The 56,539-nt window shown below is 63.2% G+C and carries 54 protein-coding genes and 1 tRNA gene (1 of these 55 cut by a window edge); 29 read left to right on the top strand and 26 right to left on the bottom strand.

Translation table 11 applies throughout. The features are described from left to right. Positions 1-137 precede the first annotated feature (137 nt). A tRNA-Ser gene (locus C7G61_RS29845) sits at positions 138-227 on the bottom strand. Positions 228-353: 126 nt separating this feature from the next. On the opposite strand from C7G61_RS29845, the gene C7G61_RS29850 reads away from it, so the two are divergent. Further along, positions 354-1,217 (top strand): alpha/beta fold hydrolase, encoded by an 864-nt coding sequence (locus C7G61_RS29850; protein ID WP_108520552.1) that lies wholly within the window; start codon positions 354-356, stop codon positions 1,215-1,217. Positions 1,218-1,500: 283 nt separating this feature from the next. Here the strand turns inward: C7G61_RS29850 and C7G61_RS29855 are convergent, their stop codons facing one another. Then, entirely contained in the window at positions 1,501-2,610 is a 1,110-nt protein-coding gene (locus C7G61_RS29855; protein WP_108520555.1) for an ROK family protein, read from the bottom strand. A gap of 373 nt (positions 2,611-2,983) precedes the next feature. On the opposite strand from C7G61_RS29855, the gene rplU reads away from it, so the two are divergent. The 3 genes from rplU to C7G61_RS29870 all read left to right on the top strand — a co-directional run bounded on the left by rplU (position 2,984) and on the right by C7G61_RS29870 (position 4,549). Further along, on the top strand, positions 2,984-3,454 hold the full coding sequence (gene rplU / locus C7G61_RS29860; protein ID WP_108520557.1) for a 50S ribosomal protein L21: 471 nt from the start codon (positions 2,984-2,986) through the stop codon (positions 3,452-3,454). 104 nt (positions 3,455-3,558) lie between these two features. Next, entirely contained in the window at positions 3,559-3,828 is a 270-nt protein-coding gene (rpmA, locus tag C7G61_RS29865) for a 50S ribosomal protein L27 (RefSeq protein ID WP_028348532.1), read from the top strand. Positions 3,829-3,952: 124 nt separating this feature from the next. Further along, positions 3,953-4,549, top strand: coding sequence for a GNAT family N-acetyltransferase (locus tag C7G61_RS29870; protein WP_108520559.1), 597 nt, complete (start codon positions 3,953-3,955; stop codon positions 4,547-4,549). Positions 4,550-4,713: 164 nt separating this feature from the next. On the opposite strand, the gene C7G61_RS29875 is transcribed toward C7G61_RS29870, so the two are convergent. Beyond that, positions 4,714-5,628, bottom strand: a complete 915-nt coding sequence (locus tag C7G61_RS29875) for a DMT family transporter (protein WP_108520561.1) — start codon at positions 5,626-5,628, stop codon at positions 4,714-4,716. Positions 5,629-5,782: 154 nt separating this feature from the next. Here C7G61_RS29875 and C7G61_RS29880 point away from each other — a divergent pair, with 154 nt between their 5' ends. From C7G61_RS29880 to C7G61_RS29970, 18 genes are all read left to right on the top strand, one after another. Beyond that, a complete protein-coding gene (locus tag C7G61_RS29880) occupies positions 5,783-6,268 on the top strand; it encodes a MaoC family dehydratase (protein ID WP_108520563.1) in 486 nt (161 codons plus the stop codon). A 78-nt stretch (positions 6,269-6,346) separates the two neighbouring features. Further along, the gene (locus tag C7G61_RS29885; RefSeq protein WP_108520565.1) at positions 6,347-7,072 is read left to right on the top strand and encodes a hypothetical protein; all 726 of its coding nucleotides are present in this window, start codon (positions 6,347-6,349) and stop codon (positions 7,070-7,072) included. A 134-nt stretch (positions 7,073-7,206) separates the two neighbouring features. Then, positions 7,207-8,259: a GTPase ObgE gene (gene obgE, locus C7G61_RS29890; RefSeq protein ID WP_108520815.1), complete on the top strand. Its 1,053-nt coding sequence runs from the start codon at positions 7,207-7,209 to the stop codon at positions 8,257-8,259. 93 nt (positions 8,260-8,352) lie between these two features. Further along, a complete protein-coding gene (gene proB, locus C7G61_RS29895; RefSeq protein ID WP_108520817.1) occupies positions 8,353-9,495 on the top strand; it encodes a glutamate 5-kinase in 1,143 nt (380 codons plus the stop codon). A gap of 165 nt (positions 9,496-9,660) precedes the next feature. Next, complete coding sequence (locus C7G61_RS29900; protein ID WP_108520568.1) at positions 9,661-10,251, top strand: GNAT family N-acetyltransferase; 591 nt, start codon at positions 9,661-9,663, stop codon at positions 10,249-10,251. 117 nt (positions 10,252-10,368) lie between these two features. Beyond that, positions 10,369-11,661: a glutamate-5-semialdehyde dehydrogenase gene (locus C7G61_RS29905; RefSeq protein WP_108520570.1), complete on the top strand. Its 1,293-nt coding sequence runs from the start codon at positions 10,369-10,371 to the stop codon at positions 11,659-11,661. A 31-nt stretch (positions 11,662-11,692) separates the two neighbouring features. Then, a complete protein-coding gene (locus tag C7G61_RS29910; RefSeq protein WP_108520819.1) occupies positions 11,693-12,322 on the top strand; it encodes a nicotinate-nucleotide adenylyltransferase in 630 nt (209 codons plus the stop codon). A 229-nt stretch (positions 12,323-12,551) separates the two neighbouring features. Then, positions 12,552-12,905, top strand: a complete 354-nt coding sequence (gene rsfS / locus C7G61_RS29915) for a ribosome silencing factor (RefSeq protein ID WP_108520572.1) — start codon at positions 12,552-12,554, stop codon at positions 12,903-12,905. Positions 12,906-13,018: 113 nt separating this feature from the next. Continuing rightward, positions 13,019-13,501, top strand: a complete 483-nt coding sequence (gene rlmH / locus C7G61_RS29920) for a 23S rRNA (pseudouridine(1915)-N(3))-methyltransferase RlmH (protein ID WP_108520575.1) — start codon at positions 13,019-13,021, stop codon at positions 13,499-13,501. Positions 13,502-13,541: 40 nt separating this feature from the next. Further along, entirely contained in the window at positions 13,542-14,921 is a 1,380-nt protein-coding gene (locus tag C7G61_RS29925; protein WP_108520578.1) for a murein hydrolase activator EnvC family protein, read from the top strand. Further along, positions 14,918-16,282: a S41 family peptidase gene (locus C7G61_RS29930; protein WP_108520580.1), complete on the top strand. Its 1,365-nt coding sequence runs from the start codon at positions 14,918-14,920 to the stop codon at positions 16,280-16,282. The genes C7G61_RS29925 and C7G61_RS29930 overlap by 4 nt, the downstream gene beginning before the upstream one ends. A 124-nt stretch (positions 16,283-16,406) precedes the next feature. Further along, a complete protein-coding gene (locus tag C7G61_RS29935; RefSeq protein ID WP_108520583.1) occupies positions 16,407-17,606 on the top strand; it encodes a divergent polysaccharide deacetylase family protein in 1,200 nt (399 codons plus the stop codon). 196 nt (positions 17,607-17,802) lie between these two features. Beyond that, on the top strand, positions 17,803-18,309 hold the full coding sequence (locus C7G61_RS29940) for an RNA pyrophosphohydrolase (RefSeq protein WP_108520585.1): 507 nt from the start codon (positions 17,803-17,805) through the stop codon (positions 18,307-18,309). Between the two features lie 53 nt (positions 18,310-18,362). After that, entirely contained in the window at positions 18,363-18,860 is a 498-nt protein-coding gene (locus C7G61_RS29945; RefSeq protein ID WP_108520587.1) for an RNA pyrophosphohydrolase, read from the top strand. Positions 18,861-19,672: 812 nt separating this feature from the next. Next, positions 19,673-20,125, top strand: a complete 453-nt coding sequence (locus C7G61_RS29955) for an Hsp20 family protein (RefSeq protein WP_108520591.1) — start codon at positions 19,673-19,675, stop codon at positions 20,123-20,125. Positions 20,126-20,218: 93 nt separating this feature from the next. Next, complete coding sequence (locus C7G61_RS29960) at positions 20,219-20,719, top strand: Hsp20/alpha crystallin family protein (protein ID WP_108520822.1); 501 nt, start codon at positions 20,219-20,221, stop codon at positions 20,717-20,719. An 80-nt stretch (positions 20,720-20,799) separates the two neighbouring features. After that, positions 20,800-21,129, top strand: coding sequence for a hypothetical protein (locus C7G61_RS29965; RefSeq protein ID WP_244608536.1), 330 nt, complete (start codon positions 20,800-20,802; stop codon positions 21,127-21,129). Between the two features lie 106 nt (positions 21,130-21,235). Further along, positions 21,236-22,378 (top strand): Do family serine endopeptidase, encoded by a 1,143-nt coding sequence (locus C7G61_RS29970; RefSeq protein WP_420836806.1) that lies wholly within the window; start codon positions 21,236-21,238, stop codon positions 22,376-22,378. Between the two features lie 7 nt (positions 22,379-22,385). Here the strand turns inward: C7G61_RS29970 and C7G61_RS29975 are convergent, their stop codons facing one another. The 6 genes from C7G61_RS29975 to C7G61_RS30000 all read right to left on the bottom strand — a co-directional run bounded on the left by C7G61_RS29975 (position 22,386) and on the right by C7G61_RS30000 (position 29,289). Beyond that, positions 22,386-23,990, bottom strand: a complete 1,605-nt coding sequence (locus C7G61_RS29975; protein ID WP_108520593.1) for an adenylate/guanylate cyclase domain-containing protein — start codon at positions 23,988-23,990, stop codon at positions 22,386-22,388. Between the two features lie 217 nt (positions 23,991-24,207). Then, a complete protein-coding gene (locus C7G61_RS29980; RefSeq protein ID WP_108520827.1) occupies positions 24,208-24,615 on the bottom strand; it encodes a F0F1 ATP synthase subunit epsilon in 408 nt (135 codons plus the stop codon). Between the two features lie 109 nt (positions 24,616-24,724). After that, on the bottom strand, positions 24,725-26,167 hold the full coding sequence (gene atpD, locus C7G61_RS29985) for a F0F1 ATP synthase subunit beta (RefSeq protein WP_108520596.1): 1,443 nt from the start codon (positions 26,165-26,167) through the stop codon (positions 24,725-24,727). 58 nt (positions 26,168-26,225) lie between these two features. Then, complete coding sequence (locus C7G61_RS29990; RefSeq protein WP_108520598.1) at positions 26,226-27,104, bottom strand: F0F1 ATP synthase subunit gamma; 879 nt, start codon at positions 27,102-27,104, stop codon at positions 26,226-26,228. Positions 27,105-27,199: 95 nt separating this feature from the next. Further along, positions 27,200-28,729 (bottom strand): F0F1 ATP synthase subunit alpha, encoded by a 1,530-nt coding sequence (gene atpA, locus C7G61_RS29995; RefSeq protein WP_108520600.1) that lies wholly within the window; start codon positions 28,727-28,729, stop codon positions 27,200-27,202. Next, on the bottom strand, positions 28,729-29,289 hold the full coding sequence (locus C7G61_RS30000) for a F0F1 ATP synthase subunit delta (protein WP_108520602.1): 561 nt from the start codon (positions 29,287-29,289) through the stop codon (positions 28,729-28,731). Before C7G61_RS30000 ends, atpA begins: the two co-directional genes overlap by 1 nt. Before the next feature lie 655 nt (positions 29,290-29,944). On the opposite strand from C7G61_RS30000, the gene C7G61_RS30005 reads away from it, so the two are divergent. Next, entirely contained in the window at positions 29,945-30,421 is a 477-nt protein-coding gene (locus tag C7G61_RS30005; RefSeq protein ID WP_108520604.1) for a septal ring lytic transglycosylase RlpA family protein, read from the top strand. A 155-nt stretch (positions 30,422-30,576) separates the two neighbouring features. Here C7G61_RS30005 and C7G61_RS30010 read toward each other — a convergent pair whose 3' ends face one another. Then, on the bottom strand, positions 30,577-32,787 hold the full coding sequence (locus C7G61_RS30010; RefSeq protein WP_108520607.1) for a primosomal protein N': 2,211 nt from the start codon (positions 32,785-32,787) through the stop codon (positions 30,577-30,579). Positions 32,788-32,906: 119 nt separating this feature from the next. Between C7G61_RS30010 and C7G61_RS30015 the strand changes: the two genes are divergently transcribed. Further along, entirely contained in the window at positions 32,907-33,878 is a 972-nt protein-coding gene (locus tag C7G61_RS30015; RefSeq protein ID WP_108520829.1) for a tyrosine recombinase XerC, read from the top strand. A 240-nt stretch (positions 33,879-34,118) separates the two neighbouring features. Here the strand turns inward: C7G61_RS30015 and C7G61_RS44925 are convergent, their stop codons facing one another. Further along, positions 34,119-34,274, bottom strand: a complete 156-nt coding sequence (locus C7G61_RS44925; RefSeq protein ID WP_190242022.1) for a hypothetical protein — start codon at positions 34,272-34,274, stop codon at positions 34,119-34,121. Between the two features lie 124 nt (positions 34,275-34,398). Between C7G61_RS44925 and C7G61_RS30025 the strand changes: the two genes are divergently transcribed. Further along, positions 34,399-34,989: a DUF4337 domain-containing protein gene (locus C7G61_RS30025; RefSeq protein ID WP_108520611.1), complete on the top strand. Its 591-nt coding sequence runs from the start codon at positions 34,399-34,401 to the stop codon at positions 34,987-34,989. A 143-nt stretch (positions 34,990-35,132) separates the two neighbouring features. Here C7G61_RS30025 and C7G61_RS30030 read toward each other — a convergent pair whose 3' ends face one another. The 12 genes from C7G61_RS30030 to C7G61_RS30085 all read right to left on the bottom strand — a co-directional run bounded on the left by C7G61_RS30030 (position 35,133) and on the right by C7G61_RS30085 (position 49,128). Next, on the bottom strand, positions 35,133-35,663 hold the full coding sequence (locus C7G61_RS30030) for a hypothetical protein (RefSeq protein WP_108520613.1): 531 nt from the start codon (positions 35,661-35,663) through the stop codon (positions 35,133-35,135). Positions 35,664-35,798: 135 nt separating this feature from the next. Next, positions 35,799-37,202, bottom strand: coding sequence for a dihydrolipoyl dehydrogenase (lpdA, locus tag C7G61_RS30035; RefSeq protein WP_108520615.1), 1,404 nt, complete (start codon positions 37,200-37,202; stop codon positions 35,799-35,801). A 34-nt stretch (positions 37,203-37,236) separates the two neighbouring features. Continuing rightward, positions 37,237-37,983 (bottom strand): SDR family oxidoreductase, encoded by a 747-nt coding sequence (locus C7G61_RS30040; protein ID WP_108520618.1) that lies wholly within the window; start codon positions 37,981-37,983, stop codon positions 37,237-37,239. An 82-nt stretch (positions 37,984-38,065) separates the two neighbouring features. Then, positions 38,066-39,301 (bottom strand): 2-oxoglutarate dehydrogenase complex dihydrolipoyllysine-residue succinyltransferase, encoded by a 1,236-nt coding sequence (odhB, locus tag C7G61_RS30045; RefSeq protein WP_108520620.1) that lies wholly within the window; start codon positions 39,299-39,301, stop codon positions 38,066-38,068. A gap of 150 nt (positions 39,302-39,451) precedes the next feature. Further along, a complete protein-coding gene (locus C7G61_RS30050; RefSeq protein ID WP_108520622.1) occupies positions 39,452-42,409 on the bottom strand; it encodes a 2-oxoglutarate dehydrogenase E1 component in 2,958 nt (985 codons plus the stop codon). Positions 42,410-42,542: 133 nt separating this feature from the next. Next, positions 42,543-43,427 (bottom strand): succinate--CoA ligase subunit alpha, encoded by an 885-nt coding sequence (gene sucD / locus C7G61_RS30055; protein WP_108520624.1) that lies wholly within the window; start codon positions 43,425-43,427, stop codon positions 42,543-42,545. A 46-nt stretch (positions 43,428-43,473) separates the two neighbouring features. Beyond that, positions 43,474-43,950 carry a DUF1579 family protein gene (locus C7G61_RS30060; RefSeq protein WP_108520626.1) on the bottom strand — a complete coding sequence of 159 codons (477 nt, stop codon included), beginning with the start codon at positions 43,948-43,950 and terminating at the stop codon, positions 43,474-43,476. Positions 43,951-43,952: 2 nt separating this feature from the next. Then, positions 43,953-45,149: an ADP-forming succinate--CoA ligase subunit beta gene (gene sucC / locus C7G61_RS30065; RefSeq protein WP_108520628.1), complete on the bottom strand. Its 1,197-nt coding sequence runs from the start codon at positions 45,147-45,149 to the stop codon at positions 43,953-43,955. Between the two features lie 134 nt (positions 45,150-45,283). After that, positions 45,284-46,252 (bottom strand): malate dehydrogenase, encoded by a 969-nt coding sequence (gene mdh / locus C7G61_RS30070; protein WP_108520631.1) that lies wholly within the window; start codon positions 46,250-46,252, stop codon positions 45,284-45,286. Positions 46,253-46,398: 146 nt separating this feature from the next. Next, positions 46,399-47,583, bottom strand: coding sequence for a cell division protein ZapE (gene zapE, locus C7G61_RS30075; RefSeq protein ID WP_108520633.1), 1,185 nt, complete (start codon positions 47,581-47,583; stop codon positions 46,399-46,401). A gap of 110 nt (positions 47,584-47,693) precedes the next feature. Continuing rightward, positions 47,694-48,230 (bottom strand): RNA 2',3'-cyclic phosphodiesterase, encoded by a 537-nt coding sequence (gene thpR, locus C7G61_RS30080; protein ID WP_108520635.1) that lies wholly within the window; start codon positions 48,228-48,230, stop codon positions 47,694-47,696. 181 nt (positions 48,231-48,411) lie between these two features. Beyond that, positions 48,412-49,128: an arylesterase gene (locus tag C7G61_RS30085; RefSeq protein ID WP_190242029.1), complete on the bottom strand. Its 717-nt coding sequence runs from the start codon at positions 49,126-49,128 to the stop codon at positions 48,412-48,414. Between C7G61_RS30085 and C7G61_RS30090 the strand changes: the two genes are divergently transcribed. The 4 genes from C7G61_RS30090 to C7G61_RS30105 all read left to right on the top strand — a co-directional run bounded on the left by C7G61_RS30090 (position 49,127) and on the right by C7G61_RS30105 (position 54,088). Then, a complete protein-coding gene (locus C7G61_RS30090) occupies positions 49,127-49,840 on the top strand; it encodes an ABC transporter ATP-binding protein (protein ID WP_108520639.1) in 714 nt (237 codons plus the stop codon). The genes C7G61_RS30085 and C7G61_RS30090 overlap by 2 nt on opposite strands. Continuing rightward, the gene (locus tag C7G61_RS30095) at positions 49,837-52,407 is read left to right on the top strand and encodes an ABC transporter permease (protein WP_108520641.1); all 2,571 of its coding nucleotides are present in this window, start codon (positions 49,837-49,839) and stop codon (positions 52,405-52,407) included. Before C7G61_RS30090 ends, C7G61_RS30095 begins: the two co-directional genes overlap by 4 nt. Before the next feature lie 240 nt (positions 52,408-52,647). Then, positions 52,648-53,439: a Bax inhibitor-1/YccA family protein gene (locus C7G61_RS30100; protein WP_108520643.1), complete on the top strand. Its 792-nt coding sequence runs from the start codon at positions 52,648-52,650 to the stop codon at positions 53,437-53,439. 118 nt (positions 53,440-53,557) lie between these two features. Further along, positions 53,558-54,088, top strand: coding sequence for a GNAT family N-acetyltransferase (locus C7G61_RS30105; protein WP_108520645.1), 531 nt, complete (start codon positions 53,558-53,560; stop codon positions 54,086-54,088). 144 nt (positions 54,089-54,232) lie between these two features. Here C7G61_RS30105 and C7G61_RS30110 read toward each other — a convergent pair whose 3' ends face one another. The 3 genes from C7G61_RS30110 to acnA all read right to left on the bottom strand — a co-directional run. Beyond that, entirely contained in the window at positions 54,233-54,604 is a 372-nt protein-coding gene (locus tag C7G61_RS30110) for a DUF2794 domain-containing protein (protein ID WP_108520647.1), read from the bottom strand. Between the two features lie 530 nt (positions 54,605-55,134). Then, a complete protein-coding gene (locus tag C7G61_RS30115; RefSeq protein ID WP_108520650.1) occupies positions 55,135-55,896 on the bottom strand; it encodes a DUF1223 domain-containing protein in 762 nt (253 codons plus the stop codon). A 146-nt stretch (positions 55,897-56,042) separates the two neighbouring features. Further along, positions 56,043-56,539, bottom strand: partial view of an aconitate hydratase AcnA gene (gene acnA, locus C7G61_RS30120; protein WP_108520652.1) — the final stretch only. The gene runs 2,224 nt beyond the window's last position; the window shows 497 of its 2,721 coding nt (coding positions 2,225-2,721); its start codon lies beyond the right edge, outside the window; its stop codon occupies positions 56,043-56,045.

Consider the following 56,539-nt stretch of genomic DNA (forward strand, 5'->3'; position numbering starts at 1 on the left):
ATGCACTATGATCTTGGATACTTCGACCTGGAGCAGAAAACCCTGCAACCCCTCGACAACCCGTTCGGCACGAGGTTGTCACCCATGTCTTAGGTACGACCCGTTACCTATGTCTCCGGGCTGGACACAATGAACTTTGGCGGAGAGGGAGGGATTCGAACCCCCGATAGGCTTGCACCTATGCCGCATTTCGAGTGCGGTGCATTCGACCACTCTGCCACCTCTCCAGGCGCCATTTTCGGGTGATTCCTCGACCCGCGGTCGGGGCGTGTTCTAGGCGAGGATGACGGGCCAGACAAGGCGCGGGGCCAAGAAATCCGTGGCCGCGCCAGGAAGCAAAAAAGGAGCCCAAAATGGAGCATTTGACGGTTCAGGCCAATGGCGCGGCCCTTCACGTGGCCCGCATGGGCGCCGGACGACCGCTGCTGTTGCTGCATGGCTGGCCCGAATTCTGGCTCACCTGGGAGCCGGTGATGACGCGGCTCGCCGATCGCTTCACGCTATATGCTCCCGACCTGCGCGGCTTCGGCGACAGCGACAAGCCGGAGGGGCCGTTCGGACCCGACCAGCAGGCCGCCGACATGCTGGCGCTGATGGATGCGCTTGGCCTCGCGCAGGCCGGCATCGTCGGTCACGATGTCGGCGGTGCATTGATGCAGCCGCTGGCGCGGCTGGCGCCCGGGCGTATCACCGGCCTGTTCTTCTTCGATTTCGTCTATCCTGGAGTAGGACCGCGGATGGCGGAGCCGGACCGCCTCAACAACATCTGGTATCAATCCTTTCACCAGATGGAGATGGCGGCTGCCCTCGTCGGCGCGAGCCGCGAAAGCTGCCGGCTTTATATCGGGCATTTCCTGAAAGCCTGGTCGCATCGCAAACACGCCTTTGACGATCAACTCGAGGCCTTCACCGACAATTTCCTCAAGGACGGAAACCTTGCCGGTGGCTTCGCGCATTACCGCGCAGCCCATGCCGGCCGGATCAGGATGATGAAGGGTGAAGCCCCAGCGCTACCGCCGATCGGCGTGCCGACCTGCGTTCGCTGGGCCGAGCATGATCCGCTGTTTCCCTATGAATGGACCGACCGGCTTGGCGAGACCTTTACAAATCTCGATCTCGCGATGTTTCCGGATGTCGGTCACTTCCCCCATCGCGAGGATCCCGATCGCGCAGCATCGGAGATTGCGGCGTTCTTTACGCGCATCGGCTGGAGCTGAAGAAAAAATGGGGTGGGACCGCCAGACGCGACAAAAAACTGACGGTCCCGTGCCGCTGCTTTGAAATTCTGGCCGGGAAGTGCGGCTTCGCCGGCCAGCCGGAGCGACGAAATGACGGTAGCAAGGCGGAGCGAAACGGCAACGCGAACCCGATTTTAACCTAACCAGTCAACCTTACCGCCCGCGCGGAGGCGCTGAATATTTGCTTTGACGCGTTTTCTTGACGCGAAACCGGTCTCCACCCTCCGTATAATTGCGGGGCCAGCTTTCGCTGGAAACCGCTCTAATCCCGCCCCTTCTTCGCCTTCTCCTCCTTGCCATTGTCCTTGCCGCTGTCCTTGCGCCGATTGGTAAAGCGCGCATTGCCGAGGCCGGTGCCGATGGTCAGCACGCCCCAGCGCTCGACGTCCTGCATGAAGGGAACTTCGGACAGGCCCTGCACCACGGCGTCATTGTGCATCAGCACGGCGGTGTCGTGATCGCCGATCTGCGGAATCGCTTCCACCAGGCTTGCGGGCAGGTTGAACCTGCTGCTCTCCCAGTTGCCCGGCAGGTTCTGCGCACCCTTTTCGATCGAGCCGTCCTCGTCGATCACGCCGGGACAGGCGATACCGATAAAGGGCGCGAGCTTCAGGCCTTCGGTTTCGGCCGCCGTGATCAAATCCTTCAGCATCTTGACCAGCCGCTTCACCGCGCCTTCGCGCGTTGGCTCGTCGTCGGCGTGCCGCCACAACTCGGACTTCCAGACCTCGGCCTTGGAAAGGTCGGGCGCCTTCTTCCAGCGCGTCTCCACCACGCCGCAGCGTATGTTGGTGCCGCCGATATCGACGCCAAGGATGCTGTCATGGCCCTCGAAAATCCACGACGGCGCCAAATGCAGCGTGCCGATCAGGCCGGCGTCATCGGGATGAAAGCGGATCGGCACCAGATCGACGTCGAAATCTTCCGCCTTGAGGATGATGTTGGTGCGGGCAATGGCGAGCTCGCCGACACGGCTCTGCCGGAAACCGCCGCCGACCACGATGCGCTCGGTATCGGCCCACGCCTTGGTCTTGAGAAACCGCCCGGTCACATAGGCCAGCTCCTGGGCGAATTCCTCGATCGCTCCATGCACCAGGGCTGCGGCGCCGATATCGTCGCCAGTCAGCGCCTCGTCGAGCTCGGGCTTGGCGATCTCGCCGGCCGGCTTTTTCCCCAAGGGATCGTCGCCGTTTTTCTTCAGCGGCTTGCGCAAGCCGTCGAGGATCTTGCGGAAAGCTCCCTTGCTGGCGCGGTCGCCGAGAAAGCCCTCGTCATCCTTCAGTTCGATGTTGAAACTGTCGACCTCGACCGACGGCAGCCGGGTGGCGCCGTGGCGGGCGATGCCCGTGGTCGTTATGGTGTCCTCTGCCATGTGCCCAAGCCCCTGCCGGATTTCGCTGGCGACAACGGACGGGGAACCCATTGGTTTCATGGGAGGCTCGCCGCAGAGCCGCTGCGGCAGGCCGGATCGCCGGGAAATGCGCCAAATCCTGCATTTTTGGCCGGTTTTACGGGTTGTTTGCCTTGACTCACGGCTTTCTCAGGCTATAAGTCCCCGCATCCGGCGCGGGATTTCTCGCGCCGCTTGTTTTTGCGCGAATTCTGAAGGCGCTCGCCCCTGTTCTGTGGGGTTCGCACCCTGGCCGCGCGAAAATCGTACCCATAACGACTGACCAAAAAGCCGACCCGGGCAGCCCTGTTGGGAATATGTCCGAGGCCGGGATCGAACACGAAGGAAAAAAACGATGTTCGCAGTCATCAAAACCGGCGGCCGGCAATACCGCGTCGTTCCGGATGATGTGCTCGAGATAGGCAAGATCGCCGGCGATGTCGGTACGATCGTGCAGCTTGGTGAAGTTCTGGTGGTCGGCGCTGATACGCCGGTGCTGGGCACGCCGACGGTGGCAGGCGCTTCCGTTGCGGCCGAAGTGCTGGATCACAAGCGCGGCCCCAAGGTGATCGCGTTCAAGAAGCGTCGCCGCAAGAATTCGCGCCGCAAGCGCGGCTATCGCGACGAGATCACGGTGCTTCGCATCACCGAGATCCTGACCGATAACGCCAAACCTTCGATCGGCCCGCGGCCGAAGAGGGAAAAGGTCGTAGCGCCCGCCGCTGAGGGCGACGACGAGGCACCGAAGGCCGCCAAGAAGAAGGCGCCCGCGAAAAAAGCCGCGGCGAAGCCCGCCGCAAAGAAGGCTCCGGCCAAAAAGGCCTGAGCGACAAGAAGTGATGCGCTTCAACGAAAAATTGAAACGCGACAAAAAGTGAAATGATTCCGTCAAGGAATTGATCTAAATATTAGCGAAGTCGGAGACGGGCCATGGCTCACAAAAAAGCAGGCGGTTCATCGCGAAACGGACGCGATTCAGCGGGCAAGCGCCTGGGCATCAAGGCCTATGGCGGCGAGCACGTGATTCCCGGCAACATTATCGCGCGTCAGCGCGGCACCACATGGCATCCCGGCCTTAATGTCGGCATGGGCACCGACCATACTCTCTTTGCCAAGGTCGAAGGTCATGTCGAATTTCGTGCAAAAGCCAACGGTCGCACTTTCGTATCGGTAGTTCCGATGACGGAGGCGGCCGAATAGACGGTGGACACATCTGAGTCCGCCGGGTCCTGTTGAACCGGCGGAGTCGAAAAGGGCTCCAAGGGGAGGCGGGAAACCGGCCTCCCCTTTTTATTTTGCGCATTTTCGCAATCAGGAGCCCGACATGTTGCAGGACATCCCGATCCCAACCCCGGCCTTGCGCGGGACAAGTAGCTGCGTCCTCGAGACCGAACGGCTGACGTTGCGCCGGCCGACGCTCGCGGACGTAAAAGCGATTGCGCATCTCGCCAACGATCGCCGCATTGCGGAAAACACCCGCCGCCTGCCGCATCCCTATCTGCAGGACCACGCGGTCGAATTCGTGCGCGCGACGTCCACCGATAACAGCGAGACCGTGTTCCTGATCGAACAGAACTATTCGCCCGTCGGCATGGTCGGCATCGACCGCAGCGCGCCGGACGCGCCGGAGCTCGGCTACTGGCTCGGCGTCGCGCATTGGGGCCAGGGTTTCGGCACCGAAGCCGCGCGCGCGGTGATCGATTTCTTCTTTGAGGAATTCGATGCCGAGCACCTGATTTCAGGTGCCCGCGTCGCGAACCCGGCCTCGCGCAACATCCTGGAGAAATGCGGCTTCCAGTGGAGCGGCGTCGAGCTGCACCGCTTCGAGGCGCTGGGATCCTCGACCCCGGTCGACCGCTTCCGCCTGACGCGCGGCGTCTGGTCGTCGCTGAAGAACTGGGGAAGTTCGACGAGGAGATGAGCGGTAACTAGCTAGCCGCCACCACCGCAACACAGCCGTCGTCCCTGCGAACGCAGGGACCCATACTCCGCGGCGCTGATGGGTTACGAGGCGTCTATCATTCGTGTTCACAAGAGAGAGCACGCGGTATGGGTCCCTGCGTTCGCAGGGACCACAAGAATTATCTACGCCGGCGGATTGACCACCGTTTCCTCACGGCCGAGCTGCTGTTCTCGCAGGAAGATATAAATGCCCGCGCCGATGATGATCACCGCGCCGATCAGCGTCGATATCGACGGCACGTCGCCCCACACCACGAAGCCGAAGATCACCGCCCACACGATCATCGAATATTGATACGGCACCACGACGCTGGCCGGCGCCAGCTTCAGCGAACGGTTGATGCATAGCAGCGCGACGACCGAAGTAACTCCCGCCGCGGCGAACAGGGCCAGACTGCCAATCGTCGGCGTCACCCAGCCGATCGGTGACATCAGCGCGCCGAGCAGAAACGTGCCGCCGAATTGCGACGTCGTCAGCACGATATCCGGCGTCGACCGCAGCGAGCGCGTGATCAGCATCAGGAACGCAAACGACAGGCTGCCGCCGAGTGCGATCATCGCAGGCCAGCTCACGGTTTGCGTGGACGGGCGCAGTGCAATCAGCACGCCGCAGAACCCGATCAGGATCGCGGTCCAGCGCCGCCAGCCGACGTGCTCGCCGAGCACGATGCCAGACAGCGCGGTGACGAAGATCGGCGAGGCAAGGTAGTAGGTGATGACGTCGGCGAGCGGCAGATAGACGGTGGCGAGGAAGAAGGCCGCGACTTCGAGCGTCGACAGCGTGATGCGAAGCAATTGCAGCCACGGCCGTTCAAGACGGGTGAATTCGGCGCGCTGCTTCCAGATCACCGGCAACAGCACCAATAGCGCCGCACAGGCGCGCAGCCACAGCAATTGCCCGACCGAATAGGTCGCAACCATGTATTTGCCGAGCGCATCGCCGAACGAGAACATGAAGATCGACAGCAGCATCAAGCTGATGCCGGCCAGCCGCGCGGAGCGTTCGTCATAAGTGGAGATTTTGGCGAACAGGCTCATCGGAGATCAGCGGCCGTTTCTTGGTTCTTGCGTTGCCGTTTTATAGACGTGGATGCCCGGGACAAGCCCGGGCATGACGAATTGAACCAATTGTCGCAGTTCCTTCGCTGCGGTACCGGTACATTCATCTCTCACCAGCGCAGGAAAATCCGAGATGACCGACTTCGACCCCGCACAGCATCGCATGGTGAGCGAACAGCGGTGGTTCGAGGATTTCGTGCTCGGCGAACGCTTTGTGATCCCGAGCCGGACCCAGACCCCGGCGGTGTTCGCCGCGTTCCAGACGGCGAGCGGCGATACCCATCCGATCCACTACGACGTCGAATATTGCCGCGCCCGCGGCATGCCGGACCTGCTCGCGCATGGTTTTCAGACCCTGGTCCACACCGCGCCGGGCGCCGGGCTGTTTCCCTATATCGTCGAGGAATCGCTGGTGGGATTCCTCGAACAATCGAGCAAGTTCCTCAAACCCGTCTATGCCGGCGACACCATCTATCCCGCGCTCGAAGTGACCGAGCTTGTACCCGGCCGCTCGACCGGTGTGGTGACGCTGCGCTCGACCGTGTTCAACCAACGCAAGGAGCTCGTGCTGGAAGGGACGCAAAAATTTCTCATCCGCCGTCGACCTGCCCAGCCGTAGCGGCCACCGCGCACTGCGGCTTGCCAAAATCGAGTTACACGGGTAGTTTTTCGTCGAAACAATCTTGGCGGGAATATCGTGGTTGCGAACAGTTTGAGCCCTTATAACGCGCCGCATTCGCAATCCCGCACCGTGATGCGCCTCACCGGGCAGTGCCTGCTTCTGCTTTTCATCGGCGCTTTGTCGGCCTTGCTGACAACGATTACGGCCAAAGCGGGCGCATGCGACAATCAAACCGTATCAACGTCCGCCAGAGATCAGCAATTGAGCGCTGCGGCGGTGATCAACGAAGTCCAGACCAATCCATACGGTGAACGGCATGCCGGTTCGGTGTGCTGGAGCCTCGATCTGATCAAGGCCGCAGGACAGCCGGATAGGGTCGTTGTGCATGCGGAGATCGATATCCCGGACCTCGCGATGAAAGTGGCAATGGACTTCAGCCAGAATACCGACAGATCGGCATCGGCAAGTCACTTCGTGGCAATGATGTTTGAGCAGCCGCGGGATGTGGCGGGCGGCCAGGTCGTAACCGTGCCGGGCATGATGTTGAAATACTCGGAGCGTGCGAGAGGCACTCCGTTTGCTGCTCTGGCGACCAGGATCACCAAGGGTTCATTTCTGGTCAGCCTGTCGAGCCTTGAAGTCGATCGCCAGCGCAATCTGCAGCTTTTAAAGGAACGGTCATGGTTCGATATTCCGATGGTGTATGCCAATCAGCGCCGCGGCATCCTCACCGTCGAGAAAGGGTATCGCGGCGGGCAGGTCTTCCGAGAGGCCATGGCGCAATGGGAACAAGCCCGGTAATGGAACGGGGCGTGGAAGTCTCTGCCGGCTAGCATCTACCAGCCCTCAAAAGGCCCGAAAATTAAGGCTTTTCGCCAATGTTGCGGGCATTGAGGGTTGCCGTTAGGGCCCCCCTGCCTTACCTAGTGGCCATCATGAAATTCCTTGACGAGGCAAAGGTCTATATCCGCTCCGGCGACGGCGGTAACGGCTGCGTGGCGTTCCGCCGCGAGAAGTTCATCGAGTTCGGCGGCCCCTCCGGCGGCAATGGCGGCCGTGGCGGCGACGTCATCGTCGAGGTCGCCGACGGGCTGAACACGCTGATCGACTATCGCTACCAGCAGCACTTCAAGGCGCCGAAGGGCACCAATGGCATGGGCAAGGACCGCCATGGCGCCAACGGTAAATCGATCGTGCTCAAGGTTCCGGTCGGCACCCAGATTTTCGATGAGGATCGCGAAACGCTGATCCACGACTTCACCGAGCTCGGCGAAAAATTCGTGCTCGCCGAAGGCGGCAATGGCGGCTTCGGCAACGCGCATTTCAAATCCTCCACCAACCGCACGCCGCGCAACGCCAATCCCGGCCAGGAAGGCGAGGAGCGCTGGATCTGGCTGCGGCTGAAACTGATTGCGGATGCCGGCCTCGTCGGCCTGCCCAATGCCGGCAAGTCGACCTTCCTCTCCGTCGTCAGCGCGGCCAAGCCGAAGATCGCCGACTATCCGTTCACGACGCTGCATCCGCAGCTCGGCGTCGTGAATGCGCAGGGCCGTGAATTCGTGCTCGCCGACATTCCCGGGCTGATCGAGGGAGCGCATGAAGGCGCAGGGCTCGGCGACCGCTTTCTCGGCCATGTCGAGCGCTGCCGCGTGCTGCTGCATCTGATCGATGCGACCTGCGAACATGCCGGCAAGGCCTACAAGACGGTGCGGACCGAGCTCGAGGCCTATGAGGGACATCTCGCCGACAAGATCGAGATCGTGGCGCTGAACAAGATCGACGCGGTTGCGCCGGACGAATTGAAGAAGCAGAAGGACCGGCTGAAACGCGCCGCGAAAAAGACGCCGCTGTTGCTTTCGGGCGTGACCGGTGAAGGCGTGCCGGAAGCACTCAAGGCGCTGGTCGAGGTGATCGGCGAAGCGCCGGTGTCGCTGAAGGCCAAGGGCGGCCAGGCGGAGCCGTGGGCGCCGGCAACGCCGCAGGGCTGACGCAAACTTCGCCTTCCCGCGGCTCGCGCCACTTCCAAACAAGCGAACTGGCGCGTATTGCTTCCCGACCATCCGCCTCATTCGACCGCACCCATGAAACGCCCCGCGCTCAAAAACTTTCGCCGCATCGTCGTCAAGGTCGGCTCCTCGCTCCTGATCGACTCCCATGCGGGCGAGGTTCGCTCGGCGTGGCTGGCGGCGCTGGCGGCCGATATCGCCAAGCTGCACGGCGAAGGCCGCGACGTCCTGGTGGTCTCGTCCGGTTCGATTGCGCTCGGCCGCAGCCGTTTGAAATTGCCGCGCGGCACGTTGAAGCTCGAGGAAAGCCAGGGCGCCGCCGCGGTGGGCCAGATCGCGCTGGCGCGGATCTGGTCGGAAGTGCTCGGGGCTCACGGCATCGGCGCCGGCCAGATTTTGGTGACGCTGCAGGACACCGAGGAGCGCCGCCGCTATCTCAACGCCCGCTCGACCATCGCCAAATTGCTGGAATGGCGCGCGGTGCCCGTGATCAACGAGAACGACACGGTGGCAACCAACGAAATTCGCTATGGCGACAATGATCGCCTCGCCGCGCGCGTCGCCACCATGGCGAGCGCCGATCTCTTGATCCTGTTGTCCGATATCGATGGCCTCTATGACGCGCCGCCCGGCGCCAATCCCAACGCCAAACTGATTCCAATCGTCGAATCCGTCACCTCGGAGATCGAGGGCATGGCGGGCGCGGCCGAATCCGAACTGTCGCGCGGCGGCATGTTCACCAAGATCGAGGCGGCGAAGATCGCGACCACATCCGGCACGCATATGCTGATTGCGTCGGGCAAGATCGAGCATCCGCTGCAGGCCATTGCGGATGGCGGCCGCTGCACCTGGTTCCTGACACCAGCCAATCCCGTCACCGCGCGAAAGCGCTGGATCGCGGGCTCGCTGGAGCCGAAGGGCACGCTGACCATCGATGCCGGCGCGGTTGCCGCATTGCGCGCAGGCAAAAGCCTGCTGCCGGCCGGCGTGATCCGGATCGAGGGCCAGTTCGCCCGCGGCGATGCGGTCGTGGTGCGCGGCCCCGACACCCACGAAATAGGCCGCGGCCTCGTCGCCTACGACGCGGAGGATGCCGAAAAGATCAAAGGCCGCTCCTCACCGGACGTGATGGCGATCCTCGGCATCTCAGGCCGCGCGGAAATGATCCATCGCGACGATCTGGTGGTGGGCCCGAGCGGGGCGATTCCGGCAAAGTAGGCCATTGGCCGAGTTGCCGAGTGCCGGCATCGTTACGTCAGTAACCCTGATTGTTTCGCTGGAAATCAAATCGTAGTTCGCGTCGGAGCGCAAAGAATTCGAAATGGCGTGGCGGAGCAATCAAACAACCACCATCTCCGTAAAACTGCCACCGCGAGGCGCCTCATGAGCCCTTCGAAGTCACTTGCCATTCCGACCGTAGCCGCCGTCGCGCCGGCCGATATCGAACGCGCAGTCGCCGTCCTTACGCTCGCCTTCAGTGCGGATCCGGTAACCCGCTGGACCTATCCCGAGCCGGCGCAGTATCTGGCTCGCTTCCCGGTACTGGTGCGCGCGTTTGGCGGCGGCGCTTTCACCGAAGGAACTGCGCGTCACGTCGAGAACTTCGCGGGAGCAGCGCTTTGGCTCCCGCCGGGTAGAGAGCTCGATGACGCGGCGATCGGGGCAAGTTTGCCGCCGGAACGGGAAAGCGAGTTTGCCGCCGTGTTCGAAGCGATGGCTGCCTACCATCCGCAGGAGCCGCACTGGTACCTGCCGCTGATCGGCGTCGATCCGGCCCGCCATCGCAACGGTTACGGCGCAGCTCTCCTGGAAGACACCCTTCGCCGGTGCGATCAGGATCATGTCGCGGCTTACCTTGAATCCACTAATCCAGCCAATATCACGCTGTATCAACGGCATGGCTTCGAGCTCCGGGGCACCATCCAGGTAGGGTCATCGCCACCGCTGTTTCCGATGTTTCGCCCGGCACGCTGACGGACCAAGCCTGCCTCCCGCGGGTCCATCGACCGCCAGCCATGCCCCTTCGGCACCTCGCCAAACCTTCAATTTCCGTGCTAGGACATGGCCTTAACTCAAGACCCGAGACCTCTGATGACCGCGCCGCTCAAGGCAATCGACGGCACCGCCGATCTGCCCGCTTTGATGACCGATCTCGCTGCCCGCGCCCGCGCCGCCGCGCGGGTGCTGGCGCTTACCTCGCCCGAGCAGAAGAACCGCGCGCTTGACGCCATCGCACGCGCCATTCGCAGCCATGCGCAGGCCATTCTCGCGGCCAATGCCGAGGATGTCGCCGAGGTTCGCGCCGGCGGTGCGACATCAGCCTTCATCGATCGCCTGTCGCTGACGCCGGCGCGCATCGAGGCGATGGCCGACGGCGTCGCCACCGTGCGTCAGATCGCCGATCCCGTCGGCACCGTCACCGAGAGCTGGCAGCGCCCGAACGGCATGACCATCGAGCGCGTGCGCGTGCCGCTCGGCGTGATCGGCGTGATCTTCGAAAGCCGTCCCAACGTCGCGGCCGATGCGGGCGTGCTGTGCCTGAAGTCGGGCAACGCGGTGATCCTGCGCGGCGGCTCCGACAGTTTCCGCTCCTGCCGTGCGATTCACGATTGCCTGGTACAGGGGCTTCGCGAGGCGGGTCTCCCCGAAGCGGCGATCACGCTGGTGCCGACGCGCGATCGCGCCGCCGTGGGCCTGTTGCTGAGCGGCTTGAACGGCGGCATCGACGTCATCGTACCGCGCGGGGGAAAAAGCCTCGTCGCGCGTGTCGAGGCGGAAGCCCGCGTGCCGGTGTTCGCGCATCTCGAAGGCGTCAATCACGTCTATGTCGATCGCTCCGCCAATCTGGATATGGCGAAGTCGATCGTGCTGAATGCCAAAATGCGCCGGACCGGCGTCTGCGGTGCGGCCGAGACCCTGCTGGTCGATCGCGCGGCTGGTGAAACCACGCTGAAGCCGCTGGTCGAGATGCTGATCGAATCCGGCTGCGAGGTGCGCGGCGACGCGGCCGTGCAGAAGATCGATACGCGCGTGAAGCCCGCGTCCGACGAAGACTGGGACACCGAGTATCTCGACGCCATCATCGCCGCGCGCGTCGTCGACGGCGTCGATGCTGCGATCACGCATATCCAGAACCACGGCTCGCGCCACACCGACGCGATCGTGGCCGAGGATACAAAGGCCGCCGAGAAATTCCTCAGCGAGGTCGATTCCGCGATCGTGCTGCACAACGCCTCGACGCAGTTCGCCGATGGCGGCGAGTTCGGCTTCGGCGCCGAGATCGGTATTGCCACCGGCAAATTCCACGCCCGCGGCCCTGTTGGCGCCGAGCAACTGACGAGCTTCAAATATCGTGTTCACGGCACCGGGCAGACGCGGCCGTGAACGCCAGCCAGTGCACGCGGTGACCCGGCTGATGCAATTGCAATCCGCCGCGCAAGCCATCCCCTTCCATACCAACGGCATGCGCGTAGGCCTGCTCGGCGGTTCGTTCAATCCGCCGCACGCGGCGCATCGCGCCATCAGCCTGTTTGCGATCAAGCGCCTGAAGCTCGATCGCGTCTGGTGGCTGCTGACGCCGGGCAATCCGCTCAAGGACAACGGCCGGCTGCATGGCCTTTCCGAGCGCGCCAACGCCGCGCTTGATGTCGCCGACGATCCGCGCATCGACGTCAGCTGTCTCGAAGCTGTCATCGGCACCAGATACACTGTCGACACGATCATCCATTTGCGCCGCCGCGTTTCCGGTGTGCACTTCGTCTGGATCATGGGCGCTGACAATCTCGCGCAATTTCATCGTTGGCAAAACTGGCGGCGCATCGCCGCAGAGGTGCCGATTGCGGTGATCGACCGTCCGCCACAGAGTTTTCGGGCGCTTGCCGCACCAGCCGCGCAGGCTTTGGCGCGCTATCGGCTGCCTGAGAATCAGGCGGCCCGGCTAGCAGATCAGCATGCTCCCGCCTGGGCTTTCCTGACCGGCCTGAAACTGGACATGTCGTCCACCGGCTTGCGGAACCCGGACGGGAGCTGGAAGGCAAAGAAGTGACAATCTGGCTCGAACCGGCAAGCGGGGCTCACTGGAATATTGAAACCATTAACCCCACATGCCTAATATAGTCGGCGGACGCCGGGATTCGGCGTTCGCGATACAGTGAAAGGAATGGTCCCTGGCCACATCTGTATTGTCCAAGTCTGTTTTACCCAAGGCGACTGGTAACAAGACTGCTGGCAAGTCTGCCAAGACCCCGCGTAAAACATCGACAGAAGCTGCGGCCTTGAAGGCGCAACCCGACGCCGACAAGACGCTGAATATGATCCTCTCCCGCCTCGACGATATGAAGGCGGAAGAAACGATCACCATCGACCTTCGCGGCAAATCCGCCTTTTCCGACTACATGATCGTCACCACTGGCCGGGCCAACCGGCACGTCGGCGCGATCGCGGAAAACGTCACGAAAGCCCTGAAGGAAAACGGCATCAGGAACATCCATGTCGAGGGCTTGCCCAATTGCGACTGGGTGCTGATCGATTCCGGCGATGTGGTCGTGCACGTATTCAGACCCGAGGTGCGCGAATTCTACAATCTCGAAAGATTGTGGACGCAAAACCCGGCAGCGGCGGCGATCTGAACGCTCGGCCGATGCGAATCGGCTGAAGCGCATGTAGTCTGCCTGGCGCGCGCGAAAAGCGCGCGTGCCGGAAACTGCACGCCAGAAGAAACTGCACGCCAGAAACAGTATTCATGCGCCTTGTCGTGGTTTCAATCGGCCGGCTGAAGCAGGGCCCGGAGCAGGAACTGGCCGAAGGCTATCGCGAGCGCTTCGAGGACATCGGCCGCAAGCTCGGCTTTCGCGGCCTTGCGATCCATGAAATTCCGGAAAGCCGCGCGCGCGACGCCGCGACCCGGATATTGGAGGAAGCCACGGCGATTGCGGCGGCGATACCGGAGAAATCCGTGCTGGTGGCACTGGACGAGCACGGCAAGAGCATCGATAGCGCGACCTTCGCCCGGCAGCTCGGCGATTGGCGGGATCAGGGGATCGCCAACACAATTTTCGCGATCGGAGGCGCGGACGGACTTTCGCCCGATTTGCAGCGCAAGGCTAAATTACGCATTGCGTTCGGCTCGGCGACCTGGCCGCATCAAATGGTCCGCGTCATGCTTCTTGAACAGATTTACCGGGCCGCGACCATCTTGGCCGGCCACCCATACCATCGTGCGTAAGGCACGGTGACGTGAATACAGATAACGCCGAATAGACCGGATGCATTCAACGCAGGGCTTTCATTCATTCGATACCGTCGGCCGCGGCAAGCCGCTGATTTCGGCTGTCTCGCTTTCCCTGCTGTTGCTTTCCGCAAGCTTCGCCGCGGCATCGCTTTCGCCGGCGGTAGCGCAGTCCGCAGCCCCCGCGCAGCAGGCGACAGCCGTTTCCCCCGATGCCCTCAAGCAGCGCGAGGAGGAACTGGAGGCCACGCGCGAGCAGCAGCGCAAGGCGGCCGAACTTCAGCAAAAACTAAAAGCCGATATCGCGGCGATCGGTCAGGACCGCTCCAAGCTCAACCAGCAACTGATCGACATCGCCACCCAGGTGCGCGGCGTCGAGATCCGCATCGGCCAGACCGAGGCCGATCTGCGCCCGCTCGACAGCCGCGAGCAGCAGGTCAGGGCTTCGCTCGATTCACGCCGCACCGAAATCGTCGAGGTGCTGGCGGCGCTGCAACGCGCTGGCCGGCGCACGCCGCCGGCGCTGCTGGTCCGGCCCGAAGACGCGCTGCAATCGCTGCGCACTGCCATGCTGCTCGGATCGGTCGTCCCCGAACTGCGCGGACGCGCGGAGAAACTTGCCACCGATCTCGGCGAGCTGGTGAATTTGCGCAGGGACATCGCCACCAAGCGCGACGTGCTGGCGCGGGACCGCGACAGGCTGAAGGACGATTCGGTCAGGCTGGCTGCGCTGGTGGAAGAGCGGCAGCGCAAGCAGAGCGCGATCGAAAAGGACGTCGAGGCCGAAGGTGCGCGCGCCATCAACCTGTCCAGGCAGGTCGAGAGCCTGCAGGGTCTGATCACGAAAATGGAGCAGGATTTGAAGAGTGCGGCCAAGGCGGCCGCAACCGCCAGCCTGCGGGGCGCTCCGCCGGCGCCCAGCGGTAAACCCAACCTGGGGGCGCTGAAGGACCCTGCCCGATTAAGCCCGGCGATCGCTTTTGCCTCCGCCAAGGGCCTGTTCGCTTTTCCGGTCATTGGCCGCAAGATTCGCGAATTTGGCGGTTCCGACGGTGCTGGTGGCGTAGAAAAAGGCATTTCCTTGGCAACCAAGGCCGGGGCACAGGTCACAACACCGTGTGACGGCTGGGTTGTTTACGCCGGGCCCTTCCGGAGCTACGGACAACTCTTGATCCTTAATGCCGGGGGCGGGTATCATGTCCTGATCGCCGGGATGGAGCGCATTTCGGTAAACATCGGCCAGTTTGTACTTACGGGAGAGCCGGTCGCGACCATGGGATCGACGTCCCAGGTTGCATCCATTCTCGCGACGACCGCGAGCCAGCCGGTGTTGTATGTCGAGTTCCGTAAGGACGGCACTCCAATCGATTCAGGCCCATGGTGGGCCGCTAACGAAGGCGAAAAGGTTCGCGGATGATGCGCAAGACTTCTGTAATTCTTCTTAGCGCCGCCACCGGTGCGGCTTTGACGCTCTTCGTCACGCAGCCTCGCTCTGTGCTGATGATGGGTTCGAGTGCACGTGCTGCAACTTCGGACACCTACCGCCAACTCAATCTGTTCGGCGACGTGTTCGAGCGCGTGCGCAGCGACTATGTCGAGAAGCCCGACGACAGCAAGCTCGTCGAATCGGCGATCTCGGGCATGCTGGCCGGCCTCGATCCGCACTCCAGCTACATGGATGCGAAGAGCTTCCGCGACATGCAGGTGCAGACCCGCGGTGAATTCGGCGGGCTCGGCATCGAGGTCACGATGGAGGACGGCCTGATCAAGGTGGTCTCGCCGATCGACGACACCCCGGCGTCGAAGGCCGGCATCATGGCCAACGACATCATCACCAATCTCGACGACGAAGCCGTGCAGGGTCTCACCCTCAATCAGGCGGTCGAGAAGATGCGCGGACCGGTCAACACCAAGATCCGCCTCAAGATCATCCGCAAGGGCCAGGAAAATCCGATCGAAGTCACCCTGGTGCGCGACAACATCCGCGTCCGCTCGGTGCGCGCCCGCGTCGAACAGGACGACATCGCCTATATCCGCGTCACCACCTTCAACGAGCAGACCACCGAAGGCCTGAAGCGCGAGATCGGCAACCTCTCGAACCAGATCGGCGACAAGCTGAAGGGCTACATCATCGACCTCCGAAACAATCCGGGTGGCTTGCTGGAGGAAGCGGTCACCGTTTCCGACAGCTTCCTGGAGCGCGGCGAGATCGTCTCGACCCGCGGCCGCAATGCCGAGGAAACCCAGCGCCGCGCCGCCCATACGGGCGACATCACCAAGGGCAAGCCGGTCATCGTGCTGGTCAACGGCGGCTCGGCCTCGGCGTCGGAAATCGTCGCCGGCGCGTTGCAGGACCACAAGCGGGCCACGCTGGTCGGCACCCGTTCGTTCGGCAAGGGCTCGGTACAGACCATCATCCCGCTCGGCAGCGGCAACGGCGCGTTGCGCCTCACCACCGCGCGCTACTACACGCCGTCAGGCAAGTCGATCCAGGCCAAGGGCATCGTGCCCGACATCGAGGTGCTGCAGGATGTGCCGGACGAGCTGAAGGCACGCACCGACACCAAAGGCGAAGCCTCGCTGCGCGGCCACCTGAAGACAAACGACGGCGACGAGAAGACGGGCTCGCAATCCTATGTCCCGCCGGACGCCAAGGACGACAAGGCGCTGAAGACGGCCGCCGACCTGCTGCATGGCATCAAGTCAACCGCGACCGCAGCACCCGCAACCGGTGACAAGGCGGCGGTCGATAAGCCGGCCACCAAGGCCGCGAACTGATCGGCTCCACCGGCCAGCATTCGAAAAAAGGGCGGCCTTTGGGTCGCCCTTTTTGCTGGGCGGCGGAATAGCCGTGGCCCTGCTCCGCCGTGGTATCGTCGGCCCCGGTGATTCGGGGAAGTCCATGACGGAAATGACCGACGATCTGAGCACGCCGCTCGGGCAGAAGACAGAGCGCCAAAAGCGCCGGTTCCGGCTGCCCTTCACTGCGATGCAGGCGCTGGCGGTGCTGCTCGGCCTGTTCCTGGTCGCCTTCCTCGCTATAGCCCTTTTCACCGACAACCCGTTCGGCGGCGAACCGGTCACCCGTATCGCGCTGCGCCCAACGGGAGCGGACGAAAAGCAGCCTGGAACGGCCTCCGGCCACCCCGAAAAGGCTGCGAAATCTGCCCAGCAGGCGCCGGCCGGCGACAACAAGACCGTCACCATCATCGACGGCTCCAGCGGCAAGCGCCAGGATGTCGTGATCGGCAGTGATGGCCCGGACAAGACCGGCGGAGAGCCTGCGCCGGCGATGGCCATGGCCGGTATCGACCAGCGGCTGCTGGAAAAGTCCCGTTACGGCATGATTCCGGTGGTTGCCGACGGCCTGAAGCCCTTTACGGTCTATGCCGCCGATGCCGACCGCACCAAGGCTGCCAAGATGCCTGTCGTCGCCATCGTCGTCGGCGGGCTCGGTGTCGGCGCCGCCAAGACGGCCGATGCGATCATGAAGCTGCCCCCGGCCGTAACGCTGGCATTCACCCCCTACGGGGCAGACCCCGCCAAGCTCGCCGAGCGGGCCCGTGCGCAGCGTCACGAGATCCTGCTTCAGGTTCCGATGGAGCCGTTCGACTATCCCGACAACGACCCCGGCCCGCAGACCCTGCTCACGACGCTGACGCCCGAGCAGAACATCGACCGGCTGTACTGGCACCTTAGCCGGTTCCAGGGCTATGCAGGGATCGCCAATTTCATGGGCGCACGTTTCACGGCCACCGACGCCGTGATGCAGCCGATCATCCGCGAGGCGGCCAAGCGCGGCCTTGGGTATCTCGATGACGGCTCCTCGCCGCGCAGCGCCGCGCCTTCCCTGACGGCGTCCCAATCGATGCCCTTCGCCAAGGCCGATTTTACCATCGACGCCGTGCCGACCTCGGCCGAGATCGACCGGACGCTGGTCAAGCTGGAGACGCTCGCCAAGGAGCGCGGGCTGGCCGTCGGCGTCGCCTCGGCGCTGCCGATTTCGATCGAGCGGCTTGCCGCCTGGATCAAGACCCTCGACAGCCGCGGCATCATGCTTGTGCCATTGACAACGGCGATGCTGAAATCAAAATCAGGCTAGAGCTTCGGTTCTGATTCAATCAGAACCGAAGCTCTAGATTCTTGTTTTGACGCGTTTTCTTCACGCGAAGCGGTATCCACTTCGCTCGAAAACGCTATAGAGATCAAGCTGATGGAGGCGATCCGGACTTTCCCGGACCGTGCTGGACCGACCGATTGCGGATGGACTTGATGCAAGCAAGGGAAACGTGAGGGACATGGCGCGCTATGAGGACCTGCCTTACCGGACCTGCGTCGGCATGATGCTGATCAATGCAGCCGGGCTGGTCTTCATTGGCCGCCGCGCCGGCGGCATCGAACATGTCGATCAAACCCACGTCTGGCAGATGCCGCAGGGCGGCGTCGATCCCGGCGAGGACACCTGGGAGGCCGCCAAGCGCGAGCTTTACGAAGAAACCAGCGTCCGCTCGGTGGAAAAACTCGGCGAAGTCCCGGATTGGCTGATCTACGACATTCCACGCACGGTGGCCGGTCGCGCCTGGAAGGGCCGCTACCGCGGGCAACGGCAGAAATGGTACGCCGTGCGCTTTACCGGCAAGGACGCCGAAATCAACGTTTCAAGCCCCGGCGGCGGCGGACACAAGGCCGAATTCGTGAACTGGCGCTGGGAGCCGATGAAAAATCTCCCGAACCTGATCGTGCCGTTCAAGCGGCCGGTCTATGAACGCGTGGTCAAGGAATTCTCCAACCTCGCGGGCGGCTAGCTGCTTTCATTTGACGCGCTGTCGCGGTGCTATCAGGTATTTCCTCACACGCCATGTCAGACAAACCCTATCGCCCCAACGTGGGAATCGCGCTGTTCAACACCTCGGGCCAGGTGCTGATCGGCCGTCGCTTCCGCGACGACGGGCCAGAAATCATTCTTCCCGGGCTGGAATGGCAGATGCCGCAGGGCGGCATCGACGCCGACGAGAACCCGCGCGATGCCGTCATCCGCGAGCTCTGGGAGGAGACCGGGGCGGTCAGCGCCGAATATCTCGGCGAGACCGATTGGATAAAATATGAATTTCCGCCCTATGACGGACCGTCCACGCATCGCCTCGCCCAATTCCGAGGCCAGCGGCAGAAATGGTTCGCGCTTCGCTTCACCGGCCGCGACGACGAGATCGACCCGCTGACGCCGCGCAACGGCCAGCCGGCCGAGTTCGATTCCTGGCGCTGGGAGCGGCTCGACCGTGTCGCCGACCTCGTGGTGCCGTTCCGGCGCGATGTGTACCGGATGGTGGCGCGGGTATTTGCAGAATTCACCCGTTAGAGCGGATGGTCTCGCCGCGGTCGCGGACGAGGCACTTGACGGCGGTTTGTCGCTGAATATTTTTCGGCCGGCCGAGTTCCCAGAAATGCGCCCGATGCCGTCGGCGGCTTGTCAGCGAACCTTTTTGTATCGACGGCAGACTAACGGGCTCAGCTTGAAATAACCCGCACCGGTGTTTTGCCTCCCATGATGGATGTGACTGTAACCAAGCGCCGCCGGAGTTGGGAGTGGCGGGTGCACCAGAATGGCACGCTGATCATGCACGGGCGCGAACGCACCCGTCCGGCCGCCCGCTACCAGGGTTACCGGGGCCTGTTCATGCTGCTGGCCATCGGCCGGAGGACCACCGCCCCCAGGACTTCCGAGACTTTCCCAACAACAGATCAGTCGAATTCAGGCGCCAGTCGGTCGTGGTCGAGTTAGGCCCGACCGGAAAGGGACGCTGATGGCGATGAGCTGACGATTGCTGTCGCGCTTGACGCAACCCCTGAGAGCGCCGTTCGCCACGGCCCGCTCATCGGCCCGCTTCAATCACGGCCGCAGCCGGCCAGCCGCGCCGACCGCGACCGCGGTCCAGCCGCTCAAGCACACCCGCGAGCCGCGGCAGATCAGCCGCAAAGCCACGCACGACCTGGCGCACCTTCAGCGTCCAAAAATTTGTGTTCCCCCTCTTGAAACTTTTTCGCCGTTTTCTAATTCGATTCTGCCGCTGACGCGGTGCCGGATGCCAGATCGGGTCCGGCGAGTTGAGTGGGCGCCGGACGGTGTCCGACGCGCCTTCGTATCCATCTTGCTCTTAGGAGGACTTGGCTATGAGGACCTTTGATTTCTCACCTTTGTGGCGCTCCACGATCGGCTTCGACCATCTGGCCGATCTGCTCGACAGTAATCTGCGGCAATCCGCCGACGACAATTATCCGCCCTATAATGTCGAACGGTGCGGCGAAGACGCCTACCGCATTTCGCTGGCGGTTGCCGGTTTCGGCATGGACGACATCACCGTGACCGCGGAACGCGACACGCTGATCATCGAGGGCAAGAAGCCCGACGCCGAGCAGCGCGAATACCTGTATCACGGCATCGCGGCCCGGCCGTTCCGGAGGGTGTTCAACCTCGCCGACTATGTGCAGGTCAAGCAGGCCTCGTTCAAGGACGGCCTCTTGATTGTCGATCTGGTTCGCGAAGTGCCTGACGCGATGAAGCCGCGGCGTATCCCGATCGGGAACGCCGGCGCTTCCCGCCAGATCGAACACAAGGCGGCCTGAGCCGCTTCGGTAAGCAAGGCTGGCGCCCGGATCACCGACCGCGCGCGAGCCTGTACAGCAAGCAACATGCAGAATTTCTATGAGGAGGACACTATGGCTATTCGTGATCTGATCCCGTGGTCAAGAAACCAGGAGCTTACGCCGACGCACGGCAGCTTCGATCCTTTCTTCACTCTGCACCGGGAGATGAACCGGTTGTTCGACGATGTCTTCCGCGGCTTTGGGCCGCCCGCCCGTTTCGGCAGCCCGCTGATGGAAGGTCGCTTCGGATGGCCGAGCATCGAGCTCAACGAAACCGACAAGGAGCTGAAGGTCTCGGCTGAGCTGCCCGGGCTGACGGAAAAAGACGTCCAGGTCGAGATCGCCAATGGCGTTCTGACGCTGCGCGGCGAGAAGAAATCCGAACGAACCGACAATGGCGGAAAATACTTCACCGAGCGCTATTACGGTGCGTTCGAGCGGCAGATCCCGCTCGATGGCGTCGTCGAGGATAAGGCTGAAGCCAAATTCCATGACGGTGTCTTGACCATCACGCTGCCGAAATCCGAACAAGCCCGTTCGGCCATCAAGCGTATCCCCATCGTCAATCAGTGACGAGAATGGCGGCGGCGCAGTGCGCCGTCGCCACCACCACCAACGTCTCGATCGAAAGGAGAGCTAAGGAGACCCTGTCGATGAGCAAGGCCGATCTGAATACCACTGAATTTGCGTTATTTCATCCCGCCGCACATTACGGCTCCCCAAATGAAGTATTGAACGACCAGCAGCTTTCCGACGCCGAGAAGCGGGTGATCTTGTCGTCGTGGGCATCCGACATGTACGTGGTCGAATCCTGCCCGAGCCTGCGCGAAATTCCGGGCATGGATCACACCATCCGCTTCGTAGACATTCTCGCCGCCTTGCGCCGGCTGGACGGCGCTGACGATGCTCCGCGCGAGGAAATTGGCACGCGATGGCGCCGTCTGCGCTGGGGAGCCGAAGCGCGGAGGCTTACTTCATGTTGACACCTGCCATCCTGTCCATCGCATGGATCAACCAGGCGGCCGCATGGTGGGTAGCTCCGTGGCTCGCGCTGCCGCAGAACCAAGCGCCACAAGCAGACCGCATCTCATGATCGAGCGAAAACACGTGAAGCGGCCCGTTGCGATGGCGCTGACGATCCTGCTCGGCGCCATTATCCCGGCTACTCCGGTTTCGGGTCAGATTCCGAACCTGCGAACCGGCGGCACGGTGCCGACGCTGGCCCCGCTGGTTCGCGAGGTCACCCCGGCTGTGGTCAACATCGCCGTCCGTGGCAAGATCCGTCAGGACAATCCGCTGTATCGCGATCCGCTGTTCCGGGAATTCTTCGACGTGCCGAAGCAGCTTGAGAAGGAAATCAACGCGACCGGGTCCGGCGTCATTGTTGATGCGCAGAAGGGCTATGTTCTGACTAACAATCATGTTGTCGATCAGGTCGCTTCCGTTCAGATCAAGACCAAAGACGGCCGGCCGTTTTCGGCCAAGGTTGTCGGGCGCGATCCCGCCACCGACATTGCGGTCTTGCGGATTCAATCTCCCGCAGGTTTGAAGGCAATCGCGTTCGGCGACAGCGATGCGCTCGAAGTCGGCGACTTCGTTCTCGCGATCGGCAACCCCTTTGGTCTCGGCCAGACCGTCACCTCCGGCCTTGTCAGCGCGCTTGGCCGGACCGGGCTTGGCAAGCAGGGGTATGAGGATTTCATCCAGACCGACGCGGCGATCAACCCCGGCAATTCCGGCGGCGCTCTGGTCAACCTCAAGGGAGAATTGATCGGCATCAATTCGGCGATCATTTCCCCGGCGGGCGGCAATGTCGGCATCGGCTTTGCGATCCCGGTCAGCATGGCGCGGCGCGTGATGGAGCAGATCGTCGAGACTGGCCGCATCCAGCGCGGCCGGATCGGCATCTCCTTGCGCGAACTAAATCCCTCCACCGACGGCGGACGCAGCGAAGGGGCGCGGATTGCTGAAGTCAGCCCCGGTTCGCCCGCGGAAACGGCCGGGCTGCGCAAGGGCGACATCGTGCTGAGGGCGGATGATCGTCCGATACACTCGGCTGCGCAGTTGCGAAACCGGATCGGCCTTGCCCGCATCGGCGAACAGGTCCGCCTGACGGTTGAACGTTCCGGGACGGCTCAAAACGTCACCGTCGCGGTGGGGCAGGCCTCCGACGCGAACAACGATCACGGCGAGCGCTCGGTTCAACAGCGTCAGCAGGCTGGCGAACGCTGAGGTGCAGCTAGTTCGGTCCGACCGAAAACGAGCCGATGGCGATGACCTGACAATTGTTGTCGCGCTTGACGCATTCCGCGAGCGCGCCGCTGACCGCAGCCTGCTCGGTCGCCGCCTTCAGGCCCAGGCCGGGACGGCCGGCTGCACCAACCGCCACGGCGTTCCAGCCGCTCGAGGCATCCGCGAGCCGACGCGCAACGTCGTCGCGCGCGTCGGCCGATATCATCGCATAACCGGCCGGCTTGAAGAAACCGGCGACCTTCAGTGTGGTCGGAATCGGAACCACGAAATTATCGTTGAGCGCTACGATCATGCAGGGGACGCCGGCGATCCCGCCGCATGACTCCAGGGCACGCCGTACCGCTTCCTCGACACTGTCCAGGGCAAAGGGAAAGAACAGCGCGCCGCCGGGGCCCAGCGCGACCGCCTTGTGCTTTCGCGCCGGTGTATACACGTTTTCAAGCCGCGCCTTGCCGCCGTCGCGGGTGAGCGGGACGTTTTTGGCAGCGAAGGGCTGTTCGGTCACCGCGTCATGCCGGATCCAGGGCAATGGCGGCATCGGCGGCCGGCCATGCGCGTAAACGACGGCATCGCCGACCGCGTATAATTCGCATTTGCGCGGCGATTGCGCGGCATCCGCACGCTTCTGGCATTGCTCCACCGCGGCCGACTTCGCCGCCCCCTCGCTCGGCTGGGCGGTGACGAAAGCGTTGAACCCACCGATATTGAGCGAGAACGCCTTGAAATCGGCAGCCGGCGCGTAGTCCGAAGCGAGCGAGGCACGGACCTTGTCGCTAATGAAGGGAATGCTGGCGGCGGCGAATTTTTCTGACGATACGACCATCGGCGACGACGGCGATGGCGGAGCCGCGGCGACAGCCGACGGCGCAGGACTCGAAACGCTGCTCGGAACGCTAGTTGGGGCGGCGACCTTTGACGGCGCCGACGTCTCGAGCTTGGTGAAATAGAGAAAGCCGCCGACACCGATCGCGGCCAGGCTGACCACGGTGACCGCGACCGGCCACATCCAGTTCGGCTGCGGCGCGCCTTGCGCCTTCGCGGGCTTCTTGACCTGCGGCGTCGCGTAGGTGCCGTCCTCGCGGCGCATCGCCACCATGTAGGCGTGCACCGGCGTCGGGATGTTCTTCACCTCCTGCGCGCCCATATCGGCGAACTGCACCGACAGCTTGTTGGCGACCTGCTCGTGCACCGCGCGCGAGATGCAGATGCCGCCGACTTCGGCGAGGCCCTCCAGGCGCGCGGCGATGTTGACACCATCGCCCAGCAGGTCGCCGTCACGCTCGACCACATCGCCGATGGTGATGCCGATACGAAAGGACATCTGGCGGCTGGCCGGATAGGCCATGTTGCGGGTACGCAGGCTTTCCTGGATGTCGATCGCGCAGCGCACCGCTTCGACCGCGCTCGGGAATTCGGCAAGCACGGCGTCTCCAGCCGTATTGAAAATGCGGCCGCCGCCCTTGGCGATGAAATCGTCGGTCACCTGACGGTAGGACGCGAGCCGACGCAGCGTCTCCTCCTCGTCCTCGGCAACCAGTCTGGAGTAGCCGGCAATATCGGCCGCAAAAATCGCTGCAATCTTGCGCTTCATGAAAAGCAGCCCCGGATCAATACCAGCATCCGGAACAATGCCGCCAGAAGTTCCCCGGCGCAACCTCGGCATTTCGATCGAAACATAGCCTCGGACTTCCGCTGGGGTGGCGCAGGCTGGCGTCGGGAAGTGGTCAAACAAAAAGCGCCCGTCACATTGTGACGAGCGCCGATTGTTGCTCGGGCCTTCATTGCGCCCCGGAGCGGTGCCCCGGGGCTTAGTGCATAGCCGTGGCGCTGAGCTCGTGCTGGATGCTCTTGAAGTGATCCAGCCGCTCAATGGCGTGATCGAGTTCGGAGCCTTCCTTTTCGGCGAGCTTGGCTTCCATCTCGGCAATCGTCTCGGCGAACTGCGCCCTATCGACATCCTGTATCGAGGTGGCGACGTCGGCGAGCACGGTGAGGCCGTTGTCCGACATCTCGGCGAGGCCGCCGAGCACGATGACCTTCTGATGGGCGCCGCCGCTGGTGATGGTCAGGATGCCCGGGCGAATGGCCGCGACGACCGGCGCATGTCCGGACAGCACGCCGAAATCGCCTTCCACGCCGGGGACGTCAACCTGATCGACTTCGCCGGAGAAGGCGAGCTTTTCGGGCGAAACGAGATCGAAGTGGAAGGTAGCCATGGTCTTTCCATTCTTTCCGCTGTCACCCGCGGGCTTGACCCGCAGGTCCATCAAGAGAACTTTTCTTGGCGATGGATTGCCGGGTCAAGCCCGGCAATGACGATGTAACTTAGGCTGCTTCAGCCGCGAGCTTCTTGCCCTTCTCGACGGCTTCTTCAATCGTGCCGACCATGTAGAAGGCGGCTTCCGGCAGGTGATCGTACTTGCCTTCGCAGATCGCGCGGAAGCCCTTGATGGTGTCGGCGAGCTCGACGAACGCGCCCTTCGTCCCGGTGAAGACTTCGGCGACGTGGAACGGCTGCGACAGGAAGCGCTCGATCTTCCGGGCGCGGGCCACGGCGATCTTGTCCTCTTCGGACAGTTCGTCCATGCCGAGAATGGCGATGATGTCCTGCAGCGACTTGTACTTCTGCAGCACCTGCTGAACCATGCGCGCGGTCTCGTAGTGCAACTCACCGACGACAAGCGGGGAGAGCATGCGCGAGGTCGAGTCCAGCGGGTCCACCGCCGGATAGATGCCCTTTTCCGAGATTGCGCGGTTCAGCACTGTGGTGGCGTCCAGATGGGCGAACGAGGTCGCGGGCGCCGGGTCGGTCAAGTCGTCGGCCGGCACGTAGATCGCCTGCACCGAAGTGATCGAACCCTTGTGGGTGGTGGTGATGCGCTCCTGCAGCGCGCCCATGTCGGTGGCGAGCGTCGGCTGATAGCCCACGGCCGAAGGAATACGGCCCAACAGCGCCGACACTTCGGAGCCGGCCTGGGTGAAGCGGAAGATGTTGTCGACGAAGAACAGCACGTCCTGGCCCTGGTCGCGGAAGTGCTCGGCGACGGTCAGGCCGGTGAGGCCGACGCGGGCGCGGGCGCCCGGGGGTTCGTTCATCTGGCCGAACACCAGCGCGCATTTGGACTTCACGCTCGGATCGGGATTTTTCGGATCGGCGTTGACCTTGGATTCGATGAACTCGTGATAGAGGTCGTTGCCTTCGCGGGTACGCTCGCCGACGCCGGCGAACACCGAGTAACCACCATGGGCCTTGGCGACGTTGTTGATCAGTTCCTGAATCAGCACGGTCTTGCCGACGCCGGCGCCGCCGAACAGGCCGATCTTGCCGCCCTTGGCGTAAGGCGCCAGCAGGTCGACGACCTTGATGCCGGTGACGAGAATTTCGGCTTCGGTGGACTGGTCGGTATAGGTCGGCGCTTCCTGGTGGATGGCACGCCTGTCTTCAGCGGTGACAGGGCCTGCTTCGTCGATCGGCTCGCCGATCACGTTCATGATGCGGCCGAGCGTGCCGGCGCCGACGGGGACGCGGATCGGCGAACCGGTGTCAGTGACTTCCTGACCGCGGACCAGACCCTCGGTGGTGTCCATCGCGATGGTACGCACCGTGGACTCGCCGAGATGCTGAGCCACTTCGAGCACCAGACGGTTGCCGCCGTTCTTGGTTTCGATCGCGTTCAGAATGGCGGGCAGATGTCCCTCGAACTGCACGTCGACGACGGCGCCGATGACCTGCGTGATGCGTCCGGTCTGGTTGGCAGGGGTGGCCATAAACTCTCTCCTTCGAATTCGTATCTAGAAACCGTCAGTTTGATCGTGCCTGTCGCCGTTACATCGCCTCGGCGCCGGAGATGATTTCAATCAGCTCCTTGGTGATCATGGCCTGACGGGTTCGGTTGTAAATCAGGGTCTGCTTGCGGATCATGTCGCCGGCATTGCGGGTGGCGTTGTCCATCGCGCTCATCTGCGCGCCGTAGAACGAGGCGTTGTTTTCCAGGAGCGCGCGGAAGATCTGCACCGCGAGGTTTCGCGGCAGCAGGCGCGTCAGGATCTCGTCCTCTTCCGGCTCGTATTCGTAAGACGTGGCCGGGCCGGCATTCGCGGCCGGCGCTTCCACCACCAGCGGAATAATCTGCTGGGCGGTCGGGATCTGCGAGATCACGGACTTGAAGCGCGAATAGAACAGCGTGCAGACGTCGAACTCGCCGGCGTCGAAAAGTGCCAGAACCTTCTTGGCGATGTCTTCGGCATTGACGAAGCCGAGCTGGCGCACCGAGCGCAGGTCGACGTGGTCGACGATGTTCTTCTCGAAGGTACGGCGGAGCTGCTCGTAGCCCTTGCGGCCGACGCAGAAAATCTTGACCTCTTTGCCTTGGCCGATCAGCGACAGCGCGCGCTCGCGCGCCAGACGCACGATCGAGGAATTGAAGGCGCCGGAAAGTCCGCGCTCGCCGGTGCAGACCAGCAGAAGATGCACCTGGTCCCTGCCGGTGCCGGCCAGCAGCGGCGGCGCGCCAGGCGAAGCGGCCGCAGCGGATGCGATATTGGAGATCACCGCGTCCATCTTTTCGGCGTAGGGCCGCGCCGCTTCGGCAGCGGTTTGCGCACGGCGCAGCTTCGAAGCCGCGACCATCTGCATCGCCTTGGTGATCTTCTGCGTCGCCTTGGTCGAGGCGATGCGGACCCGCATGTCTTTAAGTGACGCCATTCTCAGTTCACCCCGGCGATCCGGCCTCTAAGAGCCTCGACCGCAAGCCACTCTTTCGTCAGGCCCGGCAAGCGCCGGGCCTCGACGGCAAATCATCAAGCAAACGTCTTGGCGAAGCCTTCGACCGCGCTCTTCAGCTTGCCGGCGAGATCGTCGGAGAGATCGCGGCTGTCACGAATGCCGTTGAGAATGTCGACGTTCTTGCCGCGCAGCAGCGACAGCAGGCCGTCCTCGAACGCGCGAATCTTGCCGAGCGGAAGCGCGTCGAGATAGCCGTTGGTGCCGGCCCAGATCACGCAAACCTGCTCTTCCATCTTCAGCGGCGAGAACTGCGGCTGCTTCAGGAGTTCGGTCAGGCGCGAGCCGCGGTTCAGGAGGCGCTGCGTCGAGGCGTCGAGGTCGGAGCCGAACTGCGCGAACGCCGCCATTTCGCGGTACTGCGCCAGCTCACCCTTGATCTTGCCGGCCACCTTCTTCATCGCCTTGGTCTGCGCCGACGATCCGACGCGCGACACCGACAGACCGACGTTCACCGCCGGACGGATGCCCTGGAAGAACAGGTCGGTTTCCAGGAAGATCTGACCGTCGGTAATCGAAATCACGTTGGTCGGGATGTAGGCCGACACGTCGTTGGCCTGGGTTTCGATGACAGGCAGCGCGGTCAGCGAGCCCGAACCATGGTCCTTGCTGAGCTTCGCCGCGCGCTCGAGCAGGCGGGAGTGCAGATAGAACACGTCGCCGGGATAGGCTTCACGGCCCGGCGGACGGCGCAGCAACAGCGACATCTGGCGATAGGCAACGGCCTGCTTGGACAGATCGTCATAGATGATGACGGCGTGCATGCCGTTGTCGCGGAAATACTCGCCCATGGTGCAGCCGGTGAACGGCGCGATGTACTGCATCGGCGCCGGATCGGACGCGGTAGCGGCGACGACGATCGAGTACTCCAGCGCGCCCTGCTCTTCCAGCACCTTCACGAACTGGGCAACGGTTGAACGCTTCTGGCCGATCGCGACGTAGACGCAATACAGCTTGATGTTCTCGTCCGGCTGCGCGTTGAGCGGCTTCTGGTTCAAAATGGTATCGAGCGCGATCGCGGTCTTGCCGGTCTGGCGGTCGCCGATGATCAGCTCGCGCTGGCCGCGGCCGACCGGGATCAGCGCATCGATCGCCTTGAGGCCGGTTGCCATCGGCTCGTTCACCGACTTGCGCGGAATGATGCCGGGCGCCTTGACGTCGACGCGCATACGCTTGTCGGCCTGGATCGGACCCTTGCCGTCGATGGGATTGCCGAGCGCGTCGACCACGCGTCCGAGCAGACCCTTGCCGACCGGCGTGTCGACGATGGCGCGGGTACGCTTGACGGTCTGGCCTTCCTTGATCTCGCGGTCGGCGCCGAAGATCACGATACCGACGTTGTCGGTTTCGAGGTTCAGCGCCATGCCGCGCGTGCCGTTCTCGAACTCGACCATTTCGCCGGCCTGGACGTTATCCAGACCATAGACGCGGGCGATACCGTCACCGACGGACAGCACCTGTCCGACTTCGGTAACCTCAGCCTCCTGGCCGAAATTCTTGATCTGGTCCTTGAGGATCGCGGAAATTTCCGCGGCGCGGATGTCCATCAGCCTGCCTCTTTCATCGCGTGCTTGATCGAATTGAGTTTGGTGCGAAGCGAACTATCCACCATGCGGCTGCCGAGCTTGACTACAAGGCCGCCAATGATGGAGGGATCGACTTTCACGTTGAGCGCGACGTCCTTGCCCGTCACCGATTTCAGTGCGGTCTTCAGCGCGTCGAGATTCTTTTCATTGAGCTGCTCGGCGACGGTGACGTCGGCGGTCGCCTCGCCCTTGTACTTCGCCACCAGCGCGCGGAAGGCGCGGATCACATCGGCCACGGCGAACAGCCGGCGGTTGGCGGTCAGGACTTTAAGGAATTTGGCGGAGGTGCCGGAAATTCCGGCCTTGTCGAGCACGGCATTGAGCGCCTTTGCCTGCGCACCTGCCGAGAAAACCGGGCTGCGGACGAGGCGCTTCAGATCGGCGCTATCGGCCAGCATGGCTTCGAATTTATCGAGATCGGCCCTTACTGCGTCGACGGATTTCTCGTCGCGCGCCAACTCGAACAAGGCCGTAGCATAACGGCCGGACACTCCCGAAACGGACGGATCTTCAGCAGCCACAGAGACGCTCTTTTCAGCTGTTAAACTCGCAAGGGAAAAACCGTCGCCACGGGTAGCGGCGCCTAGCGATCCAAGCCCTTGGAATTCAAGCGGGACTTCGATTTTCGACCGGCACGCGGGGTGCCGGGATCGTTAAAATCGCGGCTTTGCTAACATAGCGAGCGCGCAGGTGCAACATGACCGCGCGTTCAGGCGATGCCTTGTCGCACGTCAATTTTCAGGCCCGGCCAGACGTCGTTCCTGACGTCGATCGACTGCCCCGGATCCGCCTTCGACGCACCCACCCCAACATCGCACTCGGCCGCGGTCGGATTCGTTCCGCCCGCATTTGCATAGCGGGCATGAGCGGAGCGGGACGGAACGAACCGGGCTTTTTCGTTTCATTTGAACATTACTTGAACAAATCTTCGCCCTAACGGGGATTACAGTATTTATAAGTAATAGCCAGTATTGAATGAGTTAAAATTTTGTTAACGCCCAAGATTACGGAATATCGTTTGATTAGTTGATCTCAGTAACAAGATATGTCAGTCGGCCAAAAACCGTCTTTACTGCCCAATTCATGCCTTATTGCGTCACCAAACGGCAACTACTGAAACTGGGACGGGGGTTCCACTTGTCACACATGTGGCAATACTGTCTGAGGGACTAGTTTATGTTGAACACCAATAATGTAGTGCCGGGTCGTGCAATCCGGCCGCGTATGGCCTTCGCCTTGATTGCCGCAACTCTCCTGGTCGGCGGCAGCATCACCGAAGCTTCTGCAAAATCCCGGCATCACCGGCATCACTCGAGCCACTCGCATCAAGCCAAGAGCAACTGGCTCGACGCCAATGCCTCGATCCGCTCTTCTGGTTCCTTCTCGGGAAAGGCTTCTTTTTACGGCAATGAATCCGGCAGCAAGACCGCCTCCGGACAGCGCTTCAACCAGAACGCCATGACCGCGGCCCACCGCTCGCTGCCGTTCGGCACCAAGGTCCGGGTGACCTATCGTGGCCAGAGCGTCGTCGTCACGATCAATGACCGTGGTCCCTTCATCAAGGGCCGCGTGCTCGACCTGTCCACGGGTGCCGCCCGCGCCGTCGGCCTGACCGGCGCCGGCGTCGGCCACGTCACTGCCGAGGTTATGTAGCGCGCGTCACACGCGCCGTTTCCGGTCCATCAGATCGAGTAAGCGTTGCGTTGCGTAAATGGTCGCGGAACTTTCCGCGGCAACAAAGGCCTGCCGTCGCAAATGACGGCAGGCCTTTTTGTCACCCTCCCCTGGAGGCGGAGGGTGAACAAAGCTCACAGAAAACTCTGCGGATCGACGTCGACTTCGAGCTTGAGATTGCCCTTGGTCTTCGGCCCGGAGGCAAGCCATTCGCGCAAATATTCCGACAGATCGACATTGCGCAGCGACTTCACCAGCAGGCGAAAGCGATAGCGGCCCTTGATCACGGCAAGCGGCGCTTCGGCAGGCCCCAGCACCTGAATGCGCTCGTCGATCGGCGCTATAGCAGCAAGCTTGCGCGCGAAACCTTCCGCGGTCGGGCGGTCACCCGCGGAGATGATCAGGCTGGCGAGCCGGCCGAACGGCGGATAGCCAGCGCGTTCGCGCGCCTCGATCTCGCTGGCATAGAACGCCTCGCGGTCGCTCGCGACCAGGGCTTTCATCACGGGATGTTCGGGCTGATGGGTCTGCAGGTAGCCGACGCCGCGGCCCTGCTCGCGCCCGGCGCGGCCGATCACCTGGTTGAGCAACTGGAACGTCCGCTCGGCGGCGCGCGGGTCGCCATTGCCGAGGCCCAAATCCGCATCGACGACGCCGACCAGATTGAGCCGCGGAAAATTATGTCCCTTCGCCACCAGCTGCGTGCCGACGATGATGTCGACGCGGCCTTCGGCGATTTCGTTCAGCTCGCTGCGCATGGTCTCGATCGAGGTGATGAGATCGCTCGACAGCACCATGGTGCGCGCATTCGGAAACAGCGAGGCCGCCTCTTCCTGCAGGCGCTCGACGCCGGGGCCGACCGCGACCAGCGATTCCTCGGCTTGGCAATGCGGGCAGATGTTCGGGCGCGGCATCGAGAAGCCGCAATGGTGACAGACCAGCCGCTGGCGAAAACGATGATCCACCAGCCAGGCGTCGCAGATTGTGCACGCAAACCGATGGCCGCAGGCGCGGCACAGTGTCAGCGGCGCGTAGCCGCGGCGGTTGAGGAACAACAGCGCCTGTTCACGCTTCTCGATCGCGAACTGAATCTGTTCGGCGAGCGGCGGCGAGATGAAGCGGCCGCGCGGCGGCGGGGCGCGGCGCAGATCGATGGCCTCGATATGCGGCATGTGCTGGCCGCCGAAACGCGACGGCAGCGCGACGCGCTGATAGCGGCCCTTGCGCGCATTGACCTCGGTTTCGACCGACGGCGTCGCGGACGCCAGCACGATCGGAATCTTGGCGATATGGGCGCGCACGACCGCCATGTCGCGGGCGTGGTAATGCGCGCCATCATCCTGCTTGTAGGCCTGGTCGTGCTCCTCATCGACGATGATCAGGCCCAGATCCGCATAGGGCAGGAATAGCGCCGATCGCGCCCCGACCACGACCGGTGCCTCGCCCGCCGATATCGCCGCCCAATTGCGCTGCCGGGTGCGCGGCGTCAATTCGGAATGCCACTCGATCGGACGCACGCCGAAGCGCTGGGCAAAGCGGTCGAGGAATTGTCCTGTCAGCGCGATCTCCGGCATCAGGATCAGCGTCTGCTTGCCGCGGCGGATGATTTCCGCAATCGCCTCGAAATAGACTTCGGTCTTGCCCGAACCAGTGACACCGTCGAGCAGCGCGACATGGAAGGAGCCATTGGCCGCCAGTGCGCGCATCGCGTCGACCGCCGTGCGTTGCTGCGGAGAAAACTCCGGCTGCGCGAAGGACGGATCGGGCGCGGGCGGCGCCAAGGGCGGCGGCATCGCCTCGACGGCAAGCGTGCCCTCGTCGACCAGGCCGTCGACCACGCCGCCACTGACGCCGGCTTCCCGCGCGGCTTCGGACTTGCCGTGCAGCAGGCCGTCCGACAACACCTCGATCAGGCGCCGCCGCGCCGGCGTCAAACGCCGTGGCGGCTCGCCCACCAGCCGGACGCCGAGCCGCATCCGCTCAGGCCCGAGATTTTCGCCCATCCGCAACGCCATGCGCAGCACCATGCCGCGCGCCGACAGGGTGTAGGTGGAAACCCAATCGACGAGGCTGCGCAGTTCCTCTTTCAGCGGCGGCACATCGAGCTTCTCGCCGACATCCTTCAGGCGGTTGTGCAGGCGCGGATCAGGATTGGCGTTTTCCGCCCACACCACGGCCACCACCTCGCGCGGACCGAGCGGCACGCAGACGACGTCGCCGGGCTTCAGCGCCATGCCGCGCGGCACGCGGTAAGAATAATTCTGATTGAGCGCGACCGGCACCAGCACGTCGACGACGCGGGTCGCCGATGCGGATGAGGTGGTTTCGCGGGTGGCGTGGTCCATCAGGGGAATCGGGCTCGAGGTGTCCAGGGCAAGGCTAGCGCCGCGCCGCCAAGTTAGCGAACGGTAAACGAAAGAGGTGCGATATAATGGATGGAATCACCGTCTCCAAGGCAGAGGTCATGGGCAAGCAAGTTCCGGCACCTCAACCGATCGAGCTCGACTGCGCAGACGAGGGCCTCGCGCTGGAGATGGCGCGCTGGCTGACGCATCTGCGCGCCGAGCGGCGGCTCTCGCCCAAGACGCTCGAAGCCTACGCCCGCGACCTTCGCCAATGCCTGACTTTCCTCAGCCAGCACTGGGGCAGGAAGGTCACGCTGAAAGGGTTTGCGGCGCTGGAGGCCACCGACGTCAGGGCCTTCATGGCGATGCGCCGTGCCGACGACATTGCCGGGCGTTCGCTGATGCGGGCGCTGGCGGGCTTGCGTTCATTCGGGCGCTATCTCGAACGCGAAGGTAAGGGCAAGGTCGGGGCGCTGTCCGCCATCCGCGCGCCCAAGGTTGCCAAGAGCCTGCCGAAGCCGATCCAGATGGACGCCGCCAAGCGTTTTGCGGATGCCGACGAGCGCGCCGGCGAGGAACGCGATCCCTGGATATGGGCGCGCGATGCCGCCGTGATGGCGCTGCTCTACGGTTCGGGCCTGCGCATCTCCGAGGCGCTGGGATTGAAACGGCGCGACGTGCCCAAGCCGGGCGAAGGCGACGTCCTCATCGTCACCGGCAAGGGCAACAAGACCCGGATGGTGCCGGTGCTGCAAAACGTGCTGGCGGTGATCGCCGACTACGTTGCGATGTGCCCGCATTCGCTTCCCCCGGCCGGTCCGATTTTCGTCGGCGCGCGCGGCGGGCCGCTTTCGCCGCGGATCATCCAGCTCACCATGGAGCGGCTGCGCGGCGCGCTCGGCCTGCCCGACAGCGCCACGCCACATGCGCTGCGGCATTCCTTCGCAACCCATTTGCTCAGCCGCGGCGGCGATCTGCGCGCGATCCAGGAACTGCTCGGCCACGCCTCGCTCTCGACCACGCAGATCTATACCGGCATCGACAGCGAGCGGCTGCTGGAAGTGTACAAGAGCGCGCACCCGCGGGGGTAACGCGGGCCAGACACAAAATATCGAAAACAACCCCATGCAAAGTAGGACGGACCCCGGTTCGCAGCACTGAAGCCGCTTGCGTCCAGAGCACGAGATGGCCCGTCGTCACGGCCCGGCCTGATCTCATCCCGCTCTAATTGGCTAGATACTCGATCTGGTACACATAGTCCGATCCGCGACCGACCTCCATGCGGACGACCGGCAGAGATTTGAGCCGCTCATAGACGGGGGTCGTCATCTTTACCGTGCGGCCGGCGATGTCGGCGAGGAATCGAGCGGCACTGCGACAAGGCCGATCGACCGCAACAGCACCGGATCGCGCACGGTCTTCAGCAACAGGGCGAAGAGAATGACCAGCGGCCAAAAGCATGCCGCGACGAAATCGGCGGTTGTCATATTGAGAGCTTAGAAATACGGATAGAACAATCCATCAATGAACGGGCCCAAAATCCGCTTAACTCTTGCGTTGAACAGGCCGTTCGGCAATCGTGAACCTGGATTTCACTGGAGAGGGGACAATATGGGCGCACATGAAAGCATGGAGCATGCGGAGCATGCCGAGCACGCTTCGGGCTCGAACAAGAAGATCGCGTTGCTGATCGCCGTGATCGCCTTGTTTCTGGCGCTGTCGGAAACGCTGGGCAAGGGCGCGCAGACCGAAGCCATCAGCAAGAATGTCGAGGCCTCGAACCTGTGGGCATTCTTCCAGGCCAAGAGCATTCGCCGCACCACGGTTCAGGCCACGGCGGAACACGCCAAGCTCAGCCTGGGGACCATCGGCGACGATGCTGCGAAAGCGGCCTTGCAAAAACAGATCGACGACTGGAACAAGACCGCAGCACGTTACCGTTCGGAGCCGGAAACCGGGGAGGGTTCGGAACAGCTCGCCGCACGCGCCAAGCATGCCGAGCACCAGCGCGACGACGCAACGGCAAAGTATCACCACTATGAAATCGCCTCGGCCGCCTTCCAGATCGGCATCGTGCTGGCCTCGGCCACCATCATCACCGGCATGATCGCTCTGGCCTGGGTGTCAGGCATATTGGCAGTCGCGGGCATCGCGATCACGGCGCTCGGCCTCTACGCGCCGCATCTGCTGCATCTGCATTGAGTTTGCGCAGAGCGGTTGGCAACACGCTCCCCTGTCATGCCCCGCGAAGGCGGGGCATCCAGTACGCTGCGGCCTCTCGGCTCAATCCGGCCTCTGGAATACTGGGTCACCCGCCTTCGCGGGTGACGACAAGAGCGAAGGCGTCAACGCGCTTCGTGCACGCTCTTACGGAAACGCGCGATCAGCCGCAGCGTGCGGGACGACCACCCCTCGCCGTCGCCACGCAGCATTTCCCGGATGCGCTGCTTGATCGGCTGGACCAGGGCCGCCGCCTTGGCGCGCATCGCCATGATGAATTCATAGGTCTTCCTGAACCACGCCATTTGCAGGAGCTTCGACCGCGTTACGTCGAAGATGAAGGCGGTGACGCCGACACCGACGAGTTTTCCGAACACGATGACGACGACGGCGCTCAGCCAATATTCATTCGCCAGCAGCCAGAGGCCGACCAGCTTGAGCGGAAACAGCGGGATCACCGGCACCGCGAACACGATCAGCGTCATCGCCGGCGACAGCGTATCGACGCGCCCGGACAGCCATTGCTTGAAGGCGCGCAGCGGGATCCGCGCAACGACGCGCTCGACGATCGGCTCGAGATGATCCCATAGCCAGGCTTCGATCAGGAAGATGACCGCAAGCAGGACCCAGAACGGCTGTAACAGGCGGCGCATCATCGATGTGGTCTCTAGAGCGAAATGACGTTCACTGATTGGTCGCTCCACTCTATTTCTTTGTTCAAAGCATGATCTTTTCGAGAGACCGGATACCCGCTTCTTATTCATGCTCTACCCGGTTGCACCGGGTTCCGATCACATATGGATGGCGCGTTTGCCGACCGCAAGCGCGGCTTCCTTGATAGCTTCCGAGCGGGTCGGATGGGCATGGCACGTGCGCGCCAGATCTTCGGCGGAGCCGCCAAACTCCATCAGAACGCAGGCTTCGTGGATCATTTCGCCGGCTTCGCGGCCGACGATGTGCACGCCGAGCACGCGGTCAGTCTTCGCATCTGCGAGAATCTTCACGAAACCGTCAGTGGTCTGGTTGACCTTGGAGCGACCATTGGCGGTGAACGGAAATTTGCCTGACGTGTAGGCGACGCCGGCCTGCTTCAGTTCTTCCTCGGTCTTGCCGACCGACGACACTTCCGGCGTGGTATACACCACGCCTGGAATAACGTCGTAGTTCACATGACCGGCCTGGCCGGCAATGATCTCGGCGCAGGCGACGCCCTCGTCCTCGGCCTTGTGCGCGAGCATCGGTCCCGCCACCACGTCGCCGATCGCGTAGACGCCCTTCACGGTGGTTGCGAAATGCGCGTCGATCTGCACGCGTCCGCGATTGTCGAGCGCGATGCCGGCTTCCTTGCAGCCGAGCCCTTCGGTGTAGGGCACGCGGCCGATGCAGACGAGAACGACATCGGTCTCGAGCGTCTCCGCTGTTCCACCCGCCGATGGCTCCACCGTCGCCTTCAACATCTTGCCTGACGTATCGACGGCAGTGACCTTGGCGCCGAGCTTGAACGCAAAGCCCTGCTTTTCGAGCATGCGCTGGAATTGCTTTGCGACCTCGCCATCCATGCCCGGCAGGATGCGATCGAGGAATTCGACCACCATGACCTCAGCGCCGAGCCGTTTCCAGACCGAGCCGAGCTCGAGTCCAATCACGCCCGCACCGATGATCAGAAGCTTCTCCGGCACTTTCGCCAGCGATAGCGCGCCGGTCGACGACACCACGCGCTTTTCGTCGATCTCGATGCCCTTCAGCCGCGCGATATCGGAGCCGGTGGCAATGACGATGTTTTTGGTCTCAACCGTCTGCGCCTTGCCGTCACTGCCCGTGACCTCGACCTTGCCGGCGCCGAGGATCTTGCCCTTGCCATTGATGACATCGATCTTGTTCTTCTTCATCAGGAACTCGACGCCCTTGACATTACCGTCGATGCCCTGCTGCTTGAAGTTCATCATCGACGGCAAATCGAGTTTTGGCGTGGAAACGCTGACGCCCATCTTGGCAAAGGAGTGCCCGGCCTCCTCGAACATTTCGGAGGCGTGCAGCAGCGCCTTCGACGGCATGCAGCCGACGTTGAGGCAGGTGCCGCCGAGTGCCGCGTTCTTCTCGACCACGGCGACCTTCATGCCGAGTTGCGCCGCGCGCACCGCGCAGACATATCCGCCCGGGCCAGTGCCGATGACGACGAGATCGTAGGAAGCCATGATGAAGTCCTGTAGCTGAGAAACGTGTCAGGTATTACCGCCCACCCGAGACATCAAGGATGGCGCTGGTGACGTAGGACGCCTCGTCCGAGATCAGCCAGACGATGGCGTTGGCGATTTCATCCGCGGTGCCGACGCGCTGCATCGGCACCATGTGCGCGAGCCGGTGCGCGCGATCGGGCTCGCCGCCGCTCGCGTGAATTTCGGTATCGATCAGTCCGGGCCGGATCGCGGCCACGCGAATGCCCTCGCCGGCGACTTCATGACCGAGGCCGACAGTGAAGGAATCCACCGCGCCCTTGGAAGCCGCATAATCGACATAGGTATTGGGGGAGCCGAGTTTCGCCGCGACCGAGGAAAGATTGACGATGACGCCGCCCTCGCCGCCCTTGCGGGTCGACATCCGCTTCACGGCTTCACGCGCACAGAGGATGCTGCCGGTGACGTTGACCGCCATCATGCGCTGGATGCGCTCGGCCGACATGTCCTCGACCCGCGCCGACGGACCGACGATGCCGGCATTATTGACGAGCGCGCCTAACGTTCCGAATTCGTCCGCCGCGGCAAACAGCGCGAGAATGTCCGCCTCGCTGCCGACATCGCATTTCACGGCAATTGCCTTGCCGTTCTTGCGCTCGATCGAGGAGACGACTTCCTTTGCCGCCGCCTCATTGCTGGCGTAGCCGACCACAACGCGAAAGCCGCGCGCAGCGGCAGCGAGTGCGGTAGCGCGGCCGATGCCGCGGCTGCCGCCGGTGATCACAACAACCTTGTCCGTCATATCAGCCCCCACAAGTCGGCGCGCATCGATCCATGGCTCGCAGCGCCGGCCTTTCGCACCGGCGCTGGCAAAGCCGGTGGCGTTAGAGATCCAGCACCAGCCGCGCCGGGTCTTCCAGGCTTTCCTTGACGCGGACCAGGAACGTCACCGCTTCCTTGCCGTCGATCACGCGGTGATCGTAGGACAGCGCCAGATACATCATCGGGCGGACCTCGATCTTGCCGCCGACCACCATCGGCCGCTCCTGGATCTTGTGCATGCCGAGGATACCGGACTGCGGCGCGTTCAGGATCGGCGTCGACATCAGCGAGCCGTAGATGCCGCCATTGGTGATGGTGAAGGTGCCGCCCTGCATCTCGTCGATCTTGAGCTGGCCATCGCGGGCGCGGCGGCCGAAATCGGCGATTCCCTTTTCGATGTCGGAGATCGACTTGTGGTCGCAGTCGCGCACCACGGGCACGACGAGGCCCTTGTCGGTGCCGACGGCGACGCCGATGTGGTAGTAGTTCTTGTAGATCAAATCAGTGCCGTCGATCTCGGCGTTGACGGCCGGGATATCCTTCAGCGCCTGCACGACGGCCTTGGTGAAGAAGCCCATGAAGCCGAGCTTCGAACCATGCTTCTTCTCGAACACGTCCTTGTATTGTGTGCGCATCGCCATGATGTGGGTCATGTCGACCTCGTTGAAGGTCGTCAGCATCGCCGCCGTGTTCTGCACGTCCTTCAGCCGTCGCGCGATGGTCTGGCGCAGCCGGGTCATCTTCACGCGCTCTTCGCGCGCGGCGTCGTCGGCGGGTGACGGCGCGCGCACCTGCACGGAAGCGGCCGGCTGATTGACCGGCGTCGGCGCGGACGCCGCCTTCTCGATCGCGGCCAGCATGTCGCCCTTGGTGACGCGGCCGTCCTTGCCGGAGCCGGGAACGGTCGCGGCATCGATGCCGCTTTCGGCGGAGAGTTTTCGAACCGACGGCGCCAGCGGCGAATCCGATGCCACAGCCTTCGGAGCCGCAGCAGGCGCGGCGGCGGGCGCTGCAGCCGGGGCGGCGGCCTTGGCAGGCGCGGCCGGCTTGGCAGCGCCGGCCGCGCCGACATTGATCTGCCCGAGCAGCGCGCCGACGGCAACGGTTTCGCCGTCCTTGGCCGCGATCTCGCCGAGCACACCGGCAGACGGCGCCGGCACTTCGATGGTGACCTTGTCGGTCTCAAGCTCGACCAGCGGCTCGTCCACCGCGACGGCGTCGCCGGCCTTCTTGAACCAGCGGCCGATGGTGGCTTCCGTCACGGACTCGCCGAGCGTCGGAACACGAATTTCAGTCATGGTATGTTTCCTCTTTGCGTCATGGCCGGGCTCGTCCAGGCCATCCACGCCTCAAAAAGATCTCGAACAAAAGGCCGTGGATGCCCAGGACAGTTGGGCGAAGACGGCGCTTCGCGCCTTTGGCCCGGGCATGACGACCAAGGAAATTTCCTAATTCAGCGCCTCATCCAGCATCGCCTTGAGCTGCGCCTGGTGCTTCGACATCAAACCGGTGGCGGTTGCGGCCGACGCCGCGCGGCCCGCGTAACGCGGACGCCGGTTCGGCGCATGGATCTGGTTCAACACCCATTCGAGATAGGGCTCGATGAAGTGCCATGCCCCCATGTTGCGCGGCTCTTCCTGGCACCAGACCACTTCGGCGTTCTTGAAGCGTCCGAGCTCCTGCACCAGCGCCTTGAGCGGCACCGGATAGAGCTGCTCGACGCGCATGATGTAGATGTCGTCGATGCCGCGCTTCTCGCGCTCCTCGTAGAGATCGTAATAAACCTTGCCCGAACACAGCACGACACGGCGGATCTTGTCGTCCGTCGTGAGCCTGGTCTTCTCGTCGGGCCGCATCTGGGCGTCATCATACAGGATGCGGTGGAAGGTGGTGTCCGCCCCCAATTCGTCGAGCTGCGAGACCGCGCGCTTGTGCCGCAACAGCGACTTCGGCGTCATCATGATCAGGGGCTTGCGGATTTCGCGATGCAACTGGCGCCGCAGCACGTGGAAGTAATTCGCAGGCGTAGTGGGATACACCACCTGCATGTTGTCTTCGGCGCACATCTGCAGGAAACGCTCGAGCCGCGCCGAGGAATGCTCCGGCCCCTGCCCTTCATAGCCATGCGGCAGCAGGCAGACGAGGCCGGACATGCGCAGCCATTTGCGTTCGCCCGACGAGATGAACTGGTCGAACAGCACCTGGGCGCCGTTGGCGAAGTCGCCGAACTGCGCTTCCCACATCGCCAGCGCCTTCGGCTCGGCCAGCGAATAGCCGTACTCGAAGCCGAGCACCGCCTCTTCGGACAATAGCGAGTTGATGACCTCGTAATGGCCCTGGTCGTGGCCGAGGTGGTTGAACGGTGTGTAGCGGCTCTCGTCTTCCTGGTCGATCAGCACCGAATGGCGCTGCGAAAACGTGCCGCGCTCTGAGTCCTGTCCCGACAGCCGGACGTGGCGGCCTTCCTGCAGCAGCGTGCAGAACGCCAGCGCCTCGCCGGTCGCCCAGTCGATGCCGACGCCGTTGTCGATCGCCTTGGCGCGGTTTTCCAGGAAGCGCTGGATGGTGCGGTGAACCCGGAAGCCGTCCGGCACCTTGGTGATCTTGCGCCCGATATCCTTGAGGATGTTGACGTCGACGCCGGTGACGCCGCGGCGGGCTTCCTCTTCCTGGTCGGCGGACTTTAAGCCCGCCCACTTGCCGTCGAGCCAGTCGGCCTTGTTGGGCTTGTAGCCGGAACCGGCCTCGAGCTCGGCATCGAGCCGCGCGCGCCAGTCGGCCTTGGCCTTCTCGACCTCGCCCTCGGTCATCACGCCGTCGGCGATCAGCCGCCTGGCGTAAATCTCCAGCGTCGAGGGATGCGAGGCGATCCGCTTGTACATCACCGGCTGGGTGAATGCCGGCTCGTCGCCCTCGTTGTGGCCATGGCGGCGGTAGCAGAACATGTCGATGACGACAGGCTTGTGGAATTTCTGCCGGAATTCGATCGCGACCTTGGCCGCGAACACCACTGCTTCCGGATCGTCGCCGTTCACATGGAAGATCGGTGCGTCGATCATCTTCGCCACGTCGGACGGATAGGGCGAGGAACGCGAATAGCGCGGATAGGTGGTGAAGCCGATCTGGTTGTTGACGATGAAATGCAGCGAGCCGCCGGTGCGATAGCCCTTCAGGTCGGACAGGCTGAAGCATTCCGCCACCACGCCCTGGCCGGCGAACGCCGCGTCGCCGTGCATCAGCATCGGCAGCACCGAAATACGCATATCCGGCGGATCGCCGTGCTGGTCCTGCTTGGCGCGAACCTTGCCGAGCACGACGGGATCGACGATTTCGAGATGCGACGGGTTCGCGGTCAGCGACAGATGGATCTTGTTGTTGTCGAACTCGCGGTCGCTCGATGCGCCGAGATGGTATTTGACGTCGCCGGAGCCCTCGACCGCGTCCGGGTTGGCGGAGCCGCCCTTGAATTCATGAAACAGCGCGCGGTGCGGCTTGCCCATCACCTGGGTCAGCACGTTGAGGCGGCCGCGATGCGGCATGCCGAGCACGATCTCCTTCACGCCGAGATTGCCGCCGCGCTTGATGATCTGTTCGAGCGCCGGAATCAGCGATTCTGCGCCGTCGAGGCCGAACCGCTTGGTGCCCGTGAACTTGAGATCGCAGAACTTTTCAAAGCCTTCGGCTTCGACCAGCTTGTTGAGGATCGCGCGGCGTCCCTCGCGGGTAAAACTGATTTCCTTGTCCGGACCCTCGATGCGCTCCTGGATCCAGGCCTTCTGCGCAGCGTTGGAGATGTGCATGAACTCGACGCCGAGCGTCTGGCAGTAGGTGCGCTCGCAGATCGCGACGATCTCGCGCAAGCTGCCGTATTCGAGGCCGAGCACGTGGTCGAGGAAGATCTTGCGGTCGAAATCGGCTTCGGTAAAGCCGTAGGTGCGCGGATCGAGCTCTTCGCGATCGCGCTGCGCCTCGATGCCGAGCGGATCGAGTTTAGCGTGGAAATGCCCGCGCATGCGGTAGGCGCGGATCAGCATCAAGGCGCGGACCGAGTCGCGGGTCGCCTGGTTGATGTCGGCGGCCGACGGCTCGACCCCCTTGGCCTGCGCCTTGGCGGCAAGCTTGGTGCCGACCGCCTTCTCGACGGTGACCCAGTTGCCGTCCAGCGCCGAGGTCAGTTCGTCGCTTGGGGTGAGTGGCCAGTTGTCGCGGCCCCAGGAGGGCCCCTCGGCGTTCTTCTGGACGTCGGCCGGGGTGTCTTTCAGGCTCTTGAAGAATTCCTGCCATTCGGCGTCGACCGATGCGGGGTCTTGCTCGTAGCGGGCATAGAGGTCGTCGATGTAGGTGGCGTTGGTGCCCTGCAAAAAGGAAGAAAGGGCAAATGCTGCATTCGCGTCCTGGCGAGACATGATGGCGTCCTGGTAATTTTCGGTTTGCGCGTGGAAGACGGCGCATCGCCGATCCGGAAACCGGATCAGCGGGATAAGTACCCCTTACCCTATTTAATGCGAAACTTCGCCCCGAAAAGAACCAAGAATTGAATTAGGATTTCAACTTTTCGGCAAGGGTGTGTCCGAGCCGCGCCGGCGACGGAGAGACCGTAATTCCGGCCGCTTCCATGGCCGCGGTCTTGGATCCGGCGTCGCCCTTGCCGCCGGAGATGATCGCGCCGGCATGGCCCATGCGGCGGCCGGGAGGGGCCGTGACGCCGGCGATGAAGCCAACCATCGGCTTCTTGCGGCCGCGCTTGGCCTCGTCCTTGATGAACTGGGCAGCGTCTTCCTCGGCCGAGCCGCCGATTTCGCCGATCATGATGATCGAGGTGGTCTTGGGATCGGCCAGGAACATTTCCAGCACATCGATGAATTCGGTGCCCTTAACCGGGTCGCCGCCTATGCCGACCGCCGTGGTCTGGCCGAGGCCCTCCTGGGTGGTCTGGAACACGGCTTCGTAGGTCAACGTGCCCGAGCGGGAAACGATCCCGACGCTGCCGGGCTTGAAGATGTTGGCCGGCATGATGCCGATCTTGCACTCGCCCGCGGTCATCACGCCCGGGCAGTTCGGCCCGATCAGCCGCGACTTCGATCCACTCAACGATCTTTTGACGCGCACCATGTCGAGCACCGGAATGCCCTCGGTGATGCAGACGATCAGCGGAATTTCCGCATCGATCGCCTCGCAGATCGCATCCGCCGCACCCGGCGGCGGGACGTAGATCACGGACGCATCCGCACCAGTCTTCTCGCGCGCCTCGGCGACGGTGTCGAACACCGGCAGGTTAAGATGCTTGGAGCCGCCCTTACCCGGCGAGGTGCCGCCGACCATCTGGGTGCCGTAAGCGATCGCGGCCTCCGAATGGAACGTGCCGTTCTTGCCGGTGAAACCCTGGCAGATGACTTTGGTATTCTTGTCGATCAGAACGGACATGGTTGCGAACGCTTTCGTAGGTGACCGGGAACGATGAACGATAGGCTTAGTGAATCCGCCGGTAGATGCCGGTGAGCACGTCGGCCCACCCTTCGGCATCAGGCGAGAACTGGATTTTCATGGTGTAGTTGTCGTTGTCGACGACTTCATAGACATGGCGCGCGTTGCCGCGGAGCGAGCCGCGCACCAGAATCAACGTCTTGTCGGTCCAGCCGCCGGAGGCCGGTGCCGGCGAATAGTAGCCGAGCGAATCGTGCCAGAATAATTTGTAGTGCCGGTCGTCGCGGTCGTAGGTGAACACGCCGTGGGTGGCGAAGGTCTCCTTGCCGTCGCGCATCTGGCGAGTGTCCTGGATCAAATAGAAGCCGTTGAGATCCATCCGCGCCACCACATGCGAGGTCGCCGGACCGCCGGCGGTCCAGCGCGACGGATAGACCACTTCCTCGCCGGCCCATTCGCCGGCAAACACCCCGAGCTTGCGGTGTTCTTCCAGCGGTGTCGGTGCGGCGAGATGGTCAGCCATCGCTAGCCTCCCTTGACGGCTTTCACGATTTTCTGTGCGGCATCATCGAGATTGTCGGCCGGCACCACGTTGAGGCCGGATTCGCGGATGATCTTCTTGCCGGCGTCGACATTGGTGCCTTCGAGCCGCACCACCAGCGGCACTTTCAGGCCGACTTCCTTGACGGCGGCGACCACGCCTTCGGCGATGATATCACACTTCATGATGCCGCCGAAGATGTTGACCAGGATGCCCTTCACGTTCGGATCGGCGGTGATGATCTTGAAGGCCGCTGCCACCTTCTCCTTGCTGGCGCCGCCGCCGACGTCGAGGAAGTTGGCCGGCTCCATGCCGTAGAGCTTGATGATGTCCATGGTCGCCATGGCAAGGCCGGCGCCGTTGACCATGCAGCCGATGGTGCCGTCGAGCGTGACGTAGTTGAGATCGTATTTCGACGCCTCGATTTCCTTGGCGTCCTCTTCGGTCTCGTCGCGCAGCGCGGCGACTTCGGGATGGCGGTACATCGCGTTGTCGTCGAACGACACTTTGGCGTCGAGCACGCGCAACAGGCCCTGCTTGGTGACGACCAGCGGATTGATTTCCAGCATCGCCATGTCCTTGGCGACAAAGGCGTTATAGAGCTGCACCACCAGCTTCTCGGCCTGCTTGGCGAGATCGCCGGAAAGATTGAGCGCCTTCGCGACGGTCCGGCCATGATGGGCCATGATGCCGGTCGCCGGGTCGACCGAGAAGGTCACGATCTTCTCAGGATTATTGTGCGCGACTTCCTCGATGTTGACGCCGCCTTCGGTCGAGACCACGAACGCCACTTCGGATGTTTCGCGGTCGACCAGGATCGAGAGATAGAACTCCTTGTCGATGTCGGAGCCTTCCTCGATGTAGAGGCGATTGACCTGCTTGCCGTGCGCGCCGGTCTGGATCGTGACCAGGGTCGCACCCAGCATCTGCTTGGCGAATTCATTGACCTCGCCGACCGACTTGGCGATGCGGACGCCGCCCTTGTCGCCGGCGCTGGCTTCCTTGAACTTGCCCTTGCCGCGGCCGCCGGCATGGATCTGGCTCTTCACCACCCAGACCGGGCCGGGAAGCGTCTTGGCGGCGGCATCCGAATCCGAGGCCTTCAGAACCGGCACACCGCGCGAAATCGGCACGCCGAATTCGTGCAGCAGAGCCTTGGCCTGGTATTCATGGATATTCATCTGGACGCTCCCCAAAACCCTTTAGCGGCGAGTTCTACAGTTCACCGGCATTGGTAGTTGGCATACCATATACCAATAGAACTGCAACCCTGAAAACGCTTTCGCCCCCGTGAAGGGGCGAAAGCCGAGTAAAATCAACGGCCCAACAGGTCGGGCGCGATCTTCTTGCAGGCGTCGACCAGGCCCTGAACCGCGCCGACCGACTTGTCGAAGGCTTCGCGGTCCTTACCGGCCAGCTCGATCTCGACAATACGCTCGACGCCCTTCGAGCCGATGACAACGGGGACGCCGACATACATGTCCTTCACGCCATATTCGCCGTTGAGATAGGCGGCGCAGGGCAGCACGCGCTTCTTGTCCTTCAGGTAGCTCTCGGCCATCGCGATCGCGGAAGCAGCCGGGGCGTAGAAGGCCGAACCGGTCTTGAGGAGGTTCACGATCTCGGCGCCGCCGTTGCGGGTGCGGTCGACGATCTCGTCGATGCGTGCCTGCGAGGTCCAGCCCATCTTGACCAGATCAGGCAGCGGAATGCCGGCGACGGTGGAATAGCGGGTCAGCGGCACCATGGTGTCGCCGTGACCGCCGAGCACGAAGGCGGTGACGTCCTCGACCGAGACATTGAATTCATCGGCCAGGAAATAGCGGAACCGCGCGGAGTCGAGCACGCCGGCCATGCCGACCACCTTCTTGTGCGGCATTCCGGAAGCCTTCTGCAGCGCCCACACCATCGCATCCAGCGGGTTGGTGATGCAGATGACGAAAGCGTCGGGGGCATATTTCTTGATGCCGGCGCCGACCTGCTCCATGACCTTGAGATTGATGCTCAGGAGATCGTCGCGGCTCATGCCGGGCTTGCGCGGCACGCCGGCGGTGACGATGCAGACCTTGGCGCCATCGAGCGCGTCGTAGGAATTGGCGCCGGTGAGATGGGCGTCGAAACCGTCGACCGGCGAAGACTGCGCGATATCGAGCGCTTTACCCTGGGGAACGCCCTCCGCGATGTCGAACATCACGACGTCGCCGAGCTCCTTCAGGCCGACGAGGTGAGCCAGCGTTCCGCCGATCTGACCGGAGCCAATCAAAGCAATCTTGTCGCGCGCCATGGGAAATTTGTCCTTCTGAGACGAAGATGAGGGGTGTGGATAAGGAAGTTGGATGGCTGGTTATCCCTTTCGAATGACCGGTTCAAGCCGGGGCGTGCCCGATTCTAGACCCTGCCTCGATTTCGGTCAGGTATGCCAGCGAAAGACTACGTTTCCACCAGTCCCGTGCTCGACCCGCTCGCCGCGGAATCCTTCCGGCCGTGCGGGAGCGCCAGGTAGGATTCGGAGCTCATTTCGATCAGCCGTGACGAGGTCCGCCTGAACTCGTTGGCCTCATTGCCATCGGTTGCCAGGTACAGCGACACCGGATCGGCCTCGGCCGACGCCATCAGCTTCACGGCATTGTCATAGAGCGTATCGATCAGCGAGATAAAACGCTTGGCGGCGTTCTTCTCGGGGTAATCCATGACAGGAATGCGGTCGATCAGGATGGTGTGATAATCATGCGCCAGCCGCAGATAGTCCGACGCCGCCAGCGGCTTTTCACAGATGTCGGCAAAGGAAAATCGCGCGACGCCATGCGCCGAACAGGGCACGTGCAGAACGCGACCCTTGATCGTGATGTCCCGCGGCTTGCAGGGCGCATTGCCCGTCATCTTGCGCCAGGCGCGATCGAGCGCGGCGCCGGCCTCATCATCCGGCGGCACCAGCCACATCTTCACGCCGGCGAGCTTTTCCAGGCGGAAATCCGTGCGCGCATCGAGCCGCAGCACGTCCATGCGATCTGCGATCTGCGAAATGAACGGCAGGAACAGCGCGCGGTTGAGCCCGCCTTTGTAGAGGTCTTCGGGCGCGACGTTCGAGGTCGCCACCACGACGGTGCCGAGCTCGAACAGTTTTGAGAACAGCCGCCCGAGGATCATGGCGTCGGCAATGTCGGTGACGTGGAATTCGTCGAAGCACAACAGCCACGCCTCGTCGAAGATGGCGTTGGCTGTCAGCTCGATCACGTCGCCGTCTGCGATTTCACCGCGCGCGATGTTCTGCCGATAGGCGTAGATCTTCTCATGCGCCTCGGCCATGAATTCGTGGAAATGGGCGCGGCGCTTGTGCGCGACCGGCGAGTGCTGAAAGAACAGGTCCATCAGCATGGTCTTGCCGCGGCCGACCTCGCCGTGAACGTAAAGCCCCCGCGGCGGCGGCTCGCTCTTGTCGCCAAACAACCGGCCAAGCAGGCTGAGCTTGCGCGCCGGCTTGTAGCTCGACAGCCGTTCCTCAAGCGCCGTGAACGCCTCGGCGGCGTCGGCCTGCGCAGGATCGGCCTCGATCGAGCCGGAGGAAACCAGCGCCTGATACTGCGCGCGGAACGAGGTGGGGTCGGTCGACAGCATGGCCCCTTTCGGCCTCAAGCGAAGACAAATTGCAAGCCTTGAATGATGCTGGGGCCATGCAAATGAAGCTGCGTGGCCCGGATGGAGCGCAGCGCAATCCGGGCTACGGCTCACGCACTCAGCGCGTAGGAATCCTCGACCACATAGGGGCCGCCGCCGGTGGAGGCGCGCGACGAAAACAGCACGAAGCGAGAGGCCATGAACGTCCGGCTCGGAAAGTAGCCGCGCACCGAGAGATAATCGGCCACGTCCTGGCTCGACGCATCGTGCAGCCGCGCCAGCGTCACGTGCGGCGTGAATTTTCGGCCCTCGGGATCGAGCCCGATCCGCTGCATCAGCCGTTCGAGTTCGGCCTGCAGCTCGATCAGCGGCCGGCTCGGCTCGACGGAAGCGACCACCGCGCGTGGCTTCTTGCCGCCAAAACTCTGCAGGCCCTGCACCTTGACCTCGAACGGCTTGCGGTTGATCCGAAACAGCATCGAGGCGATTTCATTCGCCGACATGCCGTCGATATCGCCGATGAAGCGCAAGGTGACGTGGTAATTTTCGGGATCGATCCAGCGTGCGCCAGGAAGGCCGCCACGCAAATTGGAAAGGCTCTGGCCGATCTCGGCCGGAATTTCCAGTCCAGCAAACAAACGCGGCATCGCAAAAATCCTCGATGCGAAGGCGTCAGCTTTGGCGGCTCACGCCTGACAGCAAACCCGGTGACGAATCACCGATCACTAATTCCTACCCGACTTATATGACCCTGCGAAGCACGCGGCGCCAGCAGACCGGAATGCTACGGGGAAAACCAGCAGCAAGGTTATTCGTTTGCATCTTTTTTCAACTCCGCTGCCCGGAGATCGTGCCGAGAAATGCCTCCACCATAGGCAGAATATTTTTCACGATGACATCGACGCCCTCGGCGGTCGGATGCAGCCCGTCCGCCTGGTTGAGTTTGGTGTCTGCCGCGACCCCTTCCAGGAAGAACGGGTAGAGCGGGACGCCGAAGGATTTGGAAAGCTCCGGATAGATCGCGTTGAAGCGCGCGGCGTATTCGCTGCCGTAATTGGGCGGCGCAAGCATTCCGCATAGCAGAACGGCGATCTTGCGCGCCTTCAGCCGCGTCAGGATTTCAGTCAATGCCGTTCGGGTGACGGCGGGGTCGATGCCGCGCAGCGCGTCGTTGGCGCCAAGTTCGAGAATCACCGCCTCGGTTCCCTCGGGGATCGACCAGTCCAGCCGGTCGCGGCCGCCGGACGAGGTATCGCCGGACACCCCGGCATTGATCATGTCGACCTTTATCCCTTTGTCGCTCAAAGCTTTTTGCAGGCGGGCGGGGAACGCCGCCGTGGCCTGCAGGCCGAGGCCGGCGCTCAAGGAATCGCCGAGGACGACCATTTTGACCGGTTTGGCGGGTGCGGTGGCAGGAGAATGGACTTGGGACTGGGCCAAAACCGGTCCGGCCGTCATCAAAGCCATAATCAACACGCGTATGTGCGCAAACATCCGTTTCAAGCCCTCGACCCGAGTGGCGTAAGTGCCATATGACCGAGCCATGGACAGTCTCATCGAACCCTCTTCACTGGCCGGCGTCGAGCCGGACACCATTTCCATTTCCAACGTCAACCTCTCGCTCGGTTCAGGCGCCGCCCGCGTTCATATCCTGAAAGATATCAGCCTTCGTGTGGCACCGGGGGAGGCGATCGGCCTGATCGGCCCGTCAGGCTCGGGCAAATCGACCTTGCTGATGGTGATGGCGGGGCTGGAGCGTCCTGACAGCGGAGAGGTGGTGGTCAACGGCACGCCGTTCAATGCCCTCGACGAGGATGCGCTGGCGCGCTTCCGCGGCCGCCAGGTCGGCATCGTGTTCCAGTCGTTTCATCTGATCCCGACCATGACGGCGCTGGAAAACGTCGCGGTGCCGCTGGAGCTCGCCGGCAATCCTGACGCGGCAGCACGCGCGGCGCAGGAGCTGGCGTCGGTCGGGCTCGGCGATCGGCTGCATCACTATCCGACGCAATTGTCGGGTGGTGAGCAGCAGCGTGTGGCGCTGGCCCGTGCGCTGGCGCCAGATCCCGCCATTCTCGTTGCGGACGAGCCGACCGGCAATCTCGATGAAGCCACCGGCAAGCAGATCGTCGATCTCCTGTTCACCAAGCACGCCGAGCGCGGCATGACCCTGGTGCTGGTGACACACGATAGTTCGCTGGCGCAGCGCTGCGACCGCGTTGTGCGGCTGCGCTCGGGCCGGATCGACGGCCATTCATGAGCGTCATTTCCGAACCGGCCTATCGGAGCCGCGCGTCATCCCTTGCCGTGCGCTACGCGCTTCGCGAACTGCGCAGCGGCTTGCGCGGCTTTTATGTCTTCATCGCCTGCATCGCGCTTGGCGTGATGGCGATTGCCGGCGTCGGCTCGGTCGCAGCCAGCCTCAGCGAAGGTTTGACGCGCGAGGGCCGCACGCTGCTCGGCGGCGACGTGGCGTTCTCGCTGATCCAGCGCGAGGCCAAGCCGGAGGAAATCGCATTCCTGCGCGCGCGCGGCCAGGTTTCGGTGGCGGCGGCGCTGCGCGTGATGGCCCGCAGTAACGACGGCAAGCTGGCGCTGGTCGAACTCAAGGCGGTGGATGGCAACTACCCGATGCTCGGGCAGGTGACGCTCGAGCCCAAAATGCCGATGGCGGATCTCCTGGCCGAGCGCGACGGCGCGTTCGGGGCCGCGGTCGATTCCACGCTGCTGGCGCGGCTCGACCTGAAGCTCGGCGACCGCATCACAATCGGCAATGCCAGCCTCCAGATCCGCAGCGTCGTTGTCGCCGAGCCGGACAAGCTCGCCGGCAATGTCGGATTGGGCCCGCGCGTTCTCGTCAGCGAAGCGAGCCTGCGCGCCTCCGGCTTGCTGCAGCCCGGCAGCCTGGTGCGCTGGATCTACCGCGTGAAGCTGCCGGACAATGCGGCCGACGATCGCTCCGCCAACCAAATGATCGAGAGCACGCGCAGCGCCCTGCCGGAAGCCGGCTGGTGGATCCGCAGCAGCAGCAATGCCTCGCCGCAGCTCGAACGAACCATCAATCGCTTCACCCAGTTCCTGACGCTGGTCGGCCTCGCCGCACTTCTGGTCGGCGGCGTCGGCGTTGCCAACGCGGTCAAGAGCCATATCGATCGCCGCCGCGACGTCATCGCCTCGTTCAAGGCGCTGGGCGCCACCGGGCGCGACGTCTTCACGATTTATCTGACGCAGGTGATCCTGCTCGCCGCGGTCGGCTCGGTGATCGGGCTCGCCGCCGGCGCGGCGTTGCCGTTCCTCATCGTCGGCGTGTTCGGCAAGCTGCTGCCATTGCCGGTGATCCCTGCCCTGCATTTCGATGAACTGGCGCTGTCATTCGTCTATGGCCTGCTCACCGCGCTCGCCTTCGGATTATGGCCGCTCGGCCGGGTGCATGACGTGCCGGTCGCGGCGTTGTTTCGCGAGGAGGTCGCGCGCGAATGGCATCGTCCGCGCTGGAGCTACCTCGCGCTGATGGCGGTGGTGATCGCGCTGCTGGTCGCGGTCGCCATCGGGCTTGCCTATGACAAGCGGGTCGCGGCCGTGTTCGTCGTCTCTTCGGTGGCGGTGTTCGCGCTGCTGCGCGGCGTCGCCGCCGGGCTGATGGCGCTGGCACGCCGCACGCCACGATCCCGAATCACCATGCTGCGGCTGGCGATCGCCAACATCTACCGGCCCGGCGCGCTGACGCCCTCGGTCGTGATGTCGCTCGGCCTCGGGCTCGCGGTCCTCGTCACCATCACCCAGATCGACGGCAATCTGCGCCGGCAATTCCTGGCGGCGTTGCCGGAGAAAGCACCCTCGTTCTATTTCATCGACATTCCGACCGCCGACGCCGACCGCTTCGGTGCCTTCCTCAAACAGGTCGCGCCGCAATCGACGGTTGAAGACGTGCCGATGTTGCGCGGACGCATCGTCGCCGCCCGGGGCGTCAAGGCCGACGAGCTCAAGCCCTCGCAGGATTCCGAATGGGTGCTGCAGAGCGACCGCGGCCTGACCTATACCGGCGAAGTCCCGAAAGGCTCGAAGGTTGTCGAGGGCGAATGGTGGCGCGCCGACTATAGCGGCCCGCCGCTGGTCTCTCTGGAGAAGAAGATCGCCGACGGGCTGAAACTCAAGATCGGCGACGAAATCGTGGTCAACGTGCTCGGCCGCGACATTCCGGCCCGGATCAGCAACCTGCGCAACGTCGACTGGCAGGGGCTCGGCATCAATTTCGTGCTGGTGTTCTCGCCCAATGCTTTCAAGGGCGCGCCGCACAGCCATGTTGCGACCCTGTCCGAAGTCCATCCAGACGCCGCCGGCGACGCCCGGATCATCAAACAGGTCGCGGACGCCTTCCCGATGGTCACCAGCGTGCGGGTCCGTGAGGCGCTGGAAACCGTCGGCACCGTCATCACCAACCTCGTGCTCGCCATCCGCGGCGCCAGCGCGGTGACGCTGATCTCGGCGATCCTGGTGCTGGGCGGCGCGCTGGCGGCCGGCCACCGCCACCGGGTCTATGACGCGGTCATCTTGAAGACGCTGGGTGCAACCCGGGCGCGGCTGCTCGGCGCCTACGCGCTGGAATACCTGATGATCGGCCTCGCCACGGCGGTTTTCGGCGTGATCGCGGGCTCGGTCGCGGCCTGGCTGATCGTGACCCGGCTGATGACGCTCGGTTTCATCTGGCAGGCCGGCAGCGCCGCAGGCGTGGTTGTCGCCGCCCTGGTCGTCACCGTAGGCCTCGGGCTCGCCGGGACGTTGTTGGCCCTGAACCAGAAGCCGGCCAGCGTGTTACGGAATTTGTGACAATTTGTAGCGGGGGAAAGGCGGAATTAACGCTGCTTTTGCTGAGAATGACGGCAGAAGCGACATTCAGCCGCGCGTGGAAGCTTGCGTCGAATGTGTTAGTTTCCCACATACCAACCAAGATCAGAGGCCGGCTTGTTGACGTGACGTTAATGTCAGCAAATCAGGGCACCTGAGATAGAAATCTAACCGGCGCCGCAAACCCTTGCGCTCCGCCGGGCAACCAACGGGAATTCGACCATGTCGGACCTAGACCGTAACTACGTATCTCCTTTCGGCCGGGCCGCCGGACGCGTTGACGCTGCGGCCGTCGATGCCGGTCTGCGCGCCTACATGCTGCGCATCTACAACTACATGAGCATCGGCCTGGCGATCACCGGCCTTGCCGCGCTCGGCGTCTACATGGCTGCGGTGACCACCGATCAGGCCGGCGCCGTTGCCCGGTTCGGCAACGCCTACCTGACGCAGTTCGGCTACGCGATGTATGTCAGCCCCCTGAAGTGGCTGTTCATCCTCGCGCCGCTGGCCATGGTGTTTGCGATCTCGGCCGGCATCAATCGGCTGCGGCCTGCGACCGCCCAGATGCTGTTCTGGGTGTTCTCGGCGCTGATGGGCATTTCGCTGTCCTCGATCTTCCTGGTGTATACGCACACCTCGATCGTGCGGGTGTTCTTCATCACCGCGGCCACCTTCGGCGCACTGAGCCTCTACGGCTACACCACCAAGCGTGACATGAGCGGCATGGGGTCGTTCCTGTTCATGGGCCTGATCGGCGTCATCATCGCGAGCCTGGTCAACCTGTTCCTGGCGAGCTCGATGCTGCAGTTCATCGTCTCGGTGGTCGGTGTGCTGGTGTTCGCGGGCCTCACCGCCTGGGATACCCAGCGGCTGAAGAACGACTACATCTACGGCTACGCCTCTGAAGGCGGCGAGATTGCAGAGAAAGCCGCGATTACCGGTGCATTGTCGCTCTACCTGAACTTCATCAACCTGTTCACGCTGCTGTTGCAGCTGCTCGGCCAGCGCGACTAGTCGCTACCGACCAGGTACGAGTTGAAGCCCCGGCCTCGCGGCCGGGGCTTTTCTTTTGCCTCTTCCCTCTAGCCTCGAACCCGCTTCCCTTCTGCGCGAAAAAATCTAATCTTGCGCCATGTCTGTTCCCGAAATTCGCTCCGCCACCGAGGCCGACCTCCCCGCCATCACCGAAATCTACGAGCACGCGGTACGCTACGGCACCGCGACGTTCGAGCTGATCCCTCCCGATCTCGCCGAGATGACCCGGCGATTCAGGGCGCTGATGGATGGCGGCTTTCCCTATTTCGTTGCCGTCGTCGAAGGCCGCGTGATCGGCTACGCCTATGCGGGGCCCTATCGCCCGCGGCCGGCCTACCGTTTTACGGTGGAGAATTCCATCTATCTGCAACCCTCGACCCACCGCCGCGGTATCGGCCTGCAATTGTTGCAGCGGCTGATCCCCGAATGCGAGGCGCGCGGCTTCCGGCAGATGATCGCCGTGATCGGCGATTCCGCCAATGCCGGCTCGATCGGCCTTCACACCAAATGCGGGTTCCAGATGATCGGGACGCACGCCGATGTCGGCCTCAAGTTCGGCCGCTGGCTCGACACCGTGATGATGCAGCGCGCGCTCGGTGAAGGCGGGTCGACGGTACCGAGGGATTGAAGGTTCGAACTCGTAGCCCGGATGGAGCCAACGGGGTCGCGCGAATGCGCGCCCGATGACAGGCTCCGCGCAATCCGGGATAGGTCTATCGAACTGCGAGAATCCCGGATTTCGCTTCGCTCCATCCGGGCTACGGGGCCCCGCCTACACCAGCGCCAGCTTGCGGTCGATCACCAGCAGCACGCGTTCGAGCTCGTGGCCGCGGCGCAGGATCAGGCCGGTCGCCGAGATCACGCTGTACATGCCCTGCTTGCGCGCGAGCCGCGGATCTTTCTCGATGCGGTAGACCGGAACCTCGGAGGCGCGGCGGAATACCGAGAACACCGCGCGGTCTTTCAGAAAGTCGATGGCGTAGTCGCGCCATTCGCCGTCGGCGACCATGCGCCCATACAGATTGAGGATACGGTTGAGTTCGAGACGATTGAACGTGACACGATTCGGCGGGGCAGTTGCAGTGGCGGTGCGCGCCACTGCGCGGCTCTCGCTTGGATCGGTGTCCTCCGATATCGAGCTCATGGAGCGCCTCCTGTCATCTCAGGCATGCTCTCGTTCCGAAAACCGGTCCCCACTTTTCGGGCGCATGCCGAGATTTACATGATCGCGCTAACCGCAGGACGCCGCAAGGGGGTGTAAACACGAAGGAAACCGTGCGGAACCGCCCGGCATCGCGGGAAACATCGATTCACGGTATCGTTAGCGGAATCTTATTGCTGCCCCACTTCCGCCAACCGCCCGCCCCGCTGGATTGCGACAAGAAAATCCTGCGTTGGCCCGGTCCTTTCGGTTCCGGATTCCTCAGCCCCCAGCCCCCCGGGGCCGTCGGGATCGGGCCTGTTCGCAGAGGGAGTTAATCCCGATACTGGGCCAACGAAAGTTGGTCCTTTTTCGTTTGTGGGGACGCTCTGGCAAACGCCACGCGCGGCTTCGCCGGCTGCGTAGCTCGGATGGAGCGAAGCGAAATCCGGGAATCACACGGGCGGAGAAAGCGGTCCCGGATTGCGCTTCGCTCCATCCGGGCTACAGGACTACACGAGCGCCAGCGCTAGCTAGCGCAGCGCCGTATAGGCAGCGCCGAGCATCGGGCCCGGCTTTTCGCGGTTGCCGTCCTGGACATAGACGACCGCGGCATCGACGCCGTCGCGGGAAATATTTTCCAGCGGAACGGTCCAGCTTCCTGCGCCGCCGTTCCAGTCGCCGACCTTCACGATATTGCGCACCACGTTGTAGTAGGTGATTTGTTGGCCGCGATTCTCGCCGCGCCCGATCGAAATCGGCACCGCCCGCGAGACCGAGCAAAGCCAGACTTCGCCGCGCCCCGTCGCCGACACCTTGCTCGCCTCGACCGACACGTTGATCAGCTTGCCCGACAACGTCATCGTCACCGGCACCGACATCACGCCCTCGGCCTTGCTCGTGTTCTTGATGGCGCCTTCGATGGCGGCACGATCGCTGCCGATCACCTGCGCCGAGCCGTTGACGATCATCTGCGGCGTGTAGAGGTTGCGGTCGCCGCGTACATGCGAGTAGGCTTTCTGACGCGCGCTGAAACGCGAGTCCGCCAGCGTGTCCTTCCAGCCAAGATAGTCCCAGTAGTCGATCGGCATGCTCAGCGCGATCACGTTGGGGTCCTTGGCGAGTTCGCCGACGATCTGATCGGCCGGCGGACACGACGAACAACCCTGCGACGTAAACAGTTCGACCACGGCGCGCGGATCGGCATGAGCCGGGCGGATCACGGCAATGATCGCGCAGACGCTGAGCGCCCCGGACCATCGCGATATGCCGCTATAGGCCATCATCGCTATCATAGGCCGAACCGTCCGTCCGTATTTTTACTGGGCATGATTTGACATCCTGAATGCGTGCCCCAGACGCGCGAAAGCGGCCTTGTCATAGGCCGCCTTCTTCCTGCTCGCTACTCACTTCGCAGTGAGGCACTGATCACAAATCCGCGTTAGGCGGCAAGTTTGCGCAGCACATAATGCAGAATGCCGCCGTTTCGGTAGTACTCGAGTTCGTCGAGGGTATCGATGCGACAAAGCAGCGGCACGCGCTGCAGCGCGCCATCGCCGGAGACGATCTCGGCCGTCAGGGTCTGACGCGGCTTCAGGTCGCCCTGCAGGCCCCGGATCGTCACCTTTTCGTCGCCCTTCAGGCCCAACGATGTCCACGACGTGCCGTCCTCAAAGGTGAGCGGCAGCACGCCCATGCCGACCAGGTTGGAGCGATGGATGCGCTCGAAGCTCTGGCAGATCACGGCGCGGACGCCGAGCAGGCGGGTGCCCTTGGCGGCCCAGTCGCGCGACGAACCGTTGCCGTATTCTGCGCCGGCGAACACCACCAGCGGCACGCTCTCCTGCTGGTACTGCATCGCCGCGTCGTAGATCGACATCTGCTCGCCGTCGGGCCAGTGCTTGGTCAGGCCGCCTTCCGGAATATTGCCGTCGGCGC

This window comes from Bradyrhizobium algeriense (assembly GCF_003062295.1).
Classification (GTDB): Bacteria; Pseudomonadota; Alphaproteobacteria; order Rhizobiales; family Xanthobacteraceae; genus Bradyrhizobium; species Bradyrhizobium algeriense.

Excerpts from the sequence above, each read along its gene's own strand:
- C7G61_RS30010 (WP_108520607.1), bottom strand. The coding sequence starts at position 32,787 with ATGGACCACGCCACCCGCGAAACCACCTCATCCGCATCGGCGACCCGC.
- C7G61_RS30110 (WP_108520647.1), bottom strand. The coding sequence starts at position 54,604 with ATGAGCTCGATATCGGAGGACACCGATCCAAGCGAGAGCCGCGCAGTG.
- C7G61_RS29905 (WP_108520570.1), top strand. The coding sequence starts at position 10,369 with ATGACCGCGCCGCTCAAGGCAATCGACGGCACCGCCGATCTGCCCGCT.
- C7G61_RS30090 (WP_108520639.1), top strand. The coding sequence starts at position 49,127 with ATGGACAGTCTCATCGAACCCTCTTCACTGGCCGGCGTCGAGCCGGAC.
- C7G61_RS30105 (WP_108520645.1), top strand. The coding sequence starts at position 53,558 with ATGTCTGTTCCCGAAATTCGCTCCGCCACCGAGGCCGACCTCCCCGCC.
- rplU (WP_108520557.1), top strand. The coding sequence starts at position 2,984 with ATGTTCGCAGTCATCAAAACCGGCGGCCGGCAATACCGCGTCGTTCCG.
- atpA (WP_108520600.1), bottom strand. The coding sequence starts at position 28,729 with ATGGACATCCGCGCCGCGGAAATTTCCGCGATCCTCAAGGACCAGATC.
- rlmH (WP_108520575.1), top strand. The coding sequence starts at position 13,019 with ATGCGCCTTGTCGTGGTTTCAATCGGCCGGCTGAAGCAGGGCCCGGAG.
- C7G61_RS30005 (WP_108520604.1), top strand. The coding sequence starts at position 29,945 with ATGTTGAACACCAATAATGTAGTGCCGGGTCGTGCAATCCGGCCGCGT.
- C7G61_RS29855 (WP_108520555.1), bottom strand. The coding sequence starts at position 2,610 with ATGGCAGAGGACACCATAACGACCACGGGCATCGCCCGCCACGGCGCC.
- C7G61_RS29875 (WP_108520561.1), bottom strand. The coding sequence starts at position 5,628 with ATGAGCCTGTTCGCCAAAATCTCCACTTATGACGAACGCTCCGCGCGG.
- C7G61_RS29935 (WP_108520583.1), top strand. The coding sequence starts at position 16,407 with ATGACGGAAATGACCGACGATCTGAGCACGCCGCTCGGGCAGAAGACA.
- atpD (WP_108520596.1), bottom strand. The coding sequence starts at position 26,167 with ATGGCCACCCCTGCCAACCAGACCGGACGCATCACGCAGGTCATCGGC.
- C7G61_RS30095 (WP_108520641.1), top strand. The coding sequence starts at position 49,837 with ATGAGCGTCATTTCCGAACCGGCCTATCGGAGCCGCGCGTCATCCCTT.
- C7G61_RS29910 (WP_108520819.1), top strand. The coding sequence starts at position 11,693 with ATGCAATTGCAATCCGCCGCGCAAGCCATCCCCTTCCATACCAACGGC.
- zapE (WP_108520633.1), bottom strand. The coding sequence starts at position 47,583 with ATGCTGTCGACCGACCCCACCTCGTTCCGCGCGCAGTATCAGGCGCTG.
- C7G61_RS29925 (WP_108520578.1), top strand. The coding sequence starts at position 13,542 with ATGCATTCAACGCAGGGCTTTCATTCATTCGATACCGTCGGCCGCGGC.
- obgE (WP_108520815.1), top strand. The coding sequence starts at position 7,207 with ATGAAATTCCTTGACGAGGCAAAGGTCTATATCCGCTCCGGCGACGGC.
- C7G61_RS30085 (WP_190242029.1), bottom strand. The coding sequence starts at position 49,128 with ATGGCTCGGTCATATGGCACTTACGCCACTCGGGTCGAGGGCTTGAAA.
- C7G61_RS30025 (WP_108520611.1), top strand. The coding sequence starts at position 34,399 with ATGGGCGCACATGAAAGCATGGAGCATGCGGAGCATGCCGAGCACGCT.
- C7G61_RS29975 (WP_108520593.1), bottom strand. The coding sequence starts at position 23,990 with ATGAAGCGCAAGATTGCAGCGATTTTTGCGGCCGATATTGCCGGCTAC.
- lpdA (WP_108520615.1), bottom strand. The coding sequence starts at position 37,202 with ATGGCTTCCTACGATCTCGTCGTCATCGGCACTGGCCCGGGCGGATAT.
- C7G61_RS29900 (WP_108520568.1), top strand. The coding sequence starts at position 9,661 with ATGAGCCCTTCGAAGTCACTTGCCATTCCGACCGTAGCCGCCGTCGCG.
- C7G61_RS29940 (WP_108520585.1), top strand. The coding sequence starts at position 17,803 with ATGGCGCGCTATGAGGACCTGCCTTACCGGACCTGCGTCGGCATGATG.
- C7G61_RS29990 (WP_108520598.1), bottom strand. The coding sequence starts at position 27,104 with ATGGCGTCACTTAAAGACATGCGGGTCCGCATCGCCTCGACCAAGGCG.
- C7G61_RS29930 (WP_108520580.1), top strand. The coding sequence starts at position 14,918 with ATGATGCGCAAGACTTCTGTAATTCTTCTTAGCGCCGCCACCGGTGCG.
- C7G61_RS29880 (WP_108520563.1), top strand. The coding sequence starts at position 5,783 with ATGACCGACTTCGACCCCGCACAGCATCGCATGGTGAGCGAACAGCGG.
- rpmA (WP_028348532.1), top strand. The coding sequence starts at position 3,559 with ATGGCTCACAAAAAAGCAGGCGGTTCATCGCGAAACGGACGCGATTCA.
- C7G61_RS30100 (WP_108520643.1), top strand. The coding sequence starts at position 52,648 with ATGTCGGACCTAGACCGTAACTACGTATCTCCTTTCGGCCGGGCCGCC.
- C7G61_RS29965 (WP_244608536.1), top strand. The coding sequence starts at position 20,800 with ATGAGCAAGGCCGATCTGAATACCACTGAATTTGCGTTATTTCATCCC.
- C7G61_RS29980 (WP_108520827.1), bottom strand. The coding sequence starts at position 24,615 with ATGGCTACCTTCCACTTCGATCTCGTTTCGCCCGAAAAGCTCGCCTTC.
- C7G61_RS29850 (WP_108520552.1), top strand. The coding sequence starts at position 354 with ATGGAGCATTTGACGGTTCAGGCCAATGGCGCGGCCCTTCACGTGGCC.
- C7G61_RS29955 (WP_108520591.1), top strand. The coding sequence starts at position 19,673 with ATGAGGACCTTTGATTTCTCACCTTTGTGGCGCTCCACGATCGGCTTC.
- C7G61_RS29960 (WP_108520822.1), top strand. The coding sequence starts at position 20,219 with ATGGCTATTCGTGATCTGATCCCGTGGTCAAGAAACCAGGAGCTTACG.
- C7G61_RS29870 (WP_108520559.1), top strand. The coding sequence starts at position 3,953 with ATGTTGCAGGACATCCCGATCCCAACCCCGGCCTTGCGCGGGACAAGT.
- C7G61_RS44925 (WP_190242022.1), bottom strand. The coding sequence starts at position 34,274 with ATGACAACCGCCGATTTCGTCGCGGCATGCTTTTGGCCGCTGGTCATT.
- C7G61_RS30050 (WP_108520622.1), bottom strand. The coding sequence starts at position 42,409 with ATGTCTCGCCAGGACGCGAATGCAGCATTTGCCCTTTCTTCCTTTTTG.
- thpR (WP_108520635.1), bottom strand. The coding sequence starts at position 48,230 with ATGCCGCGTTTGTTTGCTGGACTGGAAATTCCGGCCGAGATCGGCCAG.
- C7G61_RS29970 (WP_420836806.1), top strand. The coding sequence starts at position 21,236 with ATGATCGAGCGAAAACACGTGAAGCGGCCCGTTGCGATGGCGCTGACG.
- mdh (WP_108520631.1), bottom strand. The coding sequence starts at position 46,252 with ATGGCGCGCGACAAGATTGCTTTGATTGGCTCCGGTCAGATCGGCGGA.
- sucC (WP_108520628.1), bottom strand. The coding sequence starts at position 45,149 with ATGAATATCCATGAATACCAGGCCAAGGCTCTGCTGCACGAATTCGGC.
- C7G61_RS30115 (WP_108520650.1), bottom strand. The coding sequence starts at position 55,896 with ATGATAGCGATGATGGCCTATAGCGGCATATCGCGATGGTCCGGGGCG.
- C7G61_RS30060 (WP_108520626.1), bottom strand. The coding sequence starts at position 43,950 with ATGGCTGACCATCTCGCCGCACCGACACCGCTGGAAGAACACCGCAAG.
- C7G61_RS29945 (WP_108520587.1), top strand. The coding sequence starts at position 18,363 with ATGTCAGACAAACCCTATCGCCCCAACGTGGGAATCGCGCTGTTCAAC.
- odhB (WP_108520620.1), bottom strand. The coding sequence starts at position 39,301 with ATGACTGAAATTCGTGTTCCGACGCTCGGCGAGTCCGTGACGGAAGCC.
- proB (WP_108520817.1), top strand. The coding sequence starts at position 8,353 with ATGAAACGCCCCGCGCTCAAAAACTTTCGCCGCATCGTCGTCAAGGTC.
- sucD (WP_108520624.1), bottom strand. The coding sequence starts at position 43,427 with ATGTCCGTTCTGATCGACAAGAATACCAAAGTCATCTGCCAGGGTTTC.
- C7G61_RS30015 (WP_108520829.1), top strand. The coding sequence starts at position 32,907 with ATGGGCAAGCAAGTTCCGGCACCTCAACCGATCGAGCTCGACTGCGCA.
- C7G61_RS30040 (WP_108520618.1), bottom strand. The coding sequence starts at position 37,983 with ATGACGGACAAGGTTGTTGTGATCACCGGCGGCAGCCGCGGCATCGGC.
- C7G61_RS30030 (WP_108520613.1), bottom strand. The coding sequence starts at position 35,663 with ATGATGCGCCGCCTGTTACAGCCGTTCTGGGTCCTGCTTGCGGTCATC.